Annotated in this window: 42 protein-coding genes and 1 pseudogene (1 of these 43 running past the window's edge); 14 read left to right on the forward strand and 29 right to left on the reverse strand. The window is 71.2% G+C overall.

Annotated features, from left to right (window positions below):
• Positions 1-1,353, forward strand: the 3' portion of a protein-coding gene (locus AB0P41_RS25440; RefSeq protein WP_365934345.1) for a serine/threonine-protein kinase. The gene continues 384 nt to the left of window position 1, outside the view; the window shows 1,353 of its 1,737 coding nt (coding positions 385-1,737); its start codon lies beyond the left edge, outside the window; it ends in the stop codon at positions 1,351-1,353.
• A 49-nt stretch (positions 1,354-1,402) separates the two neighbouring features.
• Here AB0P41_RS25440 and AB0P41_RS25445 read toward each other — a convergent pair whose 3' ends face one another.
• The gene (locus AB0P41_RS25445; RefSeq protein ID WP_365934391.1) at positions 1,403-2,860 is read right to left on the reverse strand and encodes a helix-turn-helix domain-containing protein; all 1,458 of its coding nucleotides are present in this window, start codon (positions 2,858-2,860) and stop codon (positions 1,403-1,405) included.
• 365 nt (positions 2,861-3,225) lie between these two features.
• Between AB0P41_RS25445 and dnaN the strand changes: the two genes are divergently transcribed.
• Positions 3,226-4,344, forward strand: coding sequence for a DNA polymerase III subunit beta (gene dnaN / locus AB0P41_RS25450; protein ID WP_365934346.1), 1,119 nt, complete (start codon positions 3,226-3,228; stop codon positions 4,342-4,344).
• Positions 4,345-4,372: 28 nt separating this feature from the next.
• Here dnaN and AB0P41_RS25455 read toward each other — a convergent pair whose 3' ends face one another.
• Both AB0P41_RS25455 and AB0P41_RS25460 read right to left on the reverse strand, forming a co-directional pair.
• A complete protein-coding gene (locus tag AB0P41_RS25455; RefSeq protein WP_365934348.1) occupies positions 4,373-4,927 on the reverse strand; it encodes a hypothetical protein in 555 nt (184 codons plus the stop codon).
• A gap of 97 nt (positions 4,928-5,024) precedes the next feature.
• On the reverse strand, positions 5,025-5,918 hold the full coding sequence (locus AB0P41_RS25460) for a glycoside hydrolase family 19 protein (protein ID WP_356713902.1): 894 nt from the start codon (positions 5,916-5,918) through the stop codon (positions 5,025-5,027).
• A gap of 267 nt (positions 5,919-6,185) precedes the next feature.
• Here AB0P41_RS25460 and AB0P41_RS25465 point away from each other — a divergent pair, with 267 nt between their 5' ends.
• On the forward strand, positions 6,186-7,724 hold the full coding sequence (locus AB0P41_RS25465) for a substrate-binding domain-containing protein (protein WP_365934351.1): 1,539 nt from the start codon (positions 6,186-6,188) through the stop codon (positions 7,722-7,724).
• A 78-nt stretch (positions 7,725-7,802) separates the two neighbouring features.
• On the forward strand, positions 7,803-8,339 hold the full coding sequence (locus AB0P41_RS25470; RefSeq protein ID WP_365934352.1) for a hypothetical protein: 537 nt from the start codon (positions 7,803-7,805) through the stop codon (positions 8,337-8,339).
• Between the two features lie 73 nt (positions 8,340-8,412).
• Here the strand turns inward: AB0P41_RS25470 and AB0P41_RS25475 are convergent, their stop codons facing one another.
• The gene (locus tag AB0P41_RS25475) at positions 8,413-9,696 is read right to left on the reverse strand and encodes an adenylosuccinate synthase (protein ID WP_356713905.1); all 1,284 of its coding nucleotides are present in this window, start codon (positions 9,694-9,696) and stop codon (positions 8,413-8,415) included.
• Between the two features lie 186 nt (positions 9,697-9,882).
• Here AB0P41_RS25475 and AB0P41_RS25480 point away from each other — a divergent pair, with 186 nt between their 5' ends.
• Positions 9,883-10,719: a diacylglycerol kinase gene (locus AB0P41_RS25480; RefSeq protein ID WP_356713906.1), complete on the forward strand. Its 837-nt coding sequence runs from the start codon at positions 9,883-9,885 to the stop codon at positions 10,717-10,719.
• An 18-nt stretch (positions 10,720-10,737) separates the two neighbouring features.
• Here the strand turns inward: AB0P41_RS25480 and AB0P41_RS25485 are convergent, their stop codons facing one another.
• Entirely contained in the window at positions 10,738-11,154 is a 417-nt protein-coding gene (locus tag AB0P41_RS25485) for a MarR family transcriptional regulator (protein WP_356713926.1), read from the reverse strand.
• A gap of 192 nt (positions 11,155-11,346) precedes the next feature.
• On the opposite strand from AB0P41_RS25485, the gene AB0P41_RS25490 reads away from it, so the two are divergent.
• Genes AB0P41_RS25490 through AB0P41_RS25500 form a run of 3 tightly spaced genes read left to right on the forward strand, consistent with a single transcriptional unit; the run spans position 11,347 to position 14,357 of the window.
• Positions 11,347-12,279, forward strand: coding sequence for an ABC transporter ATP-binding protein (locus tag AB0P41_RS25490; RefSeq protein WP_365934355.1), 933 nt, complete (start codon positions 11,347-11,349; stop codon positions 12,277-12,279).
• Entirely contained in the window at positions 12,276-13,934 is a 1,659-nt protein-coding gene (locus tag AB0P41_RS25495) for an ABC transporter permease (protein WP_365934356.1), read from the forward strand. Before AB0P41_RS25490 ends, AB0P41_RS25495 begins: the two co-directional genes overlap by 4 nt.
• A gap of 36 nt (positions 13,935-13,970) precedes the next feature.
• Positions 13,971-14,357 carry a hypothetical protein gene (locus AB0P41_RS25500; RefSeq protein WP_365934358.1) on the forward strand — a complete coding sequence of 129 codons (387 nt, stop codon included), beginning with the start codon at positions 13,971-13,973 and terminating at the stop codon, positions 14,355-14,357.
• Here the strand turns inward: AB0P41_RS25500 and AB0P41_RS25505 are convergent.
• The 15 genes from AB0P41_RS25505 to AB0P41_RS25575 form a co-directional block, all read right to left on the reverse strand.
• On the reverse strand, positions 14,340-15,545 hold the full coding sequence (locus tag AB0P41_RS25505; RefSeq protein ID WP_365934360.1) for a cytochrome P450: 1,206 nt from the start codon (positions 15,543-15,545) through the stop codon (positions 14,340-14,342). The genes AB0P41_RS25500 and AB0P41_RS25505 overlap by 18 nt on opposite strands.
• Before the next feature lie 9 nt (positions 15,546-15,554).
• Positions 15,555-16,223, reverse strand: a complete 669-nt coding sequence (locus tag AB0P41_RS25510) for a response regulator transcription factor (protein WP_356713911.1) — start codon at positions 16,221-16,223, stop codon at positions 15,555-15,557.
• Positions 16,220-17,536 (reverse strand): histidine kinase, encoded by a 1,317-nt coding sequence (locus tag AB0P41_RS25515; RefSeq protein WP_365934362.1) that lies wholly within the window; start codon positions 17,534-17,536, stop codon positions 16,220-16,222. The genes AB0P41_RS25510 and AB0P41_RS25515 overlap by 4 nt, the downstream gene beginning before the upstream one ends.
• Before the next feature lie 75 nt (positions 17,537-17,611).
• Positions 17,612-18,487, reverse strand: coding sequence for an alpha/beta hydrolase (locus AB0P41_RS25520; RefSeq protein WP_365934363.1), 876 nt, complete (start codon positions 18,485-18,487; stop codon positions 17,612-17,614).
• Positions 18,488-18,608: 121 nt separating this feature from the next.
• Positions 18,609-19,805 carry a kynureninase gene (gene kynU, locus AB0P41_RS25525; protein ID WP_365934365.1) on the reverse strand — a complete coding sequence of 399 codons (1,197 nt, stop codon included), beginning with the start codon at positions 19,803-19,805 and terminating at the stop codon, positions 18,609-18,611.
• Between the two features lie 17 nt (positions 19,806-19,822).
• A complete protein-coding gene (locus AB0P41_RS25530; protein ID WP_356713915.1) occupies positions 19,823-20,671 on the reverse strand; it encodes a tryptophan 2,3-dioxygenase family protein in 849 nt (282 codons plus the stop codon).
• A gap of 166 nt (positions 20,672-20,837) precedes the next feature.
• Positions 20,838-21,251, reverse strand: coding sequence for a DUF3151 domain-containing protein (locus AB0P41_RS25535; RefSeq protein ID WP_356717013.1), 414 nt, complete (start codon positions 21,249-21,251; stop codon positions 20,838-20,840).
• A 3-nt stretch (positions 21,252-21,254) separates the two neighbouring features.
• Complete coding sequence (locus AB0P41_RS25540) at positions 21,255-22,754, reverse strand: MFS transporter (RefSeq protein WP_356717011.1); 1,500 nt, start codon at positions 22,752-22,754, stop codon at positions 21,255-21,257.
• A 529-nt stretch (positions 22,755-23,283) separates the two neighbouring features.
• Positions 23,284-24,315, reverse strand: coding sequence for a class II fructose-bisphosphate aldolase (fbaA, locus tag AB0P41_RS25545; RefSeq protein WP_104787119.1), 1,032 nt, complete (start codon positions 24,313-24,315; stop codon positions 23,284-23,286).
• A gap of 167 nt (positions 24,316-24,482) precedes the next feature.
• Positions 24,483-25,022: an orotate phosphoribosyltransferase gene (gene pyrE, locus AB0P41_RS25550; RefSeq protein ID WP_356717009.1), complete on the reverse strand. Its 540-nt coding sequence runs from the start codon at positions 25,020-25,022 to the stop codon at positions 24,483-24,485.
• Positions 25,023-25,052: 30 nt separating this feature from the next.
• On the reverse strand, positions 25,053-25,847 hold the full coding sequence (locus AB0P41_RS25555; protein ID WP_365934369.1) for an aldose 1-epimerase: 795 nt from the start codon (positions 25,845-25,847) through the stop codon (positions 25,053-25,055).
• A gap of 30 nt (positions 25,848-25,877) precedes the next feature.
• The gene (locus AB0P41_RS25560) at positions 25,878-26,789 is read right to left on the reverse strand and encodes an SRPBCC domain-containing protein (RefSeq protein ID WP_365934371.1); all 912 of its coding nucleotides are present in this window, start codon (positions 26,787-26,789) and stop codon (positions 25,878-25,880) included.
• Between the two features lie 83 nt (positions 26,790-26,872).
• Positions 26,873-28,474: a polyamine aminopropyltransferase gene (locus AB0P41_RS25565; protein WP_356717003.1), complete on the reverse strand. Its 1,602-nt coding sequence runs from the start codon at positions 28,472-28,474 to the stop codon at positions 26,873-26,875.
• A 123-nt stretch (positions 28,475-28,597) separates the two neighbouring features.
• Positions 28,598-29,116: a DUF2617 family protein gene (locus AB0P41_RS25570; protein ID WP_356717001.1), complete on the reverse strand. Its 519-nt coding sequence runs from the start codon at positions 29,114-29,116 to the stop codon at positions 28,598-28,600.
• A 328-nt stretch (positions 29,117-29,444) separates the two neighbouring features.
• Positions 29,445-29,714: a hypothetical protein gene (locus tag AB0P41_RS25575; protein ID WP_356716999.1), complete on the reverse strand. Its 270-nt coding sequence runs from the start codon at positions 29,712-29,714 to the stop codon at positions 29,445-29,447.
• 126 nt (positions 29,715-29,840) lie between these two features.
• Here AB0P41_RS25575 and AB0P41_RS25580 point away from each other — a divergent pair, with 126 nt between their 5' ends.
• The gene (locus AB0P41_RS25580) at positions 29,841-31,022 is read left to right on the forward strand and encodes a pyridoxal phosphate-dependent aminotransferase (protein ID WP_356716997.1); all 1,182 of its coding nucleotides are present in this window, start codon (positions 29,841-29,843) and stop codon (positions 31,020-31,022) included.
• Positions 31,023-31,103: 81 nt separating this feature from the next.
• On the opposite strand, the gene AB0P41_RS25585 is transcribed toward AB0P41_RS25580, so the two are convergent.
• The 3 genes from AB0P41_RS25585 to clpB all read right to left on the reverse strand — a co-directional run bounded on the left by AB0P41_RS25585 (position 31,104) and on the right by clpB (position 35,933).
• Complete coding sequence (locus AB0P41_RS25585) at positions 31,104-31,649, reverse strand: YbjN domain-containing protein (protein WP_365934374.1); 546 nt, start codon at positions 31,647-31,649, stop codon at positions 31,104-31,106.
• A 70-nt stretch (positions 31,650-31,719) separates the two neighbouring features.
• Entirely contained in the window at positions 31,720-32,919 is a 1,200-nt protein-coding gene (locus AB0P41_RS25590) for an MFS transporter (RefSeq protein ID WP_356716993.1), read from the reverse strand.
• A gap of 407 nt (positions 32,920-33,326) precedes the next feature.
• Positions 33,327-35,933 carry an ATP-dependent chaperone ClpB gene (clpB, locus tag AB0P41_RS25595; RefSeq protein ID WP_356717015.1) on the reverse strand — a complete coding sequence of 869 codons (2,607 nt, stop codon included), beginning with the start codon at positions 35,931-35,933 and terminating at the stop codon, positions 33,327-33,329.
• A 137-nt stretch (positions 35,934-36,070) separates the two neighbouring features.
• Between clpB and AB0P41_RS25600 the strand changes: the two genes are divergently transcribed.
• Positions 36,071-36,472: a TIGR03618 family F420-dependent PPOX class oxidoreductase gene (locus AB0P41_RS25600; protein ID WP_356716991.1), complete on the forward strand. Its 402-nt coding sequence runs from the start codon at positions 36,071-36,073 to the stop codon at positions 36,470-36,472.
• Positions 36,473-36,591: 119 nt separating this feature from the next.
• Here AB0P41_RS25600 and AB0P41_RS25605 read toward each other — a convergent pair whose 3' ends face one another.
• Both AB0P41_RS25605 and AB0P41_RS25610 read right to left on the reverse strand, forming a co-directional pair.
• Entirely contained in the window at positions 36,592-36,912 is a 321-nt protein-coding gene (locus AB0P41_RS25605; RefSeq protein ID WP_033296620.1) for a (2Fe-2S)-binding protein, read from the reverse strand.
• The gene (locus AB0P41_RS25610) at positions 36,909-37,163 is read right to left on the reverse strand and encodes a hypothetical protein (protein ID WP_356716989.1); all 255 of its coding nucleotides are present in this window, start codon (positions 37,161-37,163) and stop codon (positions 36,909-36,911) included. Before AB0P41_RS25610 ends, AB0P41_RS25605 begins: the two co-directional genes overlap by 4 nt.
• A 101-nt stretch (positions 37,164-37,264) precedes the next feature.
• Between AB0P41_RS25610 and AB0P41_RS25615 the strand changes: the two genes are divergently transcribed.
• A complete protein-coding gene (locus AB0P41_RS25615) occupies positions 37,265-38,275 on the forward strand; it encodes a helix-turn-helix transcriptional regulator (protein WP_356716987.1) in 1,011 nt (336 codons plus the stop codon).
• A gap of 135 nt (positions 38,276-38,410) precedes the next feature.
• Positions 38,411-38,591 (forward strand): annotated as a pseudogene (locus AB0P41_RS25620) (helix-turn-helix transcriptional regulator); the annotation flags it as partial.
• Positions 38,592-38,619: 28 nt separating this feature from the next.
• Here AB0P41_RS25620 and AB0P41_RS25625 read toward each other — a convergent pair.
• The 4 genes from AB0P41_RS25625 to dnaK all read right to left on the reverse strand — a co-directional run bounded on the left by AB0P41_RS25625 (position 38,620) and on the right by dnaK (position 42,852).
• Entirely contained in the window at positions 38,620-39,066 is a 447-nt protein-coding gene (locus AB0P41_RS25625) for a helix-turn-helix domain-containing protein (RefSeq protein WP_356716985.1), read from the reverse strand.
• 1 nt (position 39,067) lies between these two features.
• Positions 39,068-40,255, reverse strand: a complete 1,188-nt coding sequence (gene dnaJ / locus AB0P41_RS25630) for a molecular chaperone DnaJ (RefSeq protein ID WP_356716983.1) — start codon at positions 40,253-40,255, stop codon at positions 39,068-39,070.
• Positions 40,256-40,348: 93 nt separating this feature from the next.
• A complete protein-coding gene (gene grpE, locus AB0P41_RS25635) occupies positions 40,349-40,999 on the reverse strand; it encodes a nucleotide exchange factor GrpE (RefSeq protein WP_356716981.1) in 651 nt (216 codons plus the stop codon).
• Positions 40,996-42,852 carry a molecular chaperone DnaK gene (dnaK, locus tag AB0P41_RS25640; protein ID WP_356716979.1) on the reverse strand — a complete coding sequence of 619 codons (1,857 nt, stop codon included), beginning with the start codon at positions 42,850-42,852 and terminating at the stop codon, positions 40,996-40,998. The genes grpE and dnaK overlap by 4 nt, the downstream gene beginning before the upstream one ends.
• A 480-nt stretch (positions 42,853-43,332) precedes the next feature.
• Between dnaK and AB0P41_RS25645 the strand changes: the two genes are divergently transcribed.
• Complete coding sequence (locus AB0P41_RS25645) at positions 43,333-43,938, forward strand: sugar transferase (protein WP_365934378.1); 606 nt, start codon at positions 43,333-43,335, stop codon at positions 43,936-43,938.
• 92 nt (positions 43,939-44,030) lie between these two features.
• Positions 44,031-45,316: (Fe-S)-binding protein (locus AB0P41_RS25650; RefSeq protein WP_356716976.1), on the forward strand; the 1,286-nt coding region annotated here is incomplete at its 3' end.

Genomic DNA, 45,316 nt, shown 5'->3' on the forward strand with positions numbered 1-45,316 from the left:
GGCGCCGGGCTCGCGGGGGCCCTCCAGGACATCCACGGCGCCGGGCTGATCCACCGTGACCTGAAGCCGTCCAACGTCCTGATGACGATCGACGGCCCCCGGGTCATCGACTTCGGGATCGCCCGGGCCCTGGAGACCGTCGCCGACGGCGGCCTCACCCGCACCGGCGCGATGATCGGCTCCCCCGGATTCATGTCGCCCGAGCAGGTGCGGGGCGAGCGGGTGACGCCCGCGTGCGATGTGTTCTGCCTCGGCTCCGTGCTGGCGTACGCGGCCACCGGACGGCTGCCGTTCGGTGTGGCGGACAGCGGGGCCCACGCGCTGATGTACCGGATCGCGCAGGAGGATCCCGACCTCACCGGCGTACCCGTCGACCTGGTCGAGCTCATCCGGGACTGTCTGGCGAAGGACCCGGCCGCGCGGCCCTCCACGGACAGCGTCCTGGAGCGGCTCGGCGACACGGACACGGCGGAGCCGTGGCTTCCGGGCGCGCTGATCGCCCAGCTGGGCCGGCACGCGGTGGAGCTGCTGGATTCCGAGGACCCGGAGGAGAGCGGCCCCGTGGAGGGCCCGCGGACGGCGCCGCCCGCGCCGGCACGGCCTCTTGGCGCCCCGTACGTGCCTGCCACGGTGGTCGGGCCGCCCGCCCCGGTGCCGCAGCCGGCGTCGTACGGCTACCCGCAGCAGCCCGCCCCCGCCTACGGATACGGGATCAATCCGCCGGCCGGCTCCCCGCCGCCCGCACCCGAGCGCCGCGGGGCGGGCTCCACGCTGCTGCTGCTGGCCGTCGCCCTGATCGTAGCGGTGGGAACAGGCTGGGGGGTCTACGCCTTCATGCGGAGCGGGGACGGCGACCCCACGGTGTCCGCGACCGGCAGCGCCTCCCCGTCAGACGACGGCTCCACCGGGAGCTCGGGCGGCAAGGGCCCGGACGGCGAGAGCTCCGACGACACGAACACCGACGGCACGGACCCGGACGGCACGGGCGACGACGGCACCGTCCCGGCCGGATTCCTGGGCACCTGGTCCGGGACCGTCGAGGGCGACGTGGGAGCGTCCACCCGGCAACTCGTCGTGCGACAGGGCGACGTGGGGGACACGGTGCTGTCCCTCACGGCCGAGGGCCCGCTCGACACCGGTGGCTCCTACCGCTGCGTGTTCCAGGCCGGCCTGGCGAGCGAGCCCGCCCCCGGCGGGCCCGTCCGTATCGGCCCTTCCCGGGTCACCGAGGGCGAACCCCGGTCGTCGTGCACCCCGGGGGAGCCCACCGTCCTGACGCTGCTGCCCGACGGCTCCCTGCGCCGCGAGATCACCGCCACCGGCCAGAGCCTGACGTACACGAGAACAGGCTGAGCGGTACGAGCCCGGGGGCCCGGCTCACGCCGTGGGACCCCGGCCCGGCTCACGCCGCGAGGTCGACCGCCCGGAACGCGAGCCACAGGTCGTACCGCGCGCTGGGCGTCTGCAGCAGCGACCGGCACAACAACGCCTGGAGCCGGGTGAGTCGCTTGCGCGCACCGGGCACGGAGATGCCCAGTTCGACGGCTGTCGGACTGAGTTGGGCCTCGCAGCGCAGCCACGTGCGCAGGGTCTCCTCGGCCATCGGTCCGGCCTGGGCGATGATCCGCAGTTGCTGGGCGGCCCAGTCCTGGACTGCGGGGGCGCGCAGGACCGTGTCGAGGTCCTCGGGCGCCGCGGAGCCACCGGGGGCGGAGCGGCGCAGGGCCGGAGTGGCCCTGATCCGCAGCGCCAGGTCGACGGCGGACTGGTCCGACACCCGGTTCAGGTCCATGCCGAGGAGTTCACCGACGAGCTTCAGGCGGGCGGCCAGGGTGTTGCGGTGGATCTTCAGGTGCTGGGTGGCGTGGGAGGAGAAGGCCAGCCAGGACGCCACGGTCGCCGACAGCTCCTGGCTGCCGGGGTCCTGCGAACGGCGCGGCAGATGCGCGAGGAGGGGTGCGAGCAGGGCGTCGGCCCACCGCGCGCCGGCGGCGCCGGCCACCAGCGCGGGCTCCGGGGCGGCGCCGAACCGGGCGTGGCGTCCGGGGAGCCCACGGGCGACGGCGAGGGCGTGGAAGGCCTGCTGGTAGGCGGTCGCCGTGTCGGGCAGCCGCACTTCCTCGCTGACGCCCACGACACAGTCGTCCACGAGTCCGGCGACGGCCGGCCCGAGTGCGCGCCCGCTCTCCGGCCCTTCCTCGTCCGCCTCCTCGTCCGCCGGCGCGATGAGGATCAGGTGCCGGGCGTAGACCGGGCAGCGCACGATCCAGGTACGGCCGCCGGAGACGTCCGTACAGATCCGGGCCACCTCGTCCCGCTGTCCGCCGGAGCACTCGACGACGCAGACGCGTACGGGATCGGGGAGTTTCGGCCGCAGGGCGCCCGCCACCTGATGGGCGATGGAGAGCTGGCCCGTCATCAGCAGATGCAGCACGGCCTCGCGGCCCCGGGACTCGGCGAGGTCCACCCGCCGTCGTTTGCGTTCGACGCTCTCCGACGCCCAGGACAGCGCCAGCGGCATCACCGCGTCGGCCATGAGCGTGGTCAGCCCGCCGGGCAGCGGCTTGGGCGCGACGAGGGCGAGGACCGCGCCGTCGGTTTCGGGCGTCCGGTCGAGGGGAAGCAGCAGCGCGGAGCACTCGTCGGTGTCGAGGGCGTACGAACCGGCGCCCCGGGCCGTCAGTTCCCGCGCCGCACGGGCGGCGAGTCCGGCGGCTTCGTGTCCGGGCCAGCGGACGTTCCCGGCGACGGCCTGGAGCACCGTGCCGGCCCCGTCCAGGATCCCGGCCCAGCCCTCGGCCCGCTGGGCCAGCCTGCGCAGCAGCTCCGGCGACCCGCCGGTCCGCGCCAGCCGGTACATCAGCAGTATGTCGTCGGCCCGTTCACGCGCACGCACGTGTCCTCCGTTCCTCCCCGAAACCGGAGTGCAGAGTACCGGTCCGGCTGTGCGGTTTGATACCCGTCGGAGGCCACGCAGTGCGATCTGAATCTCCCCGCGTGCCGTCCCGCCCACCTAAAGTCCCCAGCGTGTTCCGGGACGTTCGGGGGACGTCGGGGGACGTCAGGACGTCCCGGATCCGGGGGCCTGAGGACGTCGGGGGACGTCCGGACGGCACGGCGGCAGCGGCTCACGGGGGTGGTCGCTGTCGTCGGTCCGCGGCGACTGTCAGTGGTGCCGCCTAGCGTGGTTCTCGACCGTGTCGTACGCCGGAGAGGGCCCCTGCTGTGGAATTCCGCATGGAACGTGGTGCGCTGACCGATGCCGTCTCCCGGGCGGTTCGGGTGCTGCCCGCGCGTTCCCCCGTTCCCGTCCTCGGCGGGCTCCTCCTCGAAGCGGACACCGGCCGACTCCTCGTGTCCGGGCTGGACTTCGAGGCCTCCGTACACGTCGAGACGGAGGCGCACACCGTCCGGCCGGGGAAGGCCCTGGTCATGGGGCGGCGGCTGCTCGACATCTGCAAGGTGCTGCCCGAAGGGCCCGTGGAGTGCGCCGTGGAGGGTTCCCGCTTCACGGTCACGGGAGACGGCTCCCGCTTCGGTCTCTCGCTCCTGCCCCTCGACGACCATCCCGCCCTGCCGCCCCTTCCGGAGGTGCGCGGAGCGGTGGACGCCGGGGAGTTCGCCTCGGCGGTGGCGCAGGTCGCGGTGGCCTCGGGGCGCGACGACACCCTGCCGACGCTCACCGGTATCCGCCTCGGGCTCGACGGCTCCACGATGACCCTGGCGGCGACGGACCGGTACCGCTTCGCGGTGCGCACCCTGCCGTTCGAGGCGACCGCGCCCGACGTGACGGCCGATGTCGTGGTGTCGGCCCGCCGGCTGGCCGAGATCGCCCGGTCGCTCGGCAGGTCCGGGCAGGTCGATGTGGCCGTGGACGGGGGTTCGGTCGGATTCCAGCACGCCGGTACGCGTACGACGGTGCGCCTGCTGGACGGCAGACTGCCGCGTCACGACAAGCTGTTCGCGCTGGCGGACCCCGCAGTCGTGGTGCTGGACCGGGTTCGCCTGGTGGAGGCCGTCAGGCGGGTCTCCGTGGTCGCGGACGGCGGCAGTCCGCTCCAGATGTCCTTCTCCGCCGGCCCGGAGGGATCGGTGCTGCTGCAGGCGGGGTTCGAGGACGACGTGGCCTCGCAGCGGCTGCCGACGGCCTCCCCCTGTGACGCGGAGATGACGGTGGCCTTCAACCCCGTGTATCTGATGGACGCCCTGTCCTCCTTCGAGGACGCGACCGTCCGGATGGAGCTGATGGGGCCGGGACAGCGCGCCATGCTCACCGGAGGTGAGGGCACCGGGGCGGCCACGCACCAGCACCTGCTGATGTCCGTGAAACCGGCGCTGCTCTGACGGGGCAGGCCACAGCGACGCCCGCCGCTCACCCCGGGAGGAACGCCGTCTCCCCCACGGCGGCCAGCAGCCAGATGGGGAATTCCGGATCGGCCTGCCCCACGGCGAGACCGAGCCACCGCGTGCCGCCGGGCACACGCCAGACCTGCATGCTGCCCGCCAGATTGCAGAGCTGCCCCATCGGCTCGGGAACGGCGGCGCGCACGCCGTCCTCGTCCCCCTCCAGATACGGCCAGAGGTCGACGGTCTCCGGCTCGCCCCACCGCCCGCTCAGCGCGGTCGCCAGGGCACTGAACTCGTTCTCGATCTCCTGCTCGGCGGGTTCGACGCGCTCGGGTGACCGGTCGTCCCAGAAGTCCTGGCTCGCCCGCAGGATCAGCAGGTGGTGTCCGGGCCCGCTGCTGCGCACGCCGTTGTCCTCGCTCTCCTCCCCGGCCGGGTACGGCAGGGCGAGAACGCTGTCGATCAGGGTGAGCCGGCCCTCGGTGGTCGTGGGAGGTGTGGCGTCGCTGTCCGTGGCGCCGCTGTCCGTGGCGCCGCTGTCCGTGGCGCCGCTGTCCGTGGCGCCGCTGTCCGTGTCCATGGTCGGTGATCCTGCCAACCGCCCACCCCGGGGCACGAATCGGGGGCGTGCCCGGCCGCCGCCGGACACGCCCCCGCTCCCCGGGGTGGGGCCGGGTTCAGCAGCTCAGGTTCGAGCCGGGTGTGGTGCCGAGGATCTGCACGAACGCCCGGTACTTGTCGATGCGGCTCTGCACCTGGGCGGGGTTGCCGCCGTTGCACTCGATGCTGCCGTTGATCGAACGGATCGTCTCGCCGAATCCGGCGCCGTTGACGATGGCGTTGTGCGGGGTCATGGTGCCGGGGCCGGACTGGGTGTTCCAGTACCAGAGACCGGTCTTCCAGGCGATGGCCGCGTTCTGCTCCACCTGCCAGGGATTGCCCAGCAGGTCGATGCCGAGCGCGTCACCGGCGGCCTTGTAGTTGAAGTTCCAGCTGAGCTGGATCGGCCCACGGCCGTAGTAGGCGGCCTGACCGGCCGGGCAGCCGTAGGACTGGCTGGTGTCGCAGTAGTGCGGGTAGTTCGCGGTGTTCTGCTCGACGATGTGCACCAGGCCACCGGTCTCATGGCTGACGTTGGCGAGGAACGCCGCCGCCTCCTGCTTCTTGACCGCGTCGCTGCCGGTGTTGGCGAAGCCGGGGTAGGCACTCAGGGCCGCGGTGAGACCGCTGTAGGTGTAGAAGGAGTTCCGGTTCGGGAACATCTGGTTGAACTGGGACTCGCTCACGACGAAGCCGGAGGGGGCCGGCTCCTCCGGGTCCGTACTGCCGCCGGATCCGCAACTACCCTGGTCGGCCCAGACGTCGGCCGTACCGGGCCGCTCGTTCTGGGTCCACCACTTCGCGGACCAGTTGTGCCCGCCGTAGGAGGCCGATCCGCCGCCCGTGTAGACGGAGGAGGCGCTCCAGGCCGGGGCGCAGGCGGCGGCCGACGCCGTGGAGGCGGGGAGGAAGACGAACGTCGCGATGACCGCGCCCAGCGCGGCGATCAGGCTCATGACACGTTTGGCCACGTGATCACTCCTTCGGCGCGGCGCCCGCGGTGAGCGAGCGCCGCCATGGGGGGTTGGGGCCACTCAAGCGCCGATGGTCTGGACCTGTCAAGGTCTAGACCAGAACTCGCCGGGTCGACCCGGGCCGTCCAACTCCACTGCGAAGCGGGCTTGTTGAACAAAAGACGAACTTCACCGGAAGGAATCCGGAGGCTCCCCTACCCCACGGCCCCCGGCCGTACGGTGACGCCGTCCGGCACCCCGCACCCACGAGGGAGCGCGAGCAACATGGATTCGTTGTTCACCCCCGAGAACGTCGTCGCCGTGCTCACCGCACTGCTGGGCATCCTGACCTCGGCCGGTGTGCTCTGGTACGAGCGGCGTGTCCCGCGCCGCAAGCGCATCGGCTACCGCGTGCAGATGGACACCCCGATAGGCAGCGGAGTCAGCCAGGGCCGGGTCAACGTGCGGGTCGGCCTCTTCAACGAGACCCCGGGCATGGCCGACGCCACCCTTGTCCTGCTCCGCATCGAGAACGACGGCTCGCAGTCGATCGGCGAGGACGACTACCCCCAGCGCGCCGTGCACCCCGGCCTCACCGTCGAGTTCTCGGGCCGCACCGTACGCGGTATCGCCGTGACCCATGCGCCGGGCGCCGACCATCTGATGGACACCTTCACCCCGGACGACGCCGTCCAGCACAGCGGCTCCCTCATCTGGCTGCCGCGCGTCCCGCTCAACCGCAACGAGCACTTCAAGCTCCTGGTGCTGCTCACGGGCTCGAACGTGGGCGGCCCGATCACCGTCACCGGGAGCATCCGGGACGGAAAGGTGGAGCGGAACAAGGCGGCCCGCCCCGACGAGAAGCCCCCGATCTTCGGCCGGGGGGCCAGGCTCATCACCGTGGCCCTCACCGCCTGTGTCATCGCCCTCGCCGGCATCATCGTCGTACGGGACGACTCCCCGCCCCCGATGGACTGCGCCGTCGGCACCCTCACGGTCACCGGCTCCACCGCGTTCAAGCCGGTCCTGGAGGAGCTGGAGGAGAAGTACGAGGACGAGTGCGAGGGCGCCGAGGTCCGCCTCGACATCCATGGCAGCAACGCCGGGGTGCGGAAGCTCGACGCCCTGGGGGCGCAGGCGGGACAGGCCGGTTCGCCCGCCATGATCGCGCTGTCCGACGGCCCTCGGCCGGCCGCTCTCACCAAGCTGCACGGGAAGCCGGTCGCGATCTCGCTGTTCTCCCTCGTCGTCAACGACACGGTGCCGGTGAAGAATCTGTCCCTCGACCAGATCAGACGGATCTACCGCGGCGAGATCCGCAACTGGAACGAGATCGTCGAGGGCGGCCCCGACCTGGAGATCCGCCTCGTCAGCCGGGACGCCAACTCCGGCACCCGCGAGGTCTTCCAGCGCCGCGTCCTGCAGACCAACGAGCTCGCCACGTCCTCGCGCGACTGCACCACCAAGGACTACGCCGACGCCCCGGTCATGCGCTGCGAACTCGACGGCACGGACCAGGTCCTGTCCGAGGTCGCCGAGCTGGACGGCGCGATCGGCTACACCGAACTGCGGAACGGCGAAGTCCCCGACGGGGCCCACCGGACGGCCATCGACGGCACCACCCCGTCCGTCGACACGATCGGCGCCGGCAGCTACCCGTACCAGGAGATCGAGTACGCGTACACCTACGGATCACCCCCCGCGGAGTCCCTGGTGGCCGGATTCCTGAACTACCTCGACAACTACGGCGAGGAGATCATGCGCACCAACGGCCATCTGCCCTGCGCGACCCCGAAGGGGATGCGGCTCTGCGGGAAGGGCTGAGCCGTACCGGAGTAGGGGGCCGGGGCAGCACCCTGGTATCTGGTGGCGCGGCCGGACCCGTTCCTAGCATCCGCGCCCATGACCACCCGACGGATCACCCTCACCGCACGCCGTGTCGCGCTCAGCGCCTGGGACGCGGCCACCCTGCTCCCCCGCGGGGCGGCGGCACTCACCGCGGCCGCCGCGGGCCGCGGCGGGTCCGCGCGCTCCCTGCTGCGGGCCGGCGCGGGACCCGGCACACCGCGCCCGGGAGCCGTGCGGGCAGCCGGCCACGCCGTGGCGACCGTGCTGCTGGGCGCGCTCTCCCTGGTCCTGACCGGCGTGCTCCTGATGGCCATGGCCCGCGGGCTGTTCTACGGGTTCGTGGACCAGGGCCCCTACGACCACTCCTGGGGCGGCCCGAGCAAGGCGGGGGCCTGGCTCGCGCACTTCGCCGTCGCCGTCCCCTGCGCCGTGGCCGCCGTCGCCGCGCTCTGTGGCGTCGCCCGGTTGCAGAAGCGGCTGACGGCGCCGCTGCGCGGGGAGCGCAGGCCCGGCTGGGTGCTGCCGGCGGTACTCGTCTGCTCCGCCGCCGGGGCGCTGTTCGTGGTCGCGTTCCTCCGCCAGCTCCCCTGACGGCATCCGCCCCGGTCAACGGCGACGGCCGGGCCTTCCACGGAGGAAGGCCCGGCCGTCGTGCTGAGATCCCCTACAGGAAGGAGTTGATCTCGATGGTCTCGGTACGGCCGGGGCCGACACCGATCGCGGAGATCGGGGCGCCGGACATCTCCTCCAGCGCCTTCACGTAGGCCTGCGCGTTCTTCGGCAGGTCGCCGAAGGTCTTGGCCTTCGTGATGTCCTCGGACCAGCCCGGCAGCATCTCGTAGACCGGCTTCGCGTGGTGGAAGTCGGTCTGGCTGTACGGGAGCTCCTCGACGCGCTTGCCGTCGATCTCGTACGCCACGCACACCGGGATCTGCTCCCAGCCGGTCAGCACGTCCAGCTTGGTGAGGAAGAAGTCGGTGAGGCCGTTGACCCGGGTCGCGTACCGCGCGATCGGGGCGTCGAACCAGCCGCAGCGGCGGTCACGGCCGGTGGTGACACCGCGCTCACCGCCGATCCGGCGCAGCGCCTCGCCGTCCTCGTCGAGAAGTTCGGTCGGGAAGGGACCGGCACCGACGCGGGTGGTGTAGGCCTTGAGGATGCCGATGACCCGGCTGATCTTCGTCGGGCCCACGCCGGAACCGGTGCAGGCGCCGCCCGCGGTCGGGTTCGACGAGGTGACGAAGGGGTACGTGCCGTGGTCGACGTCCAGCAGAGTGCCCTGACCGCCCTCGAAGAGGACGACCTTGCCCTCGTCGATGGCGTCGTTCAGGATCAGCGTCGTGTCGGCGACGTACGGCTTGATCTGCTCCGCGTACTGGAGCATCTCCTCGACGATCTTGTCGGCCTCGATCGCGCGCCGGTTGAAGACCTTGGCGAGGAGCTGGTTCTTCTGCTCCAGGGCCGCCTCGACCTTCTGCTCCAGGATCGACTCGTCGTAGAGGTCCTGGACGCGGATGCCCACACGGTTGATCTTGTCGGCGTACGTCGGGCCGATACCGCGCCCGGTCGTGCCGATCTTGCGCTTACCGAGGAAGCGTTCCGTCACCTTGTCGACGGTGACGTTGTAGGGAGTGATCAAATGAGCGTTGCCGCTGATCAGGAGCTTGGACGTGTCGACGCCTCGCTCGTTCAGACCGCTCAGCTCGGAGAGCAGGACCGCCGGGTCGACGACGACACCGTTACCGATGACCGGGGTACACCCCGGCGAAAGGATTCCGGAGGGGAGGAGATGCAGTGCGTACTTCTGGTCGCCTACGACGACCGTGTGGCCGGCATTGTTGCCGCCCTGGTAGCGCACCACATAGTCAACGGATCCACCGAGGAGGTCGGTGGCCTTCCCCTTGCCCTCGTCACCCCACTGAGCACCGAGCAGCACAAGTGCGGGCACAGGCGTACACCCCTTCCGGGCGGGGCATGTCCAAGGTCAGGGGGCGTACGTAAAGGTCGTACCTGCCGCACGACGATGTACGGCAAAGCCTGAGCCGTCGAACCGGGTGCCCCGGAATAGACGAAGCCCCTGGCGCAATAGCGCAAGGGGCTCTTGCACCAAGATGCTACCCGAGGAAGGACCGAGGTGTCGGCTGCAGAGCCCCCCGGCGACGGCGACCACCAGCTACTCGTGCTCATCGACCCCCTTGCCCGCCGCTACGACGGCGAGTCCGTGCGCATCGCGAAGGACGTGCTGAGCGCCGGCGCGCACGCCAAGATCTGCTTCGCGGACGGCCCCGACGAATTCGCCAGAGCCCTGCACCGGCGGGGCTCCAGGCGTCCGGTCGTCGTCGGCGACGACCACGCGCTGCTGCGCGCCGTGTCCCAGCTCCACCGGGAGAGGGAGCTGGCGGACAGCACGCTCTCCCTGATCCCGGTCGGCGCCGCGCACACCCTGGAGCTCAGCTACGCGCTCGGCGTGCCCAGGGGCGCCGTGGCGGCGGCCCGCACGGCGCTCGACGGCACCGCGCGCCGGCTGGACCTGCTCGTCGACGACAGTGACGGCGTCGTCCTCGGCGAGCTGCGCATCCCCGCGGCCTGGCCCTCACCGGGTTCGTCCCACACGGTGTGGGACACCTGCCGGTCCCTGGTCGCCTCGCTGGTCCGCCCCGCCCCGGCCTCGTCCGCGAACCCCTCCCGCCCCCATCGGCTGAGGGTCGAGGCCGACGGTGTCCTGCTGCACGACCTGGACCGGCCGGTCGAGGGCGTCTCGGTGACCGCCCAGGGCGACGGAGGCCTCGCCGACGTGGTGATCCGCACGGCCTCCGGCACGGCCCGCACGGCGGAGGCCAAGGCGGTCACGGTCTCCGGGCCCGACTTCCGCTACCGGGCGGACATACAGATCGCGGGTCCGGTCAGGACCCGCACATGGACCGTACGCGCAGGGGCCTGGGGGCTGGTGCTCCCCGCGGCGGGGGCCTGAGGGCCGGGCGCCAGGGCCTCAGGCCGACGGCTTGCGGCTCTCGCGCCACCGCTCCAGGAGGCCGACCAGCTCCGTCTGCATGAACTCGAAGAACTCCGCGGTCTCCGCGAGGCGCGCCCCCGCCGGGGTGTCCTCACCGAGGGAGCGCGCACCGTCCTTCAGGGTGCGCTCCCAGCGGGTCAGCACCTGGTCGCGGTTGGCGAAGGTGGTGTACCAGATCTCGTCGTGCAGGCGGTAGCGGTCGCGCCGCGAGCCAGGGTCCCGCTCGCGGCCCACCATGCTGACCTGGGTCAGGTAGTTGATCGCACCCGACACGGCGGCCGGACTGATCTGCAGCTGCCGCCCGAGGTCTGCCGAGGTCATGGAACCGTCGTCGTCCGCGAGGAGCGCCGCGAAGACGCGCGCGGCCATCCGCTGCATCCCCGCCTCGGTCATCTCGGCCGCGAAGCGCTCGACGAAGCGGGACACCGCGTTCTCGTCACGCCCGCCCGCGCCGATCTCCGTCCTTCCGGACGCCTCGGTCCCGCTGGCCATAGCGTCTGCCGCCTCCCCTTCTCCGGTCACGGCCCCAACTTTATACGCTTCCTTAACTTCACAACTTTATGAAGTCAGCGTACTTTCAGAAACATGACGAAGGCAATCACCGTGTCCGGACTGCACAAGTCGTTCGGGCGGACACGCGCACTGGACGGCCTCGACCTCACCGTCGAGACCGGCGAGGTACACGGCTTCCTCGGGCCCAACGGCGCCGGGAAGTCCACCACCATCCGGGTCCTCCTGGGGTTGCTGCGGGCCGATTCGGGCGCGGCCCAGCTGCTCGGGAAGGACCCGTGGAACGACGCCGTGGAGCTGCACCGGCGCCTGGCCTACGTGCCCGGCGACGTGGAGCTGTGGCCCGGACTCACGGGCGGCGAGGCCATCGACCTGCTCTCGCGTCTGCGCGGCGGGGCCGACAAGCGGCGCCGCGACGAGCTGATCGAGCGCTTCGACCTCGACCCGACGAAGAAGGGCCGCGCCTACTCGAAGGGCAACCGCCAGAAGGTGGCCATCGTCGCCGCGCTGGCCTCCGACGCGGAGCTGCTGCTCCTGGACGAGCCGACCGCCGGCCTCGACCCCCTGATGGAGGTGGTCTTCCAGGACGTGATCCTCCAGGCGAAGGCCGTGGGCAGGACCGTGCTGCTCTCCAGCCACGTCCTGGCCCAGGTGGAGAAACTGGCCGACCGGATCAGCATCGTCCGGCTGGGCAGGACCGTGCAGTCCGGGTCGCTGAGCGAGCTGCGGCATCTGACGCGTACGTCGGTCGAGGCCGAGACGGACCGGCCCGCCACCGGGCTCGACGGCCTGCCCGGGGTGCACTCCGTGGAGTTGGGCGACGAGGGGCCGGGAAGCCGGGTGCGGTTCGACGTGGACGGCGGCCACCTCCCCGCAGCCGTGAGCAGGCTCGCCGAATACGGCGTACGCAGCCTGATCAGCCATCCGCCGACCCTCGAGGAGCTCATGCTGCGCCACTACGGTGACGAGCTCGCCGTGGGCGGCCACCCCGACGGAGGCGGCCGATGACCGCCACCACCACCCGGGCGCCCGCGCCCGCCCGGTCCGTCACGCGGAGCGGTGGCGCCCTGGCCGGCACCCGCACCCTGATCCGGTTCGACCTGCGCAGGGACCGCGTCCGGCTGCCCGTCTGGATCCTCGCCCTGTTCGCCGGTACGGCCTCCACGGCGAGCAACTACACGACGCTGTACGCCGACCCGGCGGACCGCGCCTCCGTCGTCACCACCATGAAGAGCCCGGCCGGACTGGCCATGACAGGGCCCGAGCACTATCTCGACGACTACACCTTCGGCGCGATGACCGGCCATCAGATGCTCGGCTTCATGGCCGTGCTCGTCGGCCTCATGAGCGTTCTGATCATCACCCGCCACACCCGGGAGGAGGAGGAGACCGACCGCGCCGAGCTGGTCCGCTCCACCGTCGTCGGCCGGCACGCGCACCTGGCAGCCGCCCTGTCCGTCGCGGTGCTCGCCAACCTCGCGCTCGCGCTGCTGCTGGCCGTCGGTCTCGGCTCGATGGGCATCGACTCCGTCGACACCGGCGGCTCTCTGCTCTACGGCTTCTCGCACGCGGCCGTGGGCATCGTCTTCGCCGGTGTCGCGGCGGTCACCGTCCAGCTCACCGCGCACACCCGGGGCGCTTCCGGCACGGCCATGGCGGTCATCGGCCTCGCCTACGTCCTGCGGGCAGCCGGTGACGCGGGCGGCAACGACGCGCTCTCCTGGCTCTCCCCCATCGGCTGGGTCCAGCGCACCTATCCGTACGTGGACGACCGCTGGTGGCCGCTGCTGCTCTGCGCGGCACTCGCCGTCCTGTGTTCCGGCGCCGGGTTCGTCCTGTCCACCCGGCGGGACGTGGGGGCCGGGCTGCGCGCCGCACGGCTCGGCAGCCCGGTCGCGTCCGGGTCGCTGACCCGGCCGCTGGGCTTCGCGCTGCGGCTGCACCGCTCCGTGCTCGCCGGCTTCGGCGCCGGGCTGTTCCTGATGGGCGCGATGTACGGGTCGATCCTCGGCAGCGCGGACGACATGCTGAAGAACATCGACCAGCTCCAGGAGGCGCTGGAGGACATCGGCGGCACGACCATGGCCGAGTCCTTCGCCTCGATGGTCATGGTGGTCCTCGCCGTCGTCGCCGCCGTGTACGTGGTGATGGCCGCCCTGCGGCCGAGGTCCGAGGAGAACGCGGGCCGGGCGGAGCCGCTGCTCGCGACCGGTCTGTCCCGCGCCCGCTGGGCGGGCAGCCACCTCGCCGTCGCGCTGGCGGGCGGCACACTGATGCTGCTCCTCGCGGGGCTCGGCATCGGTGTCGCGGGGGCTGCGTCCGCCGGTGACTCCGGGCTGCTCCTGAAGCTGGTGGGGGCCGCGCTGGCGTACGCTCCGGCGCTCTGGGTCACGGTCGGAGTGACGGCCGTCCTCTTCGGCTGGCTGCCCCGGGCGGCGTCGGCGGCCTGGGCCGTACCGGCGTACGCATTCGTGGTCGGCTACCTGGGCCGGCTGCTGCGGTTCCCGCACTGGATGAACAACGTGTCACCCTTCGGCCATGTGCCCCAGCTGCCCGCGGCCCCCATGAGCTGGACGCCCATGGTGGTGCTCACGCTGATCGCCGCCGCCCTGATCCTGCTCGGACTGCAAGGCTTCCGGAGGCGTGACCTGCAGACCAAGTAGGGAACCGGCCCACGGCACGCGCACGTCTGGACGCGTATGGAGCAACGTGACGCGGCGGGGTACGGCGGATGCGCGACGGCGGCGCTCGGGGCGGCGACCTCCCTGTACGTCTGGGGGTCGTCCCGGCGCACCGGCCTGCACATGGGCACCGGCCTGGAGGGGCACGGCAGGGACTTCTCCGTCCTGTGGACGGAGCTGCCCCTCGTGCTGCTCGCCGGCGCCCTGGTCCCGCCGCTGACCTGGCTGCTGACCCTGCGTCTGCTGCGCGGGCGCGGGCCGCTGCGCATCCGGGCCCTCGTGGCGGCGCTGTGCACCGCGGGCGTCCTCGCTGTGTCCACCTGGGGCCTGCACGCCTGGGCGAACCCGTACGACCCCGACGACGTACGACTGTCCGGCACGCTCTCCTCAGATTTCGACCAGTAGCTCCCGCAGCCCCCGGATCACGTAACCCGGCTTCCACTCGGGCTCCTCGGCCAGCCGCATACCGGGCGCCTTGCGCAGCAACTCGGCGAAGGAAGCCGTCAGTTCGAGACGGGCCAGCGGGGCGCCCAGGCAGTAGTGGATGCCCGCGCCGAAGGAGATGTGCGGGTTGTCCCGCCGGGAAAGGTCCAGCGTCTCCGCGTCGGCGAACCGCTCCGGGTCCCGGTTGGCCGACGCGAAGAGCAGCGCGACCTGCGAACCGCGCGGGATGAGGGTTCCGTCGACCTCGATGTCGTCCAGGACCCAGCGCGCGAACATGGGCACCGGGGTGTCATAGCGCAGCAGTTCCTCCACCGCCGTCGGCAGCAGACCGTGGTCGCCGCGCAGGGCGGCCAGTTGCCCGGGGTGCCGGAAGAGCATCCACCAGCTGTTGGCGGTGGCGTTGACGGTCGCCTCGTGACCGGCGTTGAGCAGCAGCACGCAGGTGGAGATGATCTCCTGCTCGGTCAGCCGGTCCTCGTCGTCGTGTGCGGCGATGAGACCGGAGATCAGATCGGTCCCCGGGTCGGCGCGCCGCGCGGTGATCAGCTCGCGCAGATAACCGGAGAACTCGGCCGACGCCCGCACGGCGGCCCGCGCGGTCTCCTCCGGCGGGTTCAGCTCGAACATTCCGCAGATCGCGGCCGACCAGGGCCGCAGCAGAGGCCGGTCCCCTTCCGGGACACCGAGCATCTCGGCGATGACGGCCACCGGCAGCGGCTCGGCGACCGCGCTCAGCAGGTCGCCGCCGCCCGCCGCGACGAAGTCGTCGACGAGCCCGGCGGCCAGCCGCTCCACGGTCGGTGCGAGTGCCTCGACCCGCCGGGGCGTGAACGCCTTGGCGACCAGCCGCCGGATCCGGGTGTGGTCGGGGGCCTCCAGGTCGAGGATCCCGTGCCCGTTGAGCGTGTGGAACGGTTCGTGCGCGGCGGGTGGCGCGCTGACGCCGAACTCGTCGTGACTGAAGCGGTGCAGATAGGTCCGTCCGAGCCGCCGGTCGCGCAGCAGCCCGGACACATCGGAGTAGTGCGGGACGAGCCACTGCCGCGTCGGCTCGAAGTAGTGCGCCCGGCCGGTGGCGCGCAGCGCGGCGTAGGCGGGGTACGGGTCGGCGACGAACGCCGGGGACCAGGGGTCGAAGGACACGTGCATGAGCAGACGCTATCCGGGCGTGACCAGCCTCGCCTCGTACGCGAACACGGCCGCCTGGGTGCGGTCCCGCAGCCCCAGCTTCACCAGGATGCGGCTCACATGGGTCTTGATGGTCGACTCGGCGACCACCAGGTGCGAGGCGATCTCCAGGTTGGACAGCCCCTGGGCGATCAGTACGAGCACCTCCGTCTCCCGCTCGGTGAGGTCACCGATCCTGGACATGGCGGGCGGTCTCGGCGCCTCGGCGATCTTCGAGAACTCGGTGATCAGCCGCCGGGTCACCGTCGGCGCGAGGAGCGCCTCGCCCGACGCCACCACCCGTACGCCCTCGGCGAGCTGCCTCGCCGAGGCGTCCTTCAGGAGGAAGCCGGAGGCGCCGGCCCGCAGCGCCTGGTAGACGTACTCGTCGAGGTCGAAGGTGGTCAGGACCAGCACCTTGGCGTCCGCGTCGGCGGCGACGATCTCCCGGGTCGCCTCGATGCCGTTGAGCTCGGGCATCCGGATGTCCATCAGGACCACGTCGGGCCGTAGCGCGGCGACCTGCGAGACGGCCTGCCGTCCGTCGACGGCCTCACCGACGACCTCGATGCCCGGCATGGCGTTGAGCAGCACGGAGAAGCCCTCGCGGACCATCATCTGGTCGTCGACGATCAGGACCCGGATGGGCGACTCGGTCACGCGCCCTCACCGTCCTCGGCGCCGGAGCGCTGCGCCGGTACGGGCAGGAACACGGCGACCTCGTAGCCGCCGTCCCCGTACGCCCCCGCGGTCATCTCCCCGTTCAGCATCGCGACCCGCTCCCGCATCCCCGTGATTCCGTGGCCGGCCCCCGGCGACGGCTTGACCAGCCCCCGCGCGGGGCCGTTGACGACCCGCACCCCGAGCCCGCCGAGCACATAGCCGATCTCCACCTTGGCGGTGGCGCCCGGCGCGTGCCGGAGCGTGTTGCTCAGTGCCTCCTGGACGATCCGGTACGCCGACAGCTCGACGCCCTGCGGAAGCTCCCGCACCGCGCCGGTGACGGTCTTCTCCGTCTCCAGGCCCGTCTCACGGACGTTGTCCAGCAGCCGGTCGAGCTCGGCGAGCGTGGGCTGAGGGGCGTCCGGCGCCTCGTAGTCCTCCGCCCGTACGACGCCGAGGACGCGGCGCAGCTCGGTGAGCGCGGCGACGGCGTTCTCCCGGATGGTCACGAACGCCTGCTCCAGCTCGGGCGGCGGATTCTCCACCCGGTACGGCGCCGCCTCGGCCTGGATGGCGACGACGGACATGTGGTGGGCGACGACGTCGTGCAGCTCGCGGGCGATGGTGGTGCGCTCCTCCAGCAGCGTGCGCCGGTCGCGCTCCACGGCGGTGACGGTGCGCTGCACGGTCACCTCCCGCTGGGCGTCACGGCGTACCTGGACCAGCGCGACGAGGAGCAGGGCCAGCGCGGAGACGATGGCCATGGGCTGGGTGCTGGAGGAGTAGGACGCGGCGAAGTTCCCCAGGACGGACCCGACGAGCAGGGTGATCAGCCACATCCAGACGGCGGTGCGTGGCCGGGTCCTCGCGGCTACGACGATCAGTACGCCCAGATGACAGGCGAAAGCGCTCCCGTCCCACGGCCAGCTTCCGCTGCTCAGGCCGGCCACCAGGGGAATGGAGGCGATCGACGCCCAGAACGCGAGTACGGGGCGGACCAGCGTCATCAACAGCACGGCGGGCGGCACGAACGCGGTGAGGCCCGTCACCATGCCGAACGGGGAGTAGGTGTTCGCGGTGAAGACGCCGTCCATCCCCGCGATCAGCGCGACCAGACCCACCACCGCGTGCGGGAACCAGACGGCTCCCTTCCGGACGGTCCTCGGCAGTCGCCGGATCACAGGCCCGTCAGTGCCCAGCGGGCTCAGCGGGCGGTAGTCGAGCACATTCTGGAACAGGTCCTGCCGCAGGCCGTCTATCGCCCCGGCTGCCGCCTGGTGCTCCGGGCTTCGTGTCTTCGTCTCGGTCACGTGTCCCAAGGTAGGCGTCGGCCCCCACCCCGGTCGTCAGCAGTGATACGGATCCTCAGCCGTCCGTCGCAAGTACTACCAGGCCAGCTGGGCGATCTCCTCGGCCACCACGGCGCAGGCGTCCGCCGACGGGTCGATCAGCGGGAAGTGCCCCACGCCGTCCAGCAGCGTCAGGCCCACCATCTCCCCGGCCTTCGCCGCGGCGTCCACGAAGGCCTCCGTGACGGCCTGCGGCACGGTGAGGTCGTCCACCCCCTGGACGACGGCCGTGGCGATCCCGGTCGGCAGCAGGAGAGCAGGATCGACGTGCGCACTCCGCGCCTCGAAGTCGTCCACGCCGCCCAGCAGCTGGTGCAGCGCACCCGAGCAGACGTCGAGCTCCACCGCGCTCGCGAAGTCCCCGATCGGCGCCAGCGCGACCACCCCGCGCAGCGGCGGCGCGGCGGGCAGCCGCCACGGTGAGCCCTCGGGGAGCACGTGCCGGGCGGCCGCCCACAGCGCGAGCTGCCCGCCGGCCGAGTGTCCGGTGACCACGGTCTTGCGCGGATCCGCCGTCGGCAGCTCCCGGGCCGCCAGCGCCGGCAGGGCGTCCATCGCCGCGGCCACGTCGTCGAAGGTCTCGGGCCAGCGCCCCGCGACCGGGCCCGCCGTGCCCTGGTGCGGGATCTCCCCGCCGCGCCTGTACTCCACGCTGGCCACCGCGAAGCCGCGCCGCGCGAGGAAGTCCGCGAAGGGCGACACGTGCTTGCGGTCGTACGGCGCCCGCCAGGCACCGCCGTGCAGCAGGACCACGAGCGGCGCCCCGGCACGGCCGTCCCGCGGTGCGAAGAAGTCGATCACCTGGTCGGGGTGGCTCCCGTAGGCCGCGGACCCGTCGGGGGCGACCACCGGATGGGCGAACGCCGACTCGGTCTCGGCGGCGTCACGATCACGCGCGGCAGAATCCGACATGCTGCTCCAACCGTCCTGGGCCCGTGCCCAACTGGACTGACCTGCGGGGACGGTACCAGTACGACGAACCGCCGCCGTACGGGCCCGGAGTGTGGGCCCGCACGGCGGCGGAGGGCCGGTCTCAGACCGCCAGCACCTCGGCGAGGATCCGCGCCGCCCGCTCCGCGTCGGCGAAACCGACGTACAACGGGGTGAAACCGAAGCGCAGGACGTCCGGGCGGCGCAGATCGCCGACCACGCCGCGCTCGGTCAGCGCGCGCATCACCGCTTCCGTCTCGTCGGCGTTCTCGCACCGCAGCGAGACCTGGCTGCCGCGCTCCGCGTGGGCGGCCGGGGTGACCGGCGTGACCCGGCCGTCAGGGACGTAGGCGGCGACGCACTCCAGGAAGAAGTCCGTCAGCGCCAGGGACTTGGCCCGCACGGCGTCCACGGCCACGCCGTCCCAGACGTCCAGCGACGCCTCCAGGGCCAGCATGGACAGGATGTCCGGGGTGCCGACCCGGCCCCGTACGGAACCGTCCGCGGGGGCGTATCCGGGAGTCATCGCGAACGGGTCCGCGTGCGAGGTCCACCCGGGCAGGGGCGAGTCGAAAGCCGCCTGATGGCGTTCGGCGACGTACAGATAGGCCGGCGAACCCGGGCCTCCGTTGAGGTACTTGTACGTGCAGCCGACGGCCAGGTCGACACCGTGCGCGTCGAGACCCACGGGCAGGGCTCCCGCACTGTGGCACAGGTCCCACACGGCGACGGCGCCCGCCTCATGGACGGCGGCGGTGAGGCCGGGCAGGTCGTGGAGCCGGCCCGTGCGGTAGTCGACGTGGTTGAGGAGCACCGCCGCCGTACGGGGCCCGAGCGCGGCCGGTACGTCGGACGGGGCGACCGGGACGACGCGGTGGCCCGTCATCCGGGCAGCCGAAGCGGCGATGTACCCGTCGGTGGGGAAGGTCGACGCGTCGACGAGGAGCTCGTCGCGGCCCTCCCCCGCGAGGCGGGTCGCCGCGACGACCGCCTTGAACACGTTCACGCTGGTGGAGTCGCCCACCACGATCTGCCCGGCGGCAGCCCCGACCAGCGGGGCGATCCGGTCACCGATCCGCTCGGGCGCGGTCCACCAGCCGCTCTCGTCCCAGGAGCGGATGCGCAGCGAGCCCCACTCACGGGCGATGACGTCCTGCATGCGCGCGGGGACGTGGCGGGGCAGCGCGCCCAGCGAGTTGCCGTCGAGGTAGACGGTGTCGTCGAGGGTGAACAGCTCGCGCAGGGCGGCCAGCCCGTCGGCGGCGTCGAGCGCCTCGGCGCGTTCCTTGAAGTCAGACACGGTCGCGCTCCTTGAAGTCAGACATGGCTACGCGCCGTCCACAGCTCGGGGAACACGCTCTTGGTGGCCCGCTTCTCCAGCCAGGCGACCCCGGCCGATCCGCCGGTTCCGGTCTTCGATCCCATCGCCCGCCGGGTGGCGGTCAGATGGTCGTTGCGCCAGCGCCACACCAGCTCGCCGACATCGGTCAGCACCTCACCGAGCCGCACGAGCTCGGCGTTCTGGTCCGCGTCCGCGTAGATCTCCGCCCAGACGGCCTCGACCGCGGGCGACGGCTCGTACTTCTGCGAGAGGTCCCGCTCCAGCACCGACTGCGGCACGGCGTACCCACGCCGGGCGAGCAGGGCGAGCGTCTCGTCGTACAGACCGGGTTCGTGGAGCGCCTTCTCCAGCTCGGCGTGGACGCGGGGCGCGCCCCGGTGCGGCACGAGCATGGAGGCGGACTTGTCGCCCAGCAGGAACTCCATCCGGCGGTACATCGCCGACTGGAATCCGGACCCCTCACCGAGGGACCCCCGGTAGGAGTTGAACTGGGCGGGGGTGAGGCCGGCGAGCGGCTTCCAGGAGGCGTTCAGCGCCTCCAGCTCCCGCAGCGAACGCTTCAGGGCGTCACGGGCGACCGGTATGCGGTCCTCGCGCAGGGCGTGCGCCGCCGTCTCCCACTCATGGACGATGACCGTGAACCACAGCTCCATGACCTGGGTGGTGACCAGGAAGACCATCTCGCCGGGATCGTCCGAGCGCAGGTGCTGGAGGTGGGTCAGGACGTCCGCCTGGACGTAGTCCTCGTACGGAGTCGTTCCCGCGAAGTCCAGGTGCGGGTTGTCCGCACCGGTGGCTTCGGGGTCGGGGTGGATCGTCGACATTTCTGTCTCCTCGACACGAGCTTCCGGGTAGCGGTCCGCCCCTTCCTCTGAGGTGGTGGAGCTCCGGTCCCCTGCTCGGCATCCTAACGGCCATCGACGGGACGCGCCGGGGCCCCGCGGGCGGCTGCCCGCGGGGCCCCGGCGGAAGGCGTGGTCCCAGCCTGTCTCAGCCCAGGATGTCGGCGGCGGTCTGCGAGGAGTCGCGCAGGAACGAGGAGCAGCGCTCGTACTCCTCCTGCTCGCCGATCGCCTGCGCGGCGCGCGCGAGGGCGTGCAGGGCCCGCAGGAAGCCGCGGTTCGGCTCGTGCTCGAACGGGACGGGGCCGTGGCCCTTCCAGCCCGCGCGGCGCAGGGAGTCGAGGCCGCGGTGGTAGCCGGTGCGCGCGTACGCGTACGACTCGACGACCCGGCCGCCCTCGTACGCCTCGTCGGCGAGCTGCGCCCAGGCCAGCGAGGAGGTGGGGTACTTCGCCGCGACATCGGCGGGCGCCGTGCCGCTCGCGAGCAGCTCGCGCGGCTCCGGGTCGTCGGGCAGGTGGGTCGGGGCAGGGCCCCCGAGAAGGTTCTCGTGGATGGACATGGTTCAAGTGTGCCTGGGCGGGGGTTCCGGCTCCAAGGGCGGGGCCGACACCCCGCAGTGCGTCGAACACTCCGGCCGGGGCTCCGGCCGGGCCTCGGGGGCCCTCCGCACGGCCCACCAGGCGATCACCGAACCCGCCGCCAGCAGACCGGCGCACATCGGCATGGCCCGCCGGAACGTCGAGGCGAACTCCCCCGCGTCGCGGTAGGCCTCCGGGCCCATCCCGGCCAGCAGCGGGAGCGCGGCCACCGCGAGCAGCCCGGCCGCCCGCGCCGCCGCGTTGTTGATGCCGCTGGCGAGCCCGGCCCGGCCGGTGTCCACGGCGGCCAGGACGGTCGCGGTGAGGGGCGCGACGAGGGTGACCATGCCGAGGCCCAGCACGAGCACCGCGGGCAGGACGTCCAGCGGGTACGAGGCACCGGGGCCGACCCGCAGCATCAGGAGCATCCCGGCGGCTGCCACCAGCGGGCCGACGGTGAGCGGGATCCGGGGCCCGATACGCCGGCCGAGGTCGCCCGCCGACGCCGAGAAGAGCAGCATGAGCACCGTGGTGGGCAGGAGCGCGGTGCCCGCGCCGAGCGCTGAGTAGCCGGCGACCACCTGGAGCTGGATCGCGGACAGGAAGAAGAACCCGCCCAGGGCGGCGTACACACAGAACGTGACGATGTTGACGGAGGTGAACTGCCGCGACGCGAAGACCGACGGCGGCACCATGGGGTCGGCCCGGCGCTGCTCCAGCCGCACGAAGGCCGCTCCGAGGACCACACCACCGAGTGCCGCGCCGATCACGGTGACGGACGCGCCCTGCTCGGGCACCTCGATCAGCGCATAGGTGACCAGGGCGAGGGACAGCGCGGCGAGGGCGGCCCCGAGCACGTCGAAGCGGCCGTGGGCGTCGGGATCGCGGGACTCCGGTACGTGGCGGAGAGCCACGGGAACGCAGAGGGCGGCCAGCGGCAGATTGAGCAGGAACACCCACCGCCATCCCGGCCCGTCCACCAGCCACCCTCCCAGGAACGGTCCGACGGCGGCCCCGACCCCGCCGAGCCCGGACCAGAGGCCCACGGCACGGGCCCGGTCGTCGGGATGGAAGCTCGCCTGGATGATCGCCAGCGAGCCGGGGGTGAGGAGCGCGCCCCCGACCCCCTGCAACGCCCGCGAGGCGATCAGTACCTCAGCGTTGGGCGCGATCCCGCACAGCAGCGAGGCCACGGCGAACCAGACCACACCGAGGACGAACACCCTCCGCCGCCCGAACCGGTCCCCGAGCGCACCCCCGAGCAGGATCAGCCCCGCCAGGGTGAGCATGTAGGCGTTGACGGTCCACTGCAGGGCGGCCATGTCGGTGCCGAGGTCCTCGCCGATGCGCGGGAGGGCCACATTGATGACCGTCGAGTCGAGCAGAGCCATGCTGGACCCGAGCACGGTGGTCAGGACGACCCACCGCCCCACGGGCGAGGCAACCCGGATCCCGTCACCGCCCGCGCCGTCCGTGTCAGTCATACGAGCAGCATCACCGCTGCCCGGGCCCCCGGCCACCCCTGCACCCACCCGGCCGCTCACAGGCCCTTCAGCCGTCCCCGGACCGCCACCCTGCCGGCGCCCCTCAGCCTTCCGAGGCCCACCCCCGCCCTGAGCCCGCCGCCTCCAACCCTCCCGAGCCCGCACCATCCAGCCCCTCCGCCGCCTGAGGAGCGGGGTCCTGGCCCGGCGGACTACTGGCCCCCCGAGCTCGCCCTCCAGCCCCTCCGCCGCCTGAAGAGCGGGGTGGCCCGGCGGACTCCTGTCCCCCCAAGCTCGCCCCCCAGCCCCTCCGCCGCCTGAGGAGCGGGGTCCTGGCCCGGCGGACTCCTGCCCCCCCGAGCTCGCCCCCCCAGCCCCTCCGGCGTTTGAGGAGCGGGGTCCGGGGCGGAGCCCCGGTTCGGGAAGGGGCGGGTAGGGGAAGAGCCCCGCGCAGCGGGCACACAGCGGGCACGCAGCGGGCCCGGCCCCCCGAAGGGAAACCGGGCCCACCCGTGACGTGCCGCAGCGACTACTTCAGCTTCGTACCCGAGGACCGCAGATTCGCACAGGCCTCCGTGACACGCTTGGCCATGCCGCCCTCCGCGGACTTGCCCCAGCTGCGCGGGTCGTAGACCTTCTTGTTGCCGACCTCGCCGTCGACCTTCAGCACGCCGTCGTAGTTGCGGAACACGTGGTCCACGATCGGGCGGGTGAAGGCGTACTGGGTGTCGGTGTCGAGGTTCATCTTCACGACGCCGTTCTCCAGCGCGGTGGCGATCTCCTCGGCCGTGGAGCCCGAACCGCCGTGGAAGACGAAGTCGAACGGCTGGCTGCCGGCCGGCTTGCCGTACTTGGCGGCGACACCCTGCTGGAGGTCCTTGAGGAGCTCCGGCCGCAGGACGACGTTGCCCGGCTTGTAGACGCCGTGGACGTTGCCGAAGGACGCTGCCAGCAGGTAGCGGCCCTTCTCGCCCAGGCCGAGCGCCTCGGCCGTACGCAGCGCGTCGTCGACGGTCGTGTACAGCTCGTCGTTGATCTCGTGCGTGACACCGTCCTCCTCGCCACCGGTCGGGGTGATCTCGACCTCAAGGATGATCTTGGCGGCGGCAGCCTTGGCCAGCAGCTCCTGGCCGATGGACAGGTTGTCGGCGAGGGTCTCGGCCGAGCCGTCCCACATGTGCGACTGGAACAGCGGGTTCAGGCCCTTGGCGACGCGCTCCGCGGAGACGTCGAGCAGCGGACGGACGTAACCGTCCAGCTTGTCCTTGGGGCAGTGGTCGGTGTGCAGCGCAACCGTGATGTCGTACTTGGCGGCGACGATGTGCGCGAACTCGGCCAGGGCTACGGCGCCCGTCACCATGTCCTTGTTGTACTGGCCGCCCAGGAATTCGGCACCACCGGTGGAGATCTGGACGATGCCGTCGCTCTCCGCCTCCGCGAAGCCGCGCAGTGCAGCGTGCAAGGTCTGGGTCGACGTCACATTGATGGCCGGGTAGGCGAACTTGCCTGCCTTCGCCCGGTCGAGCATCTCGGCGTAGACCTCGGGGGTTGCGATGGGCATCTGTCCGCTCCTTGGGATGTGCGGGTGTGCAGTGCTTGGTCCCTGACCTGGGGGCGACGTCATCGTCGCCCACATCTTCCCAGACTCTCGCTTCGGCTCCACGCTGCCCATGGGACAGCCGCTCCCTGTTTCACGTGAAACAGGGAGCGGCCCAAGGAATGCCCAGGTCAGCCCAGGTCGAGGTCCGCCACCGAGTAGACATGGACGTACGGCAGACCGGCCTCGGCGATCGCCGGAGCGGCTCCGCGCTCGACGATCACGGCGACGGCCACGACCTCGCCGCCGGCCTCACGCACGGCCTCGACCGCCGTCAGCGGCGAGCCACCGGTCGTCGAGGTGTCCTCGACGACCAGGCAGCGCCGGCCCTTGACGTCCGTGCCCTCGATCCGGCGCTGCATCCCGTGGGCCTTCTGCGCCTTGCGGACGACGAACGCGTCCAGGCTCTTCCCGCGCGCCGCCGAGGCGTGCAGCATCGAGGTGGCCACCGGGTCGGCTCCCAGCGTCAGGCCGCCTACGCAGTCGTAGTCCAGCTCGGCCGTGGCATCGAGCATCACCTGGCCGACCAGCGGCGCGGCCTTGCCGTCCAGCGTGATCCGGCGCAGGTCGATGTACCAGTCGGCTTCCAGACCCGAGGAGAGGGTCACCTTGCCGTGTACCACGGCCTTGTCCTTGATCTGCTGGAGCAGCTCAGCGCGTACGTCAGTCATGACAACGAGGGTAAGGGCTGCCACGGAGGGTCAGAGCCGCGCCCAGCTCCAGGTCGTCGTGATCTCCAGCGGCTCGATCGGGGTGACCAGGCGGGGGGTCGTGTTGAGTCCGTTCGGCGGCCCGGACTGCGGCTCCACGCAGACCGCCTCCGCCTGCTCGTCGTAGATCACCACCCATTCGTCGCGGCTCCGGACCGTCAGCTCCAGCTGCTCGGGCCAGGTGAGCTTCACGTCGACGCCCGCGGGCATCCCGAAGCAGTCGTCCCAGGGGCCTGGGCGGGGGTCGATCCGGCGTCCGGTCGGCAGGTGGTTGTCGCCGCGCTCCTCCTGCCAGTCCGCGTCGAAGTCGATCCGCACGTCCTGGCCGCCGAGGTTCCGGAGGAACCAGGGGTGCCACCCGGCCTGCGCCGGGAAGGAGTCCCCGTACGTCTCGATGCCGAGGCTCAGCGTCAGCGATTCCTCGGTCAGCTCGAAGGACTGCGTCACCCGGCCCTCGTACGGCCATGGGTCGGCCAGGTCGTAGAAGAAGGCGGCCTCCGTGTCACCCTCCCGGGCCGGCCGCCAGGAGGTGTCGCGGCCGGTTCCGTGGATGGCGTGCGGTGGGGAGTTGAGCGGCATCCGGTGCAGCTCCCCACCGTTGCGGAACAGGCCGTTCTCGGTGCGGCCGCACCACGGCACCATGGGGAAGCAGCCGTACCGCTCGCCCTGGCGCAGCAGTTCGGTGTCCCCGATCCGCAGGCTGCTGATCCGGCAGCCGTTCACGGGGTCAACGGTCAATTCGACGTCGCCGGCGGTCAGCCGGGCGTTCTTCGCAACTCTGCTCACCCCCCGACACTACTGGCGCGGGGCGGCTCCCTACGGCCGCCTGCGCCGCAGTGCCCTGCCCACCACCACGGCCGAGGCGATCGCCAGGGCGGCTGCCGGGGCGGCCCAGCGGAGCGTGATGCCCGCGGCTCCCGCCTCGGGCGACGGGACGGGGGCGTACCGGCCACGCGGCGGGGCGTGGTCGACCTCCTCCGTGCTGCGGCCGATCATCGTGCGGCGGGCGTGCGCGGCCTCGGCGGGCGGCTCGTCCGGCACGGTGAACTCGATCTCCGCGGACGGATCGAGCGACGGCGGCGGCACGGGCGCGTCGAACACGGACTCCTTGTCCGCGGACGGCGACTCGGGAGACGGCTGCTCGGGAGACTCGGCTTGGGGAGACGGCGCCTCGGGAGACGGCGCCTCGCCGGACGGCTCGGGAGCGACCTGGGGTGGCGACGCCGCACCCTCGACGGACTCCGCTCCGGCCTCCCCGGACGGCGCACCGGCCGCCCCCTCCCCGTCCCGCGTCGCCAGGGTCTCCGTCACCAGTTGCTGCGTGAAGCGGTCCAGCAGTCGCTGCGCGGCGGCGAGCGCCGCGGACGCGTCGAGGTCCACGATGCGGCCGTCACCGCTCACCGTGCCGGTGAACCCGATCGTCGTCCCGCCGTCCGCCTCCGTGAGGCCGACGGTCAGTGCCAGCTTCGCCGATCCCGTGCCCCGGGCCTCCACACCCTCCCCGGTTACGGAGAAGGAATCACCCCCGCCGGAAGGCCGCAGCGTCAGCGCCCCGCGGTACGTGATCGTGTGGCCGTCGGCCCGGAATTTCAGCCGGCCCGCCAGCGGCCCCGCCGACGCGTCGGCATCCTGCTGGAGTCCGGGCACGCAGCGCGCGACGCGGGCGGGATCACCCAGCGTCCGCCGCAGAGCCGGAACCGGAACCGGAACGAACACCTCATGCTCCATACCGACCGAGCCTACTCAGCCCCGGCCGTCCCGTCAGCGCTTCCACCCCGGACGCCCGTGCGGCCCGCGCCGCGCCGCCGCGCTCAGGGTTCCTCCCAGTACCGCGGGTGGACGAGGGTGGACGGCGGCATCCCGTGCTGCCGCACCCGCTCCGCCGAGCGCCGTCCGGCCAGCAGCTCCCGCTCCCCCAGCGTCCGCAGGGCCGGCGCCCCGGGGTCCAGCCCGAGCCGGCCCACCTCCTGCCGGGCGGCCAGCACGAATCCCCAGTCCCGCGGTGCCTCCGCCCCGCCCGCCGCGGCCCGGTCGGGCCCCGCGGCGAACCCGGTGAGGCGCCCGTCGACACGGTAGGGCAGGGTCGCGAGGCCGCCCGCCCGCACCGACGCCTCCACCGTCCAGAACGTCGTCGGTCTGCTCACCGTCGGGCCCGCGTGCACCACCAGCCGGCCGGCGGGCTCCAGCGCCCCGGCGACCAGCCCGTAGAACTCGGCCGCGTAGAGCTTCGTGCTCGCCGTGATCCCCGGATCGGGAAGGTCCGAGATCACCACGTCGAAACGCTCGCGCGTGTCCCGCAGCCATGTGAAGGCGTCCCCGGCGACCGCCGTCAGCCGGGGATCGTCGTACGCGTGCCCGTTCAGCCGGGCGAGCGCCGGGTCCGTCCGGGCCAACCGGGTGACGGCCGGGTCGAGCTCGACCACCACGACGGACGTGACATCCGGGTAGCGCAGCACCTCACGGGCCGCCAGCCCGTCGCCGCCGCCCAGGATCAGCACCCGCCGGTGGGCGCCCTTCATCGCGGGGTGCACGAGCGCCTCGTGGTAGCGCTGCTCGTCCCGTGAACTGACGCGGAGCCGGCCGTCCAGATAGAGGTCGAGCGAGCCCCGCCCCGCCCCCGTGAGGACGATCTCCTGCACGTCGGTCTGCACGGCCACCCGCACCTCGTCCCCGTACACCGCGCGCCGTGCCGCTCGCTCGAAGTCGTCGACGAGGACGGAGGCCGTGGCCAGCAGGGCGATCACCGCGCAGTTGACCAGGATCAGCAGCCAACGTGCTCCGGTGCCCAGATCGCGCCGGAACACCCACAGCACCAGCGCCCCGCCCGCCGCCGCGTTGACCGCGCCGGTGAACAGCGCCCCCGTCAGCTGGCCCATCATCGGCAGCAGCAGGAAGGGGAAGGCCAGCCCCCCGACCAGCGCGCCCACGTAGTCGGCGGCGAACAGGTCGGCGACCGCCCCGCCCGCGTCCTGCCGGTCGACCCGCTGGATCAGCGTCATCAGCAGCGGGATCTCCGCGCCGATCAGGATCCCGATCGCGAGCGAGAAGCCGACCAGCGCGTAGCGCGACTCCCCGAGCCAGGCGAACGAGGCGTACAGGATCAGCGCCGACGTGCCGCCGACGAGCGCGAGCGCGGCCTCGATCAGCCCAAAACCCACTGCGGCACGGCCGCGTAAACGTTTCGCGAGCAGCGAGCCGATGCCCATCGCGAACACCATCACGGAGAGCACGACCGACGCCTGCGTGACCGAGTCACCGATCAGGTACGAGGCGAGCGCGACCAGCTCCAGCTCGTACACCAGACCGCACGCGGCGCAGATGAAGACCACTGCCAGCACGAGGTACCGGCCGGTCCTCGGCCGCACGGGGAGCCCCGCCACGCCTGCTCGCAGCGGCATCTGCTGGTCGATCATGAAATGAACGCTACGTGACGGAAAGGTCGCCGCTTGTCACCCACACGGGTGTAAGTGTCGCGCGCCGGACGCGCGCCGAACCCGCCGCGCACCGCACCGGGCGAACCCGCGCACGCTCCCCCACTACACGGCCGCCGGCACCCGCGCGCCCACCTTCGACCGGGTGACCACCAGCTGCCCCTCCTGCGGATACGCGTGCCAGGTCCGCCAGCGCACCTGACCCTCCGTGCGCTGCGCGAGCATCGCCGTGAAGGCGTACGGACTGCCGGGAAACGTCCCCGCCAGTCCATGAGGGTGGTCGGACACCAGCGCGAGCAGTTCTTGCGCACGCCCCGCGAACGAGCCTTCCGAGAGCGTCTCGACGCGCGCCGCGAACTCGTAGTCCCAGTCGCCCAGGCTCTCGGCGACACCCAGCGGCAGCGGTGTGCTGCTGCCCGGCAGACAGGCCACGGTCTCGGAGCACGTACGGCGCTCCTCCTCCAGCAGCACCTGATGAGAGGCGCCGAGCAGCCTCAACTGCACTTTCGCGCCAGCTAGTTCAAGGTCGAGTACGGCCAGGGCGGGCAGCGGCTCCCGCCCGAGCGTCCATGCCAGATCGGCGGCTCGGGTATCGGAGTAGGCGGTCTGGAGGGTTGTGAGCATGGATCGGCTCCGCAAAACGCACAGGGACACATGGACAGGAGACACCCCCGTGCCGGCGCACGCGGGGGGAGGAGGAGCCCGATCCGGCCCAACTGGGGTGCGCCCAACTGGGGCCCGGGGGCTGAATGTTGACTACAACGATGCAATCACGAAGTACGTCGCACTCTCAGCGTTTTTACCCAACTTGCCGTGGTTTCCATCCCTCAGGGGGCAGGACGGTTCACCTGTTCCCGCACCCCCAACAAAAAGGTGTCCGGCGGGAGTTCGGTCCCACCGGACACCTCAGGCGCACCCGTCCCGACCCCCGTGCGGGGCGGGTGAGCCCGTCTCAGTTGCCGCCGCCACCGCCGCAGCCTCCGCCACCACCGCCACAGCTGCTGCCGCCGCCTCCGCAGGAATGCCCGCCGGAGTCACCGCCGCCGCTGTCCCCGGCCCACCAGCTGCCCGAGCTTCCTCCCGAGCCGCTGTCCGAGCCACCGCTTCCCCTGCGCCCCGCGCGTGACGACGGCGTCTTCCGGCGGCCACCGGATCCCGAGGCGAGGGCCGCGATGCCCACCACCACGATCACCAGGAACACGATGAAGAAGAACAACTCCATCGACCTCACATCCTTCTGTCCCCCGAAGCGAGGTCCCCGCTTCTCGACTGACCGTTGGATTCCCGCGCCCCGCCGCGGCCAAAGCAGACTTGAGCAACTCCAGAGCTTCGGCACAGGATGGCGCCCATGACACAGGGACGACCGCTGCTCAACCGCCGCCTCACCGAGTTCGGCACGACGATCTTCGCGGAGATGTCGGCGCTGGCCGTACAGACCGGATCGATCAACCTCGGTCAGGGCTTCCCCGACACCGACGGCCCCGAGGAGATCCGCGAGGCCGCCGTCCGCGCCCTGCGCGCCGGCCACGGCAACCAGTACCCACCGGGCCCCGGCATCCCCGAGCTGCGTTCCGCGGTCGCGGAGCACCAGCTGCGGCACTACGGACTGGAGTACGACCCGGACGCCGAGGTGCTGGTCACCACGGGCGCCACGGAAGCGGTGGCCGCCTCCCTGCTCGCCCTCCTGGAACCCGGCGACGAGGTCATCGCCCTGGAGCCGTACTACGACTCGTACGCCGCCTGCATCGCCCTCGCAGGCGGCACCCGCGTCCCCGTCACGCTCAGGCCCCACGCGGGTGCCTACCGGCTCGACCTCGACGAGCTGCGCGCGGCCGTCACGCCGCGCACCCGGCTGATCCTGCTCAACACCCCGCACAACCCGACCGGAACGGTCCTGACCCGTGACGAGCTCGCGGCCGTCGCCGCACTCGCGTGCGAGCGGGACCTCCTGGTCGTCACCGACGAGGTCTACGAGCACCTCGTCTACGAGGGCGAGCACATCCCGCTCGCCTCCTTCCCCGGCATGCGGGAGCGCACGGTCAGCATCAGCAGCGCGGGGAAGACGTTCTCGCTGACGGGCTGGAAGATCGGCTGGATCACCGCGAGCCCGGAACTGGTCAGCGCGGTCCGTTCCGCCAAGCAGTTCCTGACGTACGTGTCCGGCGGCCCGTTCCAGTACGCCGTCGCCGAGGCCCTGCGGCTGCCGACCGATTACTTCGACGGGCTCCGCACCGACCTGCGCGCCAAGCGTGACCTGCTCGCCGCGGGACTCGCCGAGGCCGGCTTCGAGGTCTACAGGCCCGCCGGGACGTACTTCGTCACCACCGACATCCGGCCGCTCGGCGAGGGGAGCGACGGCTTCGCGTTCTGCCGGGCGCTCCCCGGACGCTGCGGGGTCGTCGCCGTGCCGAACGCGGTCTTCTACGACCACCGCGAGCAGGGCGCCCCCTTCGTACGCTTCGCGTTCTGCAAGCGCACGGACGTGCTCACCGAGGCAGTCACCCGGCTGAAGAGCCTCCGGGCCATCTGACCGCACATGACGAAGGCCCGGTCCGGGCGCCGGCCGTACAGGCCGCGCTCCGGACCGGGCCTTCGCGGTCCATGGGCCCGGTCAGGCCTCCGTGGGCTCCTCGCCCTCGACCTTCTTCTCGGCGGGCTCCAGGCCGAGACGCTCCACGAGCCACTTGTCGAACTCGATCGAGGCCCGCACCCAGCTGACCGTCGAGGAGACGAAGTGCTCCAGGCTGACACCGGTGCCGATGAGCATCTGCGCCTCACCGACCAGCCGCACGGAGCCCGCGGTGCCCTCCTCGCCCTCGTGGGCGTGCGTGTAGACCTTGGGCCACAGGGTGCGGCGGTTCCAGTCGTCGATCGCGTCGAGCAGAACGGGCCGCTGGTCCAGGGCGTGGGGGCGGTCGTAGAAGGTCCGCACGGAGAAGACCTGCTGCTCCTCCTCGCCGCGGAACATGAAGTACGTCCGGAAGTCTTCCCACGGCGCGGCGAGGTCGCCCTCGTCGTCGACGACGAACTTCAGCTCCATCTGCTCGAGGAGCTGCTTGACGAGGTCCTGGTCGGGGACCACGGGGCCCTCGGGACCTGACGTCTGCGGTTCGGGCTGGCCCCCGAAGTTAGGGATCGAGGACGGGTCGATAGACATCGCTGGGTACTCCTGTGGATCGCACGTGGTTTCCTGGCTTCGACCCTAGCCGCCATCGCGGCCGGTGGTCCTATGCGCTCAGGGGAATCGTCCCCGCGCTCGTTCCCCTGGCGCGCGACCAGGAAACCGCGATCACGACCGCGCAGAGCGTTCCGACGAGGCCCGCACCCCCGATCGTGTGCGCGGAGGACCCGGACAGCTCCGCTGCCAGGCCGCCCGCCGCGACGCCGATCCCCTGCATCGCGGTCAGCCCCGACCGGGCCAGGCCCAGTGCCTGGCCGCGCTGGTCGGCCGGGGTGAGCAGCACGAAGGTCGCCCCCGCGGTGATCTGGTACGCGGAACACACGCCCGACACCAGCAGCACCAGCAGGGCCACCCCCACACCGGGGCCCGCCCAGTAGACGACCAGCGGGAGGTTCGCACCCACCGCCAGCGGACCGAGCAGCCGGCGGCGCCGCTCCACGTCGAAGCCCGCACGGCCCAGGACGGCCGCGCCCAGGACCATGCCCGCGGGGTGCGCGGCGAGCAGGAGCCCCACCGACGCGGCGGTCGCGCCGGCCTCCTCCGCGAAGGGAGCGGCGAGGCCCTCGGGAAGCACGATGAATCCGGCCAGCCAGCCGAGCGCGACCAGCGAACGCAGCCGGGGGTCCGACCAGATCAGTGCGGCGGCCTTCCGCACCTGGGTGTGCATGCGCTTCGGCGGCGCGTCGGCGTCCTGGTCCACCGGCCTCGCCTTCACACCCACCCTGATCAGGACCGCGGAGACCAGGAACGTCGCCGCGTTCAGCCCCAGGGAGAGATGGCTGCCCAGCCACACGACGAGCACCCCGCCTGCCGCGAAGCCGACCAGCTGCCCGGCCTGGTGCGTGATCAGCATGACCCGCTGACCCCGCTCGTACAGGCGCTCGCCCAGGACGGCCGGCATCAGGGCGCCCTGCGACGCCCCGAACGGCGCCTCGGCGAGCTGTGCCAGCACCAGCAGCCCCGCGAGCAGCGGCAACGGCGTACCGGGCAGGGCCATCAGCCCGACGAGGACGGCGCGCACCAGGTCGCAGCTGATCATGACCGTGCGCCGGGGGAAGCGGTCGGCGAGACCGGAGAGGAGCACCCCGGACAGCAGGGCCGGCAGAGTCGTCAGGGCGTAGGTGGCCGCGGTCCAGCCGGCCGACTCGGTGCGTTCGAACACCAGCAGCGACAGCGCCACCCGCGCCAGCTGGTCACCCAGCACCGACTGAGCAAAAGCCGCCCACAGCGTACGAAATTCGCTCACGCGAATGAGGCTGTCACTTCTGTAATCCTTCGGCTCCGCACTCTGCTCACCGGGCATTCGCTCCGTCATGCGCGTACCTTACCGGCTTCGGAATTAAGGAGCACCCGTTCCCAGCACAAGGGAAATGGGCCCGGAGTGTCCCGATATTGCGCGGAGCACGATCACCCAGGCGGTCACCCCCGCCGGTCCCGCCCGAGCACACGGATATGTATCACCCCGGTACAAAAAAGCAGTCCCTGTCTCCCATTCAGCCACGGAATGGAAATTTTCGGCTCAATTTGGTGGGCGACTCCACCGACGGTGCGTGCCGGGTACACACATCAATGGGGACGGAAGCCGCACATATGTGTGCCCCCGGCCCGGGACACGATGTCCTCCGGCCGGGGGCACAGCTCACCGGCTACCGCCTACAGGGTCTTCGCCGCGGTAGCGGTGCCCACGAGCAGCCCGTCGCCGGCCCGGTCCACCCGGACCGTGTCCCCGTCCTTGACCTCGCCGGCGAGGATCTCCTTCGCGAGCCGGTCGCCGATCGCGGTCTGGATGAGCCGGCGCAGCGGCCGGGCGCCGTACGCCGGGTCGTTGCCCTCCTCGGCCAGCCAGGAGAGGGCGTCCGGGGTGACGTCGAGCTGGATCCGCCGGTCGGCCAGCCGGCCGGCGAGACGGGCCACCTGGAGCCCCGCGATGTGGGCCAGCTCGTCTCCGGACAGGGCGGAGAAGACGACCAGGTCGTCGAGCCGGTTGAGGAACTCCGGCTTGAACGAGGACCGTACGACGTCCAGGACGCGCTCCTTCTTCGCCTCGGGATCGATCAGGGGGTCGACCAGGAACTGGCTGCCGAGGTTCGACGTGAGGACCAGGATGGTGTTGCGGAAGTCCACCGTCCGGCCCTGGCCGTCGGTGAGCCTGCCGTCGTCGAGCACCTGGAGCAGGATGTCGAAGACCTCGGGGTGGGCCTTCTCCACCTCATCGAGCAGCACGACGCTGTACGGGCGCCGGCGGACCGCCTCGGTGAGCTGGCCGCCCTCCTCGTAGCCGACGTAGCCGGGCGGGGCACCGACGAGCCGGGCGACGCTGTGCTTCTCGCCGTACTCGCTCATGTCGATGCGGATCATGGCCCGCTCGTCGTCGAACAGGAAGTCCGCGAGCGCCTTCGCCAGCTCCGTCTTGCCGACCCCGGTCGGGCCGAGGAAGAGGAACGAGCCGGTGGGGCGGTCGGGGTCGGCAATCCCCGCGCGGGTGCGGCGTACGGCGTCCGACACGGAGCGCACGGCCTCGGTCTGGCCGATCAGCCGCCTGCCCAGCTCCGACTCCATCCGCAGCAGCTTCTGGGTTTCGCCCTCAAGGAGGCGTCCGGCCGGGATCCCGGTCCAGGCTCCGACGACGTCGGCGATGTCGTCCGGGCCGACCTCCTCCTTGACCATGGTGTCCTTGTCCTGGGCGGCCTCCTGCTCGGCCTCGTCGGCCTCGGCCAGCTCCCGCTCCAGGCCGGGGATCTCCCCGTACAGCAGCTTGGAGGCGGTGTCGAAGTCGCCGTCGCGCTGGGCGCGCTCGGCCTGGCCGCGCAGCTCGTCGAGGCGCTCCTTGAGCTCACCGACGCGGTTCAGGCCCTGCTTCTCCTTCTCCCAGCGGGCGGTGAGACCGCGCAGTTCCTCCTCCTTGTCGGCGAGGTCGCGGCGGATCTTCTCCAGGCGCTGCTTGGAGCCCTCGTCGCTCTCGTTCCTGAGTGCCAGCTCCTCCATGTGTAGCCGGTCGACGGACCGCTGGAGCTCGTCGATCTCCAGGGGGGAGGAGTCGATCTCCATGCGGAGCCGGGACGCCGCCTCGTCGACGAGGTCGATGGCCTTGTCGGGGAGGAACCGGGAGGTGATGTAGCGGTCCGAGAGCGTGGCGGCGGCCACCAGCGAGGAGTCGGCGATCTGGACCTTGTGGTGCGCCTCGTAGCGGCCCTTGAGGCCACGCAGGATGGCGATGGTGTCCTCGACGGACGGCTCGGCCACCATGACCTGCTGGAAGCGGCGCTCCAGGGCCGGGTCCTTCTCGATCCGCTCGCGGTATTCGTCCAGCGTGGTGGCGCCGACCATGCGGAGCTCACCACGGGCGAGCATCGGCTTGAGCATGTTGCCCGCGTCCATCGCGGAGTCGCCGCCGGCGCCCGCGCCGACGACGGTGTGCAGCTCGTCGATGAAGGTGATGACCTGCCCGTCGCTCTCCTTGATCTCGGAGAGGACGGTCTTGAGGCGTTCCTCGAACTCGCCGCGGTACTTGGCGCCCGCGACCATCGCGCCGAGGTCCAGGGAGACGAGCCGCTTGTTGCGCAGGGACTCGGGCACGTCGCCCTTGACGATGCGCTGGGCGAGGCCCTCGACGACGGCCGTCTTGCCGACGCCGGGCTCGCCGATGAGCACGGGGTTGTTCTTCGTACGGCGCGACAGCACCTGCACGACGCGGCGGATCTCCTGGTCACGGCCGATGACCGGGTCCAGCTTGCCCTCGCGGGCGGCGGCCGTGAAGTCGGTGCCGAACTTCTCCAGCGCCTTGTACTGGCCTTCGGGGTCGGGAGTGGTCACCCGGCGCCCTCCCCTGCTCTTCTCGAATGCGTCCAGCAGCCTCTTCGCACTGGCTCCCTGCCCGTCGAGGATCTCACCGGCGCGGCCGCCCTTCGCCGCGAGGGCGATCAGCAGGTGCTCGGTGGAGAGGTAGTCGTCGCCGAGCTCCTTGGCGCGCTGGTCGGCGTCGGCGATGACGGCGAGCATGTCACGGCTCGGCTGCGGCGGGGCGACGGTCGAGCCGGTCACGCTGGGCAGCGAGCCCAGGAGCCGCTCGGCCTCCTCGCGTACGGCCACCTGATCGGCCTCGACGGCCGCCAGCAGGTCGGTGATGTTCGCGTTGTCCTCGCCCGCGAGCAGCGCAAGCAGCAGGTGCCCGGGGGTCAGATCGGGATGACCGTCCTTGACGGCCCTGCTGGTGGCCGCGTTCAGGGCGTCCCGGCTCTTGTTGGTCAGCTCGGCGTCCACGGGCGCTGTCTCCTCCTCGTGCTGGTGCTTCACGGAACTATGACTCGAACAACGGGTACAAAGTTGAGTCTATTCCACTCAAGGCCGATACGGTGTCCCCGCCTCCCCTCCGTATGCCCTCTCTCTAGGCTGGCCGCATGCCTGACGTACGCAACCTCGGCCCCGGATACCTCACCTTCTGGCGGGAGCGCCATGTGTGCACCCTGACCACGCTCCGCCCGGACGGCACACCGCATGTGGTGCCCGTGGGGGTGACGTACGACCCGGAGACACGACTCGCCCGCGTCATCACCGGAGGGAACACCAGGAAGGCAGCCCACGTCCTGGCGGCGGGCCCCGGGGGCGCGCGGGTCGCGGTCTGCCAGATGGAGGGGCGCCGCTGGGCGACCCTGGAGGGCCGGGCGGTGGTCCGCACGGAGCCCGAGGAGGTCCAGGACGCCGTACGCCGCTACGCGGAGCGTTACGAGCGCACCCCGCGGCCCAACCCGGAGCGGGTCGTCATCGAGATCGCCGTCGACAGGGCACTCGGAAACGCTTGAATGTGCATGCCGGATCAATTCCGATTCCGGGCAGCACAACGGCGCCATCGTGTTCAGGTCACGATGGCGCCGTTGTGTGGGGGAAGTGCCGGAACGATATGGAACGACGGGGGAATCGTTCAGGCACTGCGGGGGGTGGCGGAAATGGCTTCTTGCTCGAACAGTTCATGGTCGCGCTGATCGAGATTTACGAAAATCATGCCGTACCTCACGGCACAGCGAACCGGTTGCGGTGCTCCGCGTGGCCGGCGTAGACAGCGATAGGCACGGATATCGTCATCCGTTTCCATCACGACGACAATCGGCTCTCCGAACAGGGTGACCATCAACGAATCGCCCTGGCGGGTAAGTGCCGTGAGCAGATCGATGAAATGCCACCCTGAGCGATATGCCGTGGCCATCTCCCGACGGAAGGTGCGGTCGTCCGGTGGAGTGGTCATGCGCCTGCGGCACCTGTCGGAGCGCTCCAGCTGATCTCGTCCCCAGCTGCTGCCGGCATGCCCCAGCTGATCTCACCGGGTGCGTCGGCCGCCCGTACGGACCAGCTGATCTCATCCGCCCCCGCTGCCTGCTCCGACCAGCTGATCTCACCGGGCCCGGATGCGCTGCCGGCCACGCCGCCCGCCACGCCAAAGGCCAGGGCCGCGACGAAAGCGGCAGCAAGCACCGAGCGAAGCTTTCGCTTATCCATAGTCGGCTTCGTCCTCACTTGTGGATTCCTCTCCCCCGCATCCACGACGATGTCTCACCCGGGCCACACAACGCCACCAGGACGATGCATCATGTTCCTGCATGTTCAGGAACCTGGGGGGTGGAGATATGACCACAAACGACACAACAGGGGCACATCCTCACGGGGTCACCGACCTATGCGACGAGGGAAAGCGCCTCTACGCAAGCGCCCTGCGTTCCGGTCGGATTTCCCGCGCGGAAGTCGGCCCCGCCCCCTGCCTGATGGACTTCGCCCTCCTCCACCCCGATCCCGACGACACGACCTGGCTCAGGCCCGTCCCGCCGTCAGCGGCGCTGGCCCAGCGCCTGCACCCCATCGAACGGGAGATCAAGGACCGACGGCGGCGCTCCGTCGAGCTGGCGGAGTCCTTCGAGCCCTTCATGGACATCAGCGCACAGGACCCGCCGACCACCCACGCCATCACGGTGCTGGAGGGCGGCAACAGGATCAACGCCGCACTCGATCTCGCCACCGCCGAGTGCCACACGGAGGTGCTCACCGTCCAGCCGGGCGGGGACCGGGGCGAGGACCGTCTCAGCGAAGGTCTGGAACGCGCCCTGTCGGTGGTCGACCGCGGCGTCAGCATGCGCACCCTCTACCAGCACACCGTCAGGCACAGCCAGGGCACTCTCGCCTATGCCGCGCGCCTGGCCAACGACAAGGTGGAGATCCGCACCCTGGAGGAGCTCATCGAGCGCCTCCTCGTCTTCGACCGGACCGTGGCCTTCATACCCGCCCAGAACGACGACCAGGTCGCCCTGGAACTCCGCCACCCAGGGCTCGTCAACTACCTGGTGAAGGTCTTCGAGCAGCTGTGGAGCCGCGCGTCCCCCCTGCTCGGCGAGCTCCAGTACGACCCGCCGACCAAGGGCATCAGCGGTGTTCAGCGTTCCATAGCCCAACTCCTCGTCGAGGGACATGTCGACGACTCGATCGCCCGCCGTCTCGGAATGAACGTCCGCACCTGCCGGGCGCACGTCGCGAAGCTGTCCGCCACCCTCGGCAGCACGAGCCGCGCCCAGCTGGGCTATCTCATCGCGCGCTCAGGAATCCTGGACCAGGACTCATGACCGTGCGCCACCCGGACCGCCCCGCACCTCCACACTCCCCTCGCAGCCGCGTACGCGTCCAGCCCGACGCGGCCGACTCCGCGTGGATGCGCCCCGTCCCCCCGTCCGCGGCGCCGGCCCACCTGCTTCAGCCGGGCCCGCAAGCCGGGCATCAGCGTCCGCACCTGCCGCTCCCGCATCGCCAGGCTGATGCAGGCCCTGGGAGCCACCAGCCGGACCCGTCCCGGGGGTTCTGATCGTGCGGTCCGGCATCGTGCGGTCCGGTGCCGCGGACGACGCCACGGCCACGCGGAAGGGGCCCGCCCCCGAGTCGTGAGACTCAGGGCGGGCCCCTTCCGGCCGGCTCAGTCCTTCGGCCTCTTCGGCCGCCAGACCACCAGTGCGCTCGTCTGCTGCACATCCTGGTACGGCACCAGATCACGCCGGTAGGAGGCGTGCACCTGGGCCTCGCGCTGCTGCATGGCCACGGTCGCGCCGTCCACCGCCGCCGAGAGCTCGGCGACGCGCTGCTGGAGCGCCGCGACCTGGTTCTCCAGCTCGATGATGCGCTTGATGCCCGCGAGGTTGATGCCCTCGTCCTGCGACAGCTGCTGCACGGTGCGCAGCAGCTCGATGTCGCGGGCCGAGTAGCGCCGGCCGCGCCCGGCCGTGCGGTCGGGCGAGACCAGGCCGAGACGGTCGTACTGGCGCAGTGTCTGCGGGTGCAGGCCCGAGAGCTGGGCCGCGATCGAGATCACGTAGACCGGTGATTCGTCGGTCAGCTGGTACGGATTGCGTCGACGGCCGTCCATCTCAAGCTCCCTTCGCAGCCTGGAACAGCTCCGCCCGCGGGTCCTCCCCCGCGGTCGCCTTCCGGTAGGCCTCCAGCGCGTCCTGGGCGTCCGCGCCGAGGTCCGTGGGCACCGCCACCTCGACGGTGACCAGGAGGTCGCCACGGGTGCCGTCCTTGCGTACGGCACCCTTGCCCCGGGCCCGCATCGTACGTCCGTTGGGCGTGCCGGCCGGGAGCTTCAGAGTGACCGGGGGTCCGCCGAGCGTGGGGACCTTCACCTCGCCGCCGAGCGCCGCCTCCGGGAAGGTGACGGGCACGGTGACGGTGAGGTTGTCGCCCTTGCGGCCGAAGACCGGGTGGGCGTCGACGTGGACGACGACATAGAGGTCGCCGGCCGGGCCGCCGCGCTCGCCGGGGCTGCCCTTGCCGCGCAGCCGGATCCGCTGGCCGTCGGAGACGCCCGCCGGGATCCTGACCTGCATCGTGCGGGCCGACTTGGCACGGCCGCTGCCCTTGCAGACCTCGCAGGGGTCCTGGGCGATGAGACCCCGGCCCTTGCAGTCGACACAGGGATCGGTGAGTGAGAACCCGCCGCCCGTGCCCCGCGAGACCTGGCCGGTGCCGACACACGTCGGGCAGACCCTCGGGGTGCCGTTCTTGTCGCCGGTGCCCGAACACGCCTTGCAGGGCGCCTGGCTGGACATCCGGAGCGGGACCGTGGCCCCGTCGACCGCCTCGGTGAAGCTGAGCGTCACCTCGGACTCGATGTCCTGGCCGCGGCGCGGCTGGACGCGGGTGCCCGCGCCACCGCGGTTGAACAGTCCGCCGAAGACATCGCCCAGGCCGCCACCGCCGCCCCCGCCGAAGCCACCGGCACCCTGGCCACCGCCCGGGGCGCCCCCGAAGAGGTCGCCCAGGTCGAAGTTGAAGTTGCCGCCCGCACCGCCGGGGCCGGCCCGGAAGCCACCGTTGCCGAAGAGGGCGCGCGCCTCGTCGTACTCCTTGCGCTTCTTGGGGTCGCCGAGGACGTCGTTCGCCTCGGAGATCTCCTTGAAGCGTGACTCGGCCTTGGAGTCACCCTTGTTGGCGTCCGGGTGGAACTCGCGGGCGAGCTTCCGGTACGCCTTCTTGACCTCGGCGTCGGTGGCGTCCTTGGGGACGCCGAGAACCTTGTAGTAGTCCTTCTCGACGAAGTCCTTCGTGCTCATCGACGTCCCTCCTTCCGGACGATCGGCCGTGCGGCCGGCCCCGTGGCCGGCCGCACGCCCCGTCGGTGTTCACCGCTGTGGTCGGACGGAATGTCAGACCTCTTCGGTGCCACCGCTCTCCTCGTCGTCTGCCTTCTCTTCCTTCGCCGCCGCGGGCGAGGCGCCCGGCTGCGGTTCGGCCACGGCCACCCGCGCGGGGCGGATGGTGCGCTCCCCGATGCGGTACCCAGGCTGCAGGATCGCCACGCAGGTCGTCTCGGTGACGTCCGGCGCGTACGAGTGCATCAGGGCCTCGTGGATCGTCGGGTCGAAGGGCTCGCCCTCCTTGCCGAACTGCTGGAGGCCGATCTTCGCGACGACCGTCTCCACCGACTCGGCCACGGCCTTGAAGCCGCCGACGAGCTCGCCGTGCTCGCGCGCCCGGCCGATGTCGTCGAGCACGGGCAGGAGGTCGGTCAGGAGACCCGCCGCGGCGATCTCCTTGACCGTGACCCGGTCACGCTCGACCCGACGGCGGTAGTTCTGGTACTCGGCCTGGAGCCGCTGAAGGTCGCCCGTACGCTCGTTGAGCGCGGTGCGGGCCTGGTCCAGCTGTGCCGTCAGGGCCGCTGTCTGCTGTACGTCCCCGGCCGGGGCCGCCGCCTCCTCCTCGGAGGGGGTGGCGGCCTTCGGCTCGGCGTCGTCGGCATCGGCGCCGGAGGGGACGTCAGGCTTCTCGTCGAAGCCCGGAGTCTCCTCGGTCACGCCGCACCGCCCTTCGTGTCCTTCTCGTCGTCCACGATCTCGGCGTCGACGACGTCGTCGTCAGCGGCCTTGGCCTGGCCGTCACCCGGCGCCTCGGCACCCGGCGCCGCACCCTCGGACTGGGAGTTGGCGTACATCGCCTGGCCCAGCTTCTGGGAGACGGCCGCGACCTTCTCGGTGGCGGTGCGGATCTCGGCGGTGTCCTCGCCCTTGAGCTTCTCCTTCAGCTCGGTGAGCGCGGTCTCCACCTCCGTCTTCACGTCGCCGGGGACCTTGTCCTCGTTGTCCTTGAGGAACTTCTCCGTCTGGTAGACGAGCTGCTCGCCCTGGTTGCGCGACTCGGCGGCCTCGCGACGGCGGTGGTCCTCGTCGGCGTACTGCTCGGCCTCTTCGCGCATCCGGTTGACCTCGTCCTTCGGCAGCGAGGAGCCGCCGGTGACGGTCATCTTCTGCTCCTTGCCGGTGCCGAGGTCCTTGGCGGCGACGTGCATGATGCCGTTGGCGTCGATGTCGAAGGCGACCTCGATCTGCGGTACCCCACGCGGGGCCGGCGGCAGACCGGTGAGCTCGAACATCCCGAGCTTCTTGTTGTACGCCGCGATCTCGCGCTCACCCTGGTAGACCTGGATCTGCACGGACGGCTGGTTGTCCTCGGCCGTCGTGAAGATCTCGGAACGCTTGGTCGGGATCGTGGTGTTGCGCTCGATGAGCTTCGTCATGATCCCTCCCTTGGTCTCGATGCCGAGGGACAGCGGGGTCACGTCCAGGAGCAGGACGTCCTTGACCTCGCCCTTGAGGACACCGGCCTGGAGCGAGGCGCCGATGGCGACGACCTCGTCCGGGTTCACGCCCTTGTTGGCGTCCTGGCCGCCCGTGAGCTCCTTGACGAGCTCGGCGACGGCCGGCATACGGGTCGAGCCACCGACGAGAACGACGTGGTCGATCTCGGAGAGCTGGATACCCGCGTCCTTGATGACGTTGTGGAACGGGTTCTTGCAGCGGTCCAGGAGGTCCGCGGTCAGCTGCTGGAACTGCGAGCGCGTGAGCTTCTCGTCCAGGTGCAGCGGGCCCTCGGCGGACGCCGTGATGTAGGGCAGGTTGATCGTGGTCTCGGTCGAGGACGAGAGCTCGATCTTCGCCTTCTCCGCGGCCTCGCGGAGACGCTGGAGAGCCATCTTGTCCTTGGACAGGTCCACGCCGTGCCCGTTGGCGAACTGCTTCACCAGGTAGTCGACGACCCGCTGGTCCCAGTCGTCACCACCGAGGTGGTTGTCACCGTTGGTGGCCTTCACCTCGACGACGCCGTCGCCGATCTCCAGGAGGGACACGTCGAAGGTGCCGCCACCGAGGTCGAAGACGAGGATCGTCTGGTCGTCCTTGTCGAGGCCGTACGCCAGCGCGGCGGCGGTCGGCTCGTTGACGATGCGCAGGACGTTCAGGCCCGCGATCTCGCCGGCCTCCTTGGTCGCCTGGCGCTCCGAGTCGTTGAAGTACGCCGGGACGGTGATCACCGCGTCGGTGACCTTCTCGCCCAGGTACGACTCGGCGTCGCGCTTCAGCTTCTGCAGGATGAAGGCGCTCATCTGCTGCGGGTTGAAGTTCTTGCCGTCGAGCTCGATCTTCCAGTCAGTGCCCATGTGGCGCTTGACCGAACGGATCGTCCTGTCGACGTTGGTGACCGCCTGGCGCTTGGCGACCTCGCCGACCAGCACCTCGCCGTTCTTCGCGAAGGCGACGACGGACGGCGTGGTCCTGGCGCCTTCGGCGTTGGTGATGACGGTGGGCTCGCCGCCTTCGAGAACGCTGACGACGGAGTTAGTCGTGCCCAGGTCGATGCCGACCGCACGTGCCATTTCAATTCCTCCAACTGACTACTTGAGTGGATCTGACTCAAGGATGCATGACACCCACCCCGGAGTCAAAGGACCTGAGCCACTTACGCTCAACTTATGTGCTCGCTACCGCACTGACCAGGCATTTTCCGCATTCGAGCAGCGAAAGAAGCCCGTAGCGACCGCCCCGATCCGCGACACCGCCATGCGTCACACGTCACACGGCCCCCACCCACCATCGCACCGTGGGATCGTTCTGTCACAAAATGCATCGAGACGGTCATACCGTCCCGCCATCGACTCCGGGCAGGTGCCATGCGGAACGCGAAGCAGACTGCGGAACGAAGGAGACGGCACCCTGCCCCGTCACCGGCGGCCGGGGCGCCCCGGTCCGCCACCGGCCCCTTCCCCGGGATCGACCGCGCAACCGCGACGGCCAGGCGCGCCACCGGGGCCCTGACATCCACGGCGGCCGGACGGATCGCCGGATCCCTGTCGGCCATGACGGCGATGACGGCCAAGCGGATCGCCGGACCCCTGTCGTCCATGACGGCCAAGCGGGCCCTCGACCTGGCACTCGGCTCGGCGCTGCTGCTCCTGGCGACTCCCGCACTCGCCCTCGCCGCGCTGGCTCTGGCCGTCCGGCCACCCCGTGAGGGGAGAGGCGTACGGAGGCGCGAGATCCGGGTGGGCCTGGACGGCCGCCCCTTCGAACTGCGCTCGCTGCGCACCCGGCGGCTCCGGCTGGACCTGCTGTCCCGGCTGCCCCACGTCGTACGGGGAGAGCTCTCCCTGGTCGGCCCGGCGCCCCTCACCCCGGGCGAGGCCGCGCTCCTGGAGGCCGCCGCGGCCCGCCGGCGGCAGAGCGTCCGCCCCGGTCTGACCGGGCTGGCCCAGGTGCGCGCCCGGTCAGGCATGCCCTGGGACGAACCCGCCCTTCTGGACGCGCACTACGCAGAGCATCATGGGACAGGGCTGGACCTGGCGATCCTGGCGCAATCCGTACGCATCCCCCTGGGTGCGGCGCTCCGGCGACTGCGACGTCCGGGGAAGGCTCACCTGAGCGACACAGATCACCGCCTGCCCGGCTACAGCGTGGCGGAATAAGTGGATAGTGTCAGCACAGACTGATTAAGTTACTGCTTAGTAATCGCTTGTACGCGCTGGATCCCACCCTCGCAGGCCCGAGGAGCCCCCAAATGCAACTCGCCGCGATCATCGTGTCGCTGGTGCTGACTGTCGTCGGCGTTGCGCTCATCGCCCGAGCCGTCGCGCAGATCTACCGGTTCGTCCGTCTCGGACAGCCGGTGCCGGCAGGCAGCCGCACCGACAACCCCAAGCAGCGCACGATCACCCTGGTCAAGGAATTCCTCGGCCACACCCGGATGAACCGGTGGGGGATCGTGGGCTTCGCCCACTGGTTCGTCGCGATCGGCTTCCTGACACTGCCGCCGACGCTGCTCCAGGCGTACGGACAGCTCTTCCAGGCCGACTGGGTGCTGCCGTTCGTCGGCAGCTGGCTGCCGTTCGAGCTGTACATCGAGTTCATCGGCATCATGACCGTGCTCGGCATCGTCACGCTGATGGCCATCCGACTGCTGAACCTGCCCTCGCGGGCCGGCCGCAAGTCCCGCTTCGCCGGCTCCAAGGCCTGGCAGGCGTACTTCGTCGAGTACGTCATCCTCGTCATCGGCCTGGCGATCCTGACCCTGCGCGGTCTGGAAGGCGCGATCCACCACGTCGAGGGCTACGAGGCCGCGTACTTCGTCTCGTACCCCCTGGTGCTCGCCTTCAAGGGCCTCGCGCTCGGCACCCTCCAGAACCTCATCTACTTCACCGCGATGGTGAAGATCGGCGTCTCGCTGATCTGGATGATCACGGTCTCGCTCAACACCAACATGGGCGTCGCCTGGCACCGCTTCCTCGGCTTCCCGAACATCTGGTTCAAGCGGAACGCCGACGGAGACGTCGCCCTCGGCGCGCTGCAGCCGATGACCTCCGGCGGCAAGGAGATCGACTGGGAGGACCCGGGCGAGGACGACACCTTCGGCGTCTCCCAGGTCGAGCAGTTCTCCTGGAAGGGCATCCTCGACTTCTCCACGTGCACCGAGTGCGGTCGCTGCCAGTCGCAGTGCCCCGCCTGGAACACGGGCAAGCCGCTCTCCCCGAAGCTCCTGATCATGTCCCTGCGCGACCACGCGCACGCCAAGGCGCCGTACCTGCTGGCGGGCGGCGGCAAGGACATGGAGGGCAACGAGAAGGCCACCGAGGAGCAGCTCAAGGACGTCCCCGCGGCCGCCCTCGCGGAGGCTGAGCGCCCCCTCGTCGGCACCGCCGAGGAGAACGGCGTCATCGACCCGGACGTGCTGTGGTCCTGCACCACCTGCGGCGCGTGCGTGGAGCAGTGCCCGGTCGACATCGAGCACATCGACCACATCGTCGACATGCGCCGCTACCAGGTGATGATCGAGTCCGCGTTCCCGTC

Origin of the sequence: Streptomyces sp. NPDC079167 (genome assembly GCF_040686735.1) — a bacterium.
Lineage (GTDB): Bacteria > Actinomycetota > Actinomycetes > Streptomycetales > Streptomycetaceae > Streptomyces.

Coding starts and splice junctions, on each gene's coding strand:
- AB0P41_RS25445 (WP_365934391.1), bottom strand. CDS start 2,860: ATGTACCGGCTGGCGCGGACCGGCGGGTCGCCGGAGCTGCTGCGCAGG.
- AB0P41_RS25455 (WP_365934348.1), bottom strand. CDS start 4,927: ATGGACACGGACAGCGGCGCCACGGACAGCGGCGCCACGGACAGCGGC.
- AB0P41_RS25465 (WP_365934351.1), top strand. CDS start 6,186: ATGGATTCGTTGTTCACCCCCGAGAACGTCGTCGCCGTGCTCACCGCA.
- AB0P41_RS25470 (WP_365934352.1), top strand. CDS start 7,803: ATGACCACCCGACGGATCACCCTCACCGCACGCCGTGTCGCGCTCAGC.
- AB0P41_RS25485 (WP_356713926.1), bottom strand. CDS start 11,154: ATGACCGAGGCGGGGATGCAGCGGATGGCCGCGCGCGTCTTCGCGGCG.
- AB0P41_RS25490 (WP_365934355.1), top strand. CDS start 11,347: ATGACGAAGGCAATCACCGTGTCCGGACTGCACAAGTCGTTCGGGCGG.
- AB0P41_RS25495 (WP_365934356.1), top strand. CDS start 12,276: ATGACCGCCACCACCACCCGGGCGCCCGCGCCCGCCCGGTCCGTCACG.
- AB0P41_RS25500 (WP_365934358.1), top strand. CDS start 13,971: ATGGAGCAACGTGACGCGGCGGGGTACGGCGGATGCGCGACGGCGGCG.
- AB0P41_RS25505 (WP_365934360.1), bottom strand. CDS start 15,545: ATGCACGTGTCCTTCGACCCCTGGTCCCCGGCGTTCGTCGCCGACCCG.
- AB0P41_RS25520 (WP_365934363.1), bottom strand. CDS start 18,487: ATGTCGGATTCTGCCGCGCGTGATCGTGACGCCGCCGAGACCGAGTCG.
- AB0P41_RS25530 (WP_356713915.1), bottom strand. CDS start 20,671: ATGTCGACGATCCACCCCGACCCCGAAGCCACCGGTGCGGACAACCCG.
- AB0P41_RS25535 (WP_356717013.1), bottom strand. CDS start 21,251: ATGTCCATCCACGAGAACCTTCTCGGGGGCCCTGCCCCGACCCACCTG.
- AB0P41_RS25540 (WP_356717011.1), bottom strand. CDS start 22,754: ATGACTGACACGGACGGCGCGGGCGGTGACGGGATCCGGGTTGCCTCG.
- fbaA (WP_104787119.1), bottom strand. CDS start 24,315: ATGCCCATCGCAACCCCCGAGGTCTACGCCGAGATGCTCGACCGGGCG.
- pyrE (WP_356717009.1), bottom strand. CDS start 25,022: ATGACTGACGTACGCGCTGAGCTGCTCCAGCAGATCAAGGACAAGGCC.
- AB0P41_RS25560 (WP_365934371.1), bottom strand. CDS start 26,789: ATGGAGCATGAGGTGTTCGTTCCGGTTCCGGTTCCGGCTCTGCGGCGG.
- AB0P41_RS25565 (WP_356717003.1), bottom strand. CDS start 28,474: ATGATCGACCAGCAGATGCCGCTGCGAGCAGGCGTGGCGGGGCTCCCC.
- AB0P41_RS25570 (WP_356717001.1), bottom strand. CDS start 29,116: ATGCTCACAACCCTCCAGACCGCCTACTCCGATACCCGAGCCGCCGAT.
- AB0P41_RS25575 (WP_356716999.1), bottom strand. CDS start 29,714: ATGGAGTTGTTCTTCTTCATCGTGTTCCTGGTGATCGTGGTGGTGGGC.
- AB0P41_RS25580 (WP_356716997.1), top strand. CDS start 29,841: ATGACACAGGGACGACCGCTGCTCAACCGCCGCCTCACCGAGTTCGGC.
- AB0P41_RS25585 (WP_365934374.1), bottom strand. CDS start 31,649: ATGTCTATCGACCCGTCCTCGATCCCTAACTTCGGGGGCCAGCCCGAA.
- AB0P41_RS25600 (WP_356716991.1), top strand. CDS start 36,071: ATGCCTGACGTACGCAACCTCGGCCCCGGATACCTCACCTTCTGGCGG.
- AB0P41_RS25605 (WP_033296620.1), bottom strand. CDS start 36,912: ATGACCACTCCACCGGACGACCGCACCTTCCGTCGGGAGATGGCCACG.
- AB0P41_RS25610 (WP_356716989.1), bottom strand. CDS start 37,163: ATGGATAAGCGAAAGCTTCGCTCGGTGCTTGCTGCCGCTTTCGTCGCG.
- AB0P41_RS25615 (WP_356716987.1), top strand. CDS start 37,265: ATGTTCAGGAACCTGGGGGGTGGAGATATGACCACAAACGACACAACA.
- AB0P41_RS25625 (WP_356716985.1), bottom strand. CDS start 39,066: ATGGACGGCCGTCGACGCAATCCGTACCAGCTGACCGACGAATCACCG.
- dnaJ (WP_356716983.1), bottom strand. CDS start 40,255: ATGAGCACGAAGGACTTCGTCGAGAAGGACTACTACAAGGTTCTCGGC.
- dnaK (WP_356716979.1), bottom strand. CDS start 42,852: ATGGCACGTGCGGTCGGCATCGACCTGGGCACGACTAACTCCGTCGTC.
- AB0P41_RS25645 (WP_365934378.1), top strand. CDS start 43,333: ATGACGGCGATGACGGCCAAGCGGATCGCCGGACCCCTGTCGTCCATG.